Source organism: Pseudonocardia kujensis, assembly GCF_021283305.1.
GTDB classification, from domain to species: Bacteria; Actinomycetota; Actinomycetes; order Mycobacteriales; family Pseudonocardiaceae; genus Pseudonocardia; species Pseudonocardia kujensis.
Genome location: NZ_JAJSOK010000009.1, coordinates 1 through 56,879 on the forward strand (window position 1 = coordinate 1; position 56,879 = coordinate 56,879).

Consider the following 56,879-nt stretch of genomic DNA (forward strand, 5'->3'; position numbering starts at 1 on the left):
ATCGAGGACCTGCTCGCGCTCGCCCGCGACACCCACGAGCCGCGCGACGAGCTGGTCCTCGCCGACCTGCTCACCGACCTCGCCGGCGACTGGCACGCCCGGTCCGAGGCGGCCGGTCGCTCGGTCGGGCTCGAGGCTCCCCGTGGGCTCGCGGTCGCCGCGTCCGAGGCGGCGACCCGCCAGGTCCTCGACGTCCTGGTGGACAACGCCCTGCGCCACGGCTCCGGGCTGGTCACGGTCCGGGCCCGCGGCGTGGGCAGGGCCGTCGCCCTCGACGTGGCCGACGAGGGCGAGATCCCGCCGGACACCTCGGCGGAGCTGTTCACGCGGCGCGCGCGACGGTCCGAAGGGCACGGCATCGGGCTCGCCCTCGGCCGCAGCCTCGCGGAGGCCGAGGGCGGACGGCTCACCCTGACCCGCGCGCGTCCCACCACGTTCACCCTCCTGCTCCGGGCCGCCGCGTGCCCGGATCCGCCGGCGGCCCGGGGTCCGGACGACGTCTTGCCGACCGCTAACCGTCCGTTGGGTGTCCGCAGCGACGACGGCTCCTAACGTCCGGGGCGTCGCCGGTCTCGGCGGTCTCTCGCAGAGCGGAGCACGGATGAGGTTTGCCGATACCGAACAGGTCCTGGGCGTCGTGGCGTTGGTGGGGTGGGCGCTCGTGGCCGCGCTGTCGGTGTGCGGTCGTCTCCCGCACGGCAGGCGGCTGTCCGCGGCGACGTCGATCGGGACGGGCGTCGCCGCGGTCGTGTTCGCCCTGCAGGCCACCGTGGTCGACGCGGTCGCCGACCCGGACGGGATCTCCGCGGCCGACGTGCCGGTCCTGGACTGGTTCGTCGGGCACCGGAGCCCCGGCGCGACGGCACTGGCGCTGACGATCTCGGCCGTGGGCGGGACCGCGGCGATGGCCGTCCTCGCCGCGGTCGCCACCCTCGTGCTCTGGTTCCGCCGTCGCCGCTGGGAGGCCGTGGTCGTCGTCCTCGCCTCCGCCGGTGCGGGCGTGCTCGTCGAGACGCTCAAGAACGTCTACGACCGGCCGCGTCCCCCGGAGGCGACCCGCCTGGCCGTCGAGACCAACTACTCCCTGCCGTCCGGCCACGCCCTCGGGTCGACGGTCGTCCTCGGCGTCCTCTGCGCCGTGGCCGTCGTCGTGCTGCGTGGGGTCGCCGTCCGCACGGCCGCGGTGGTGCTCGCGGTCGCGGCGGTCGCCGTCATCGGGCTGTCCCGGCTCTATCTCGGCGTGCACTGGCTCACCGACGTGCTCGACGGGTGGCTGGTCGGCGCCACCTGGCTGGCCCTGTGCGTCACCCTCCTCCTGCACCGTCGGCCGGTACCGGTGCCGGATCCCGACCCGGGCCCGCCCGCCGACGGGTCGGCCGCGGACACCGCGGGGCCCCGCCCGGAGGATCCGCGGACCGTCCGGTTCACCCTCGACCCCTCGGCAGCCCCCTCCGGAGACGACGTCGGCGATCAGGCGACGACGCCGATCCCGCGACCCCGCGGCCGGCGCTGACCGATCGGGTGGGTGGCCCACCGGCCCGGGTCCGGCCGCGAGCGTGCGGAGGAGTCAGGGAGCCGGTCGGATGAGGCGCCGGCGGCGGCGCGCGCGCAGCCGTCGTTCACGGAGCTGCTCCACCGCCGGCACCCGAAGCGGCGGCAACGGCTCACCGACGGCCCACTCCAGCAGCAGGTCCGCCAGCGCGGGATTGCGGGCGAGGACCGGGCCGTGCAGGTAGGTCCCGACGACCCGACCCGCCACCACCCCTTCCGTGCCCCGACCGCTGCCCTGGGTGCTGCCGTTGCCCACCCCGGACTCGACACGGGCCAGCGGACGGGCGGCCCGGCCCAGCCGGGTCGCGCCCCCGTGGTTCTCGAACCCCGTCAGGGGCGCCCCGGCCAGCTCCGGCACCAGCGGTGTGGCCACGACCTCCCCCACGGCGCGGCGGGCGCGCCGGGTCGTCGTCACGTCGAGCAGGCCCAGACCCGCGTGGTCGGTCCCGTCGGGGCCGGCGAAGCGCTCCCCGAGGATCTGCAGGCCCGCGCAGACCGCCAGCACGACGGCACCCCGCTCGACCGCCCCGCGCAGGCCCGGCGGGCGCGCCGCGCGCTGCGCGGCCAGGACCTGCGCGGAGTCCTCCCCTCCGCCGAGGACGTAGATGTCGCAGCCGGTCGGCACCGTGCCCGTGACGGTCACGATCTCGGCGCGGCGTCCGCGCCAGCGCAGACGTTGCCGGAGCACCTCGGCGTTCCCCCTGTCGCCGTAGGTGCCCAACAGGTCCGGTGAGACCGAGGCGATCCGCACCGCCGACTCGGTGGACATCCGGTTCACCGAGTCCCGTCCGCGGGCAGGCACGTCCGGTTCTCCGTGGCGGTGCGGGCCAGCCGGGCGCGGAGGCCGAGGAAGGCGGTGTAGTCCGCGGCCACGTCGACCCGAACGCCCAGCCGGCGCGCGGCCGCCACCGGGTCGGCCTCCACCTCGTGGTCGACCTCGGCGTAGGCGAGCCGGACCGCCACGTCCGCCGCCCGGTCCCCACTGGCGGTCACCCGCCGGCCGCGCAACCGCTCGAAGGGCACGTCCCAGAGCCAGGAGGGGTCGCGGCCGTCCGCCTCCCGTGCGTTCACCGCGATCACCACCGCACCCTCCGAGGCCTCGATCACGGCGAGCGTCTCCGCCCAGCCCGCCGGGTTCTTCGCCAGCAGCAGCCGGGTCTCCCCGTCTGCCCGGCGGAACGACCGGTAGCGGCCCGCGATCTCGTCCAGGCCGGTCACGGCGTCGACCGCCCGGTCCGGCGCCACGCCGTACGCGGTCGCGGCAGCGACCGCGAACGAGGCGTTGACCAGGTTCGCCGTGCCGGGCAGCCGCAACCCCAGGGTCCGGCGGTACCCGTCCGGCCCGGTCAGGTGCCCGTCCTCGGTCACCGTCCAGGTCGGGGCCGGTTCACGCAGCGCACAGTCCGTGCACCCCCACGTCGTGGCGACGGGGTCGATGTGGCCACCGCACAGCAGGCAGGTGACGCCGTCGTGTCGCCACGTCCGCGGCGGGGCGATCCAGATCCGGTGCTCGGCCGCCTGCGCCGCCGCGACGACCAGCGGATCACCGGCGTTGGCGATCACCGTGGTCCCCGGGCTCTCCAGCAGTGCCGCCCTGATCCGGCGCACGACCGAGGCGACCTCGCCGACCCGGTCCAGCTGGTCCCTGCTCATGTTCAGCAGCACGACGAACGCCGGCCGGGTCTGCGCGACGACCCCGGGCAGGTAGCCCTCGTCGATCTCCAGCACCGCGCTGTCCGCGTCCGGGTGGTCGAGCAACGCGGCCAGCGCCCCGTCGACCATGTTGGCCCCGGTGCGGTTCCACGCGGGGCGGGAGCGCACCGCGAAGGCGGCGGCGAGCATCGCCGTCGTCGTCGACTTCCCGTTGGTGCCGGAGACGAGCGCGACCCGTCGCGCGGTCGTCAGCTCGGCCAGCAGCCCCGGATCGAGGGCGAGGGCCACGCGCCCCCCGAGGACCCCACCCGGCCGGCCCACCGACCGGCACACGGTCGTCGTGAGGCGGCCGGCACCGGCGGCCAGGCGTGCACGGACGTTCAGGGAAGCCGGTGTCGCCGCGGCGGACGACCCGCCCACGTGCCGGGACCGGACACCCGACGAGGACCAGGACACACCCCGACGATGCCCGCGCCCGGGTTAGCGATCGGCAAACCGATCGCTCAGTGCCGACCAACTGATCCTCGCGGACCGACCCGGTCTGCGCGCTCCGCGCTCCCGAGCCCGGGAGGCGTCGTCACCGAAGGGCAGCCCCGACCGCTCCGGTGCGCCTGCCCTCGGCCGTCGCGGCCCGGATCGCCGGGATCTCGGCGGGGTCGAGCAGCCCGATCGAGGCCGCGTGCTCGGCGATCTCGGTGCTGTCGTCCACCGCCAGCATCGGCACCCCCCGCGCGCTCACCCGCTCCGCCAACGCCCGGACCTCGGCGTCCCGCCGCGGGGTCCACCCCGGCGGCCGGCGCACGTAGACCGCGCGGATCCGGTCCGGGTGCGCCTCCGCGACCGCCGCGTAGATCTCCGGGTCGAGCTGGCCGGTGTCGCCGACGAGGACCAGTCCGAGCCCCGGGTGCTCGTCCAGGATCCGCGTGATCAGGCCGGTCTTGTGCTCGCGCGCACCGATGCGGAACAGGTTGCCATGCCCCGGACCCCAGTCCGTGAGCAGCAGCGGGCCGAGCGGGAACGCCCGCAGCGCGATGAACTCCAGCAGCGTGCCGTGCAGGTTCCACGGACTGGTCGACACGTAGAACACCGGCCTGCACACCCCGGAGGGCGGCGACACCAGCGCCCGGTACAGCGCGGCCGAGCCGGGCAGCGGTGCCCGGTCCGCGGTCTCGGTCAGCAGCGTCGCCCGCAGGAACGCCAGGCCGCGCGTCAGGCCGGTCTCCAGGATCGTGTCGTCGACGTCGCTGACGAGGGCCACGTCCGCCCGCGGGTCGACGACCAGGACCTTCGCCCGCGCAGCCGTCCCGTCCTCGAGGGTCAGCTCGGCCTCCTGCCAGCCGGGTTCCAGACCCGGCTGCTCGATCACGGCGTCCACGTACCCCTCGACGTCCGCCCGGACGTGCTGCACCCCGGCAGGCGTGCCGATCGCGACGCGCGCCTCGCCCAGCTCGAGGGTGAAGAAGCGGCTCAGGCTCGCGAGCAGCACCTGCCGCCGCGAGCGCGGGCCGGAGGCGTGGTCGTCGTCGACGACGGCGTCGGGGTGTCCCATCGCGACCCGGGCGCCGATCCGCACACGCCGGGGAGAGCCGTGCCCGATGAACGGGATGACGAGCGGCCGACGGCGCCCCCGGATCACCACGACGATCATGACGAGGCGCCCCAGCACGCGCTCCGCCGCCACGGCCACCCGGACGAGGACGGCCTTCACCTGCGCGCGCTTCACGCCGCTCAGCGTGTCGCGGAGACGATCAGCGCGCCACCCGGGCCGGCCACCGGGCTCGCCGGGGTGCGTCCCTCAGGCGAGGGGCGGCCCCCGGTCCTGCCCACCACGGCGGGCGGTGCCGAAGCGACGCCGGTAGGCCGCGGGGCTGAGGGACAGCTTCTTCGCGAACACCCGGCGCATGCTCTCGTAGCTGGGGAACCCGGCGCGGGCCGCGGCCTGCGTCGCGGTGTGCCCCTGGTCGAGCAGTGCCCTCGCCATGTCGAACCGGATGTTCTCCACGTACCGGCCCGGTGTGGTGGACAGTTCGTCGTGGAACAGGCGGGTGAGCTGCCGGGTGCTGATGTCGAGGTGTCTCGCGAGCTCACCCAGCGAGTGGCTCCCCCCGGGGTCCGCCGTCACCAGGTCGGTGACCTTCCGCAGGGCCGAGGAACGGGGTGGCGGCCCCTGCAGCGGGGCGGAGAACTGCGACTGCCCGCCCGAACGCTGCATGTAGACCACCAGGGCGCGGGCGACGTCACGGGCCAGGTCCGATCCGTGGTCCTCCTCCACGAGGGCGAGCGCCAGGTCGATCCCGGCGGTGACCCCCGCCGACGTGTACGTGCTGCCGTCCCGGACGTAGATCGCGTCGGGCTCGACGCGGCACGTCGGGCACCGGGCGGCGAGCTCGTGCGTGACCTGCCAGTGCGTGGTCGCACGCTTGCCGTCGAGGAGGCCGGCGGCGGCGAGGACGAACGCGCCCGTGCAGATCGACGCGACGCGGCGGGCCCCGGCGGCCGGCACCCGCGCGGCCTCTGCCAGTTCCCGGGCCACGGGTGTTCGCGGATACAGGCCCGAGCCGGCGACCAGGTACGTGTCCGGGCACGGCGCACAGGTGACGGCGCTCTCGACGGCGACCGTGAACCCGAGGTTCGACGTGACGTCCGCGCCGGTCGGTGACTGCAGCACGATGGCGTAGTCGGCGCCGAACCGGTTCGCCTCCTGGAACACCTCCGCCGGACCCGCGACGTCCAGCAGGGTCACGCCGTCGTAGACGAGGAACGCGACGCGGCGCGGGGCGACGTCCGCGCCGCCCGTCGTCCCTCCTCCGGCCGACCGCCCGGGAGGTGCGTGCGGGGCCGAGGGCCGGGCGGTCGCGGAGGCGGTGGACGAGGACACGCGTCATTAAACCGCCCTCAGGTACTCCGGCGCCGGGTCCCGGCCGCGCACCGGGCCGCCGCCTGGCCGGCGGCGCGCACCGCGTGCGCCACCGTCCTGATCCGAGGAGTTCCTGGCCGGACGGAGGCGGCGCGCGACCCGGGAAGGTCGGCAGCATCGAGGTCGGGCACCTGGACGACAACCACCCGAGGAGGGCGAACAGTCATGTCGGAGGTCATCGCGGGCGTGGAGGTGCCCGAGACGGCGGCGGTCGCCGAGGCGACCCGTCTCGTCCGGGACACCACCAGCCCGCTCGTCTACCACCATTCCCGCCGGGTCTTCTTCTTCGGCCGGATCCACGCCCGCCGGCTCGGTGTGGTGCCGGATCCCGAACTTCTCTACCTGGCCGCCCTGTTCCACGACACGGGTCTGGCCACCCCGTTCTCCGACGTGGAGCAGCGGTTCGAGATCGACGGCGCCGACCACGCACGCAGGTTCCTGCGCGAACGCGGCTTCCCGTCCACCGCCGCGGACACCGTGTGGACCGCGATCGCGCTGCACACGACGCCCGGGATCCCCGCCCGCATGGGCCCGGAGATCGCCACCACGCATCTCGGTGTGCTCACCGACGTCGTCGGCTTCGGCCTGGCCGAACTCGACGCCGACCAGACCGAGGAGATCCTCGCCGCCCACCCGCGCGGCGACTTCAAGAACGAGTTCCTGCGCACGTACTACGACGGCCTGAAGAACCGCCCCGAGACCACCAACGGCACCGTGAACGCCGACGTCCTCGCGCACTTCCGGCCCGGCCGGCCGCGGACGACCACCGTCGAACGCATCCTCGGCTCGGCCTGGCCGAGCTGACCCGGACAGCGACGAGCACCCCACCCACCGACGCCGTCCACCCCACCCGACGCCGGCCACGACACCACCGCCCGGCGAGCCACCCCCGGAAAGGAACCGACATGCGCGCCATCACCGTCCGCGACCGTGACGCCGGCATCAACGGACTCACCCTGACCGACCTGCCCCACCCCCACGCCGCCGAGAACGACGTCATCGTGCAGGTTTACGCCGCCGGCTTCACCCCCGGCGAGCTCGACTGGCCCGCCACCTGGACCGACCGGGCCGGCCACGACCGCACCCCCAGCGTGCCCGGACACGAGCTCTCCGGGATCGTCGTCGAACTGGGCTACGGCACCACCGGCCTCACCGTCGGACAACGGGTGTTCGGCCTCACCGACTGGACCCGCAACGGCTCCCTCGCCGAGTACACCGCCGTCGAGGCCCGCAACCTCGCCCCCCTGCCCGCCGACATCGACCACACCGTGGCCGCCGCGCTACCCATCTCCGGGCTGACCGCGTGGCAGGGCCTGTTCGACCACGCGCGGCTCACCGCCGGGCAGACCGTGCTGATCCACGGCGCCGCCGGCGGCGTCGGGTCGATCGCCGTCCAACTCGCCCGCGACGTCGGAGCCCACGTCATCGGCACCGGGCGGGCCGAGGACCGCGACGTCGCGCTCGGCCTCGGTGCCCACGCGTTCCTGAACCTCGACGCCGGCGCCCTGGAGGGGGCCGGCCAGGTCGACGTGGTCCTCGACGTGATCGGCGGCGACGTCCTCAAGCGCTCGACTGGCCTCGTGCGCCCCGGCGGCACCCTCGTGACCGTCGCCGAACCACCCGCCCTGCAACCCGCCGACGGCCGCGCGATCTTCTTCGTGGTCGAACCCGACCGCGCCCGGCTCGCGGACCTGGCCCGGCGCCTCCGCGAGGGGCGCCTCGAGCCCCTCGTCGGCGCCGTCCGCCCCCTCGAGGAGACGGCCGACGCGTTCGCGCGCCACCGCCGCACGCCCGGGAAGACGATCATCCAGGTCGCGCACGAGGAGGGAACGGAGCGTTCGTGATCGGCCTGCGGCCGGCTCGTGCAAGGTGGATCCACCCATGCGTGGGCCCGTCGGGCCGGTCGGCCTTCCGTCGTCGAGGCCTCCGGCCCGGTTCACAGCGAAACGGTCATCGCGGACGGCCGCCCGGTCGGCGACGGCGCAGCTCGCGACGCAGGAGCTTGCCCGTGACCGAACGCGGCAGCGCGTGGACGATCTCGATCTCGCGCGGGTACTTGTAGGCGGCCATCCGGCCACGGCAGTACTCGATGAGCTCCACCTCCGTCGCCGACGCCTCGGGGCGCAGCGCGACGTACGCACGGGTGGACTGGCCGCGGTAGTCGTCGGCGATGGCGACGACCGCGGCCTCCTGTACCGCGGGGTGGGTGGCGAGCACCTGCTCGACCTCGTGGGGCCACACCTTGTAGCCGGCGGCGTTGATCAGGTCGGTGCTGCGGTCGACGACGTAGAACCAGCCGTCGGCGTCCATGAAGCCCACGTCGCCCGTCTTCAGCGCGCCGTCGACGAACGCCAGCGCGGTCTCGTCCGGCCGTCGCCAGTACCCGGGCGCGACCTGCGGACCGTCGGTGACGAGCTCGCCGATCCGGCCCGGCGGCAGGGTGGCTCCCCGGTCGTCGACGACCCGGACCATGGTGTCGAACACCGGGAGCCCGACGGACAGCACGCCGGTCTCGGGGTCGACCGGAGCGCGGGTGCCCGGCGGGACCATGTGCGTGGGCGAGGACGCCTCGGTCTGGCCGTAGACGTTGTGGATGTACCGGCCGAGGACGGTCTCGAGCCGGTCGGCGACCTCGGGGAGGATCGGCGAGCCCCCGGAGTAGGCCAGGCGCAAGGACGACAGGTCCCCCGGCGCGAGCGCGGGCTCCTCCGCGAGGGCGATGTACGCCGTGATCGGGGCGACGGCGAACACGGGGCGACACTCGCGGATCGCGTCGAGCACCACGGCCGGGTGGAAGCGGTGGGTCAGCACGAGGGGCGAGCGCAGCAGGAAGGCCACCAGGATCCCGGCGACGAGCCCCGTGACGTGGAAGACCGGCGCCATGGCGAGGACCGGCTCGCCCGGGCGGAGGCCCGTCCAGTCGCGGTAGGTCTGCGCGTTGAAGGCCAGGTTGCCGTGCGTCAGCATCGCCGCCTTCGGCTCCCCGGTGGTCCCCGACGTGGGGGCGAGCACGGCGACGTCGGACCGGGCGGGCGCGGCTGGCTGTGGTCCCGGCCCGGAGAAGGACCCGACGAGGGCGTACAGGTCGAGGGTGTCCGCCGGTCGACGGCGGGACATCCCCTCGAAGACCCGGGGGTCGCCGCGGTCCTGCTCGTCCGACGGGGACACGGTGACCACGGTGTGCACGCCGACGTCGCCCTGCTGCAGCACCCCGCGCGCCACGTCCTCGTACAGGTCGTCGAGGGCGAGGAGCGCCGCCGGGGCGAAGTCCCGCAGGGCGAGGTCGAGCTCGTCCCGCTTGCTCATCGGGCTGACCAGCGCGGCGATGCCGCGCGCCTTCCACGCCGCCAGGAGCCCGACCACGAAGGCCGGGTCGTTCTGCAGGTACAGCGCGAGCCGGTCCCCCGGGGCGAAGCCGCGCGAGACGAGGAGCGAGGCCAGGGCATCCGAAGCCCGGTCGAGCTCCGCCCAGCTCAGCGTCCTGCCGAAGTAGCAGACGGCCGGCGCGTCGGGTGCCGCCGCCACGGCGGCGGTGAACAGGGCCAGCGCCGACTCGAACTCCACCGTCACCGAGGCGGGCCGCCCCGCGGGGTAGTGCGCCAGCCAGGGCCGCCCGGCGTCCGTGATCACGGTCGTGCGCCGGTCGTCGTGAGTGCGAGCGGTGCCACGAGCGGGAGTCTACGGACCGCACCGATCCCCGTACTCTGTTCAGCATGCCCGAACAGCCGGCCGGGGGCGTGGCCGTCCGCCTCGCCCGTCAGCAGGCCGGCCTCACCCTGCGCCAGCTCGCCGCGGACCTCGGCGTGAGCGTCGGGACCATGAGCGCCATCGAGAACGGCAAGGTCGGGCTGACGGTCGACCGGTTGCAGCAGATCGCCCGCCGCGTGGGGATGGCGGCCGGCGAGCTGCTCGAGCTCAAGGCGCCACCGGCGGTGTCGGCGGCGCCGGACCCACGGCCGGCGCCGTGGACGGGCTGGCGCGACTTCGGTCCCCTGGAGCTCGACCCGGTGCTCGGCTCCGCCGTCGAGGTGTTCAACGAGACCGGCTACCACGGGGCGACGATGCGCGTCATCGCCACGGGCGCGGACATCAGCATCGCCGGGATGTACCACCACTACCCGAGCAAGCAGCATCTGCTCGTCGCCCTCCTCGACCTCGCCCTGACGGACCTGCACCGGCGGGTCGACGCGGCCGTCCACGAGGCCGGCGACCCGGTGCAGCAGTTCACGAACACCGTCGAGGCCCTCGTGCTGTTCCACACCGAGCGGGCCGAGCTGGCCTACATCGTCCTCACCGAGATGCGCAGCGTCGAGGAACCCAACCGGAGCCGGCTCAGCGGCGTCCAGCGTCAGGTGCAGAAGGCCCTCGACGGCGCGGCGGCCCGGTTGGTCGACGCCGCCCGCTGCGGGCCCCGCGACCTCCCGACGACCACCCGCGCGATCACCACGATGTGCCTCACGCTCCCCTACTGGTTTCCCGGTGCGGGATCCCCGGAGCCACCCGCGCAGCTGGCACGCCGGTACGCCGAGCTGGCGCTGGACATGATGCGCTGCGCCGCGGAGCAGCCCGACTCCTCTGTTCAGCAGCCCTGAACCTCCCCCGTCGCGCCCCTCCCGCCCGTCGCCCCTCCCGCTCGTGATCGCTGCGGAGGCTTGACGCCGACCGGGCTCGTCAGCATCATCCTGAACTCGAACCGAGCGAACGTTCTGACGCTCGGGCCTTGTTCAGCTGTGGAGGAGACAACGATGTCCGAAGTCCCTGCGATGCGCGAGCTCCTCGGCGACGACGCCCCCACGAACTGGGGCAGGTGGGGGCCCGACGACGAGCTGGGCTGCCTGAACTACCTCGACGCCGGCGAGGTCCTGCGCGGCGTGCAACACGTCCGGTCCGGCCAGGTCTTCACCCTGCAGATCCACATGGGCCGCACCGAGAGCCCCGGCGACCCCATCTGGCCCGGCCGCCAGGGCATGACCCGGCAGAACGAGCTCGACGAGGGCACCTGGGACGGCGAGAACGCCCCCGCCTTCCCCGGCGGCCTGCACTACGCCGACGACACCGCGCACCTCTTCCTGCAGGGCTCCACCCAGTACGACGCCCTCGGACACGTCTGGTACGACGGCCAGCTCTGGAACGGCTACGACGCCCGCACCACCATCGACGCCATGGACAAGGCCTCGGTGCTGCCCATCGCCGAGAAGGGCGTCGTCGGCCGCGGGGTGCTCATCGACATGGCCCGCCACCGCGGCAAGCCCTGGCTCGACAAGGGCGAGACCTTCGACCACACCGACCTCGAGGCCGCCGCGAAGAACCAGGGTGTCGAGATCGAGAAGCACGACATCCTCGTCATCCGCACCGGCTGGATGAAGTACTGGTACGAGCTCAACGACCCCGAGAGCTTCTACGACGGCTTCGTCGAGCCCGGCCTGACCTACTCCCGCGAGCTCGTCGAGTGGTTCCAGGAGCGCGAGATCCCCAACCTGGTCACCGACACCATCGCCAACGAGGTCACCGCCGACCCGAACTCCGGGGTCGCGCTGCCCCTGCACTGTGCGCTGATGCGCAACCTCGGCGTCACCCTCACCGAGATCGCCTGGCTCGACGACCTCGCCGACGCCTGCGCCGCCGACAACCGCTGGTCCTTCCTCTACGCCGCCGCCCCGCTCAAGGTCGTCCACGGCACCGGAGCCCCCGTCAACCCCATCGCCATCCGCTAGGAGACCCGGTGTCCGTCTACGACGACAAGCCCTGGCTCGCCCGCTACGACCAGGGCCAGCCCCACTCGATCACGCCGGAGTACGCCTCCGCGCTCGACATGTTCCGGGACACCGTTGCGCGGTCCGGGTCGGCGGACGCGATCCGCTACTTCGACCGCCACATCGGCTTCGCCGAGCTCGATGAGCTGACCGACGCGTTCGCGGCGGGCATCACGGCCGAGGGCTTCCGGCCGGGTGAGCGGGTCGCGATCTTCGCGCAGAACGTGCCGCAGTTCGTGATCGCCCAGGTCGGCGCCTGGAAGGCCGGCGGGATCGCCGTGTCGATCAACCCGATGAACAAGGAGCGGGAGCTCGAGGAGCTGCTGACCGACTCGGGCGCCACCGTGCTGGTCGCGCTGCAGTCGCTGCACCGCGACGTGGCCTCGAAGGTCCTCGACGGGTCGTCGGTGCGCATCGTGATCACCACCTCCGAGCTGGACTTCCAGAGCCGCGACGAGCCCGCGGTGTTCGCGGGGGTCGAGCGGATCGCCTGCCCGGGCACGCTGGACCTCGTCGCACTGCTCGACGCCCACCGCGGGACCGCTCCGCCGCAGGTCACGCTCGGCCCCGACGACGTCGCCTTCCTGACCTACACCTCGGGGACCACGGGGCCACCCAAGGGCGCCATGACCACGCACCGCAACGTCGTCTTCAACGCCCGGACCTACCGCGACTGGATCGGGATCGGGCCGGACGACGTCGTGCTGGGCATCGCCCCGCTGTTCCACATCACCGGGCTCGTCGGGCACATCGCCGTGTCGCTCCTCGCGGGCGCGCCGCTGGTGCTGATGTACCGGCTCGACCCGGCGCTCACCCTCGACATCGCCGAGGCCGAGGGGGCGACCTTCACCGTCGGCTCGATCACCGTGTTCATCGCCCTGATGAACGCCCCGAACGCCGACAAGTCGAAGCTGACGTCGTTGACCAAGGTGTACTCCGGCGGGGCGCCCATCCCGCCGAGCACCGTCGACGCCTTCCGGGACGCCTTCGGCCACTACATCCACAACATCTACGGCCTGACCGAGACGACCTCCCCGTCCCACGGCGTGCCCTTCCACGCCGAGGCGCCGGTCGACCCCGACTCCGGCGCCCTGTCGGTCGGCGTGCCCGTGTACGACACGGTCGTGCGCATCGTCGACGAGGAGGGCAACGACCTGCCCGTCGGCGAGATCGGCGAGCTGGTCACGGCCGGGCCCCAGGTGGTCGCGGGGTACTGGAACAAGCCCGAGGAGACGGCGAAGGCGCTGCCCGGCGGCGTCCTGCACACCGGCGACGTCGGCTACATGGACGCCCAGGGCTGGTTCTACATCATCGACCGCAAGAAGGACCAGATCAACGCCGGCGGGTACAAGATCTGGCCCCGCGAGGTCGAGGACGTCCTCTACGAGCACCCGGCGGTCCGCGAGGCCGCGGTCGTCGGGGTCCCGGACGAGTACCGCGGCGAGACGGTGAAGGCCTTCGTCTCGCTCAAGGGTGGGGCCGCGGCCACCCCCGAGGAGATCATCGCCTTCACCAGGGAGCGGATGGCGGCCTACAAGTATCCCCGCCAGGTCGAGATCCTCGACGAGATCCCGAAGACGGTCAGCGGCAAGGTGCTGCGACGGGAGCTGCGCAGCCGCTAGGTGTCGCCGCCGCAGAGGTCGTCGACGACCTGACCGGTCCGAGTCCGCAGGGCGGGCGCGCACGGTGCCCGCCCTGCGGACCTTCACCGCTCCCCGCGGGAAGCAGGCGGCGTCGCCGACGACTAGAACCGTGCGAACGGGGTACGCGGGCCCTTCGGTCACACCCCGCCGCTCCGGGCCCGGCCGACGGCGTCGCCGGAACGGAACGGCACGACCCCGGAGCGCACGGATGAGGACAGGATCAGCCCGCGGCCGCGCCGGGCACGTGCACGAGGCCGGCTTCTACTCCTCGGACGCCGACTTCCTGGCGATGATCGTGCCGTTCGTGACCGGCGGACTGGACGCCGGCGAACCGGTCGTCCTCGGCTACGACGAGCGCAAGTGCGACCTGCTGCGGGCGGCGCTGCCCCGGACCGACGCGGTCGACTTCGTCGTCGACGGGCGGCTGTACGCGACGCCCGCGGGCGCGATCGAGGCCTACCGACAGCAGTTCGAGCGCCACCTGGCGGCCGGCGCCGAGCAGATCCGCATCGCCGGCGACGTCCCGCACGAGGGCAACGGCGGCCGCTTCGCCGGGTGGGACCGGTACGAGTCCGCCGTCAACGTCGTCTGGCAGGACTACCCCGTGTACAGCCGCTGCCTGTACGACGCCACCACCGTGTCCCGGCCCGTCCGCGACGTCGTCGAACGCACCCATCGTCGCCTCCTGACGCCCGAGGGCGGCCGCGCGAGCCCCCGCTACCAGGAGGTCGCCGAGTTCGAGCGCCTGCCAGTCGCGGTCGACCCGCTGGAACGGGCGGGTCCGGACCTCGTGCTGGTCGACCCGTCGCTGGGGGAGACGCGGCGCCGGGTGGCGGAGGCCGCGCGTGAGCGGGTCGACCCCGCCACCGCCACCGAGTTGCTCTTCGCGGTCTCGGAGGCCGTCACCAATGCCCGGCTGCACGGACGGCCGCCCCTCACCGTGACCGGCTGGACGGACGCGGCCCGGATCCTCGTGCGGGTGCACGACGCCGGCCCCGGACCGCCCGACCCCCTCACCGGCCTGGTCCCCGCTCCCCGCGGTTCCACCGGCGCCGGCCTCGGACTCTGGCTCAGCCACCAGCTCACGAACATCGACATCGCCCTCCTCACGGGAGCCGACGGCTTCGTCGTCCGGCTGCGCGGTGGGCGCTCCCCCGCCTCCGCGGGAAGCGCCGCCGGCGCGGCCCGGGCCCGTGCCGAGACCGCCCGACGCAGGGCCGACGACGCCCGGGCCCGCGCCGAACGGTGCCGGCGACGCGCCGACGCCGCCCGCACGCACGTCGTGCGACGTCGGCGGCGTCTGCTCGAGACCGAGACCCGCCTCGCCGCCCTGGTCGCCGGACGCGCGCTCGACCCGTTGCACGGCACCGCACTCGGCATCGCCGTCCACAAGGCGGTCGCCGGTGCCGTGCTCACCCGCTCCGGCCGGGTCCTGCCGTTCGGTGAGCTGCCCGGCCACCAGCTCCTCGACGCCCACTCGGCCGTGCCGGCCGCCGCGGTCCGCCACCTCGACGGGGGCGGTGACCGAACCCGGTTCCTCGCCCCCGACCCCGCCGGCGGCTTGCTCCGGGTCACCGCGCTGCGCTGCCCCCCGGGCACCGGCCGGGGGGCACTCCTGCTGCTCTCGCCACCGCCGGACCTGCACCGGCTCACCCCGCTCGACCTGAGCGTCCTCGGGCTGCTGATCGACGGCTGGTCGGACGCCGGGATCGCCACCCGGCTGCACCTGCCCGAGGACACCGTCACCGGCCGCGTCGAGCACATCACCGCCGCACTCGACGCCCCCGACCGCGCGCTCGCCCTCGGCCGGGCCGCCCGCCGGGGTCTCTACATCCCCCGCTCGCTGCAGCCGAGGCCCGAGCCGGGCTCCCGACCGTCGCCCGGGCCCCCGGAGCCGCCGGAACCGCCGGAGCCACCGAGGGGTGCCACGGGGTGAGGCGACGACCGTCGACCTCGCTCATGGTCAGGCGGACGGCCGAGGCCCGGGTCACGTCGTGCTTCGGCGGCACACCCGGGTGGCGGGCGGCACGTCCCCCGATCGCCCGGGCCCGGCGTCGTCGGTGAGCCCGGCCGGTCGGTCGATCCCGGCAGCGCCCGCACCGGCCGACGCTGAGGGTCACCCACCGCACCGACCGGAAGAGAGGCCCATGTCGACCGCCGTCCTCGCCCCGCCGACACCGGCGGCACGGCCCGGCCGCACCGCGACCCGCCGGATCAACCTCGCCAGCATGGCCGGCACCACGATCGAGTTCTACGACTACTTCATCTACGGCACCGCCGCCGCGCTCGTCTTCCCCAAGGTCTTCTTCCCGCACACGGACGGCGCGGTCGGCGCGATCGCGGCGTTCGGCACCTTCGCCCTGGTGTACGTGTTCCGGCCGGTCGGGTCGATCCTCTTCGGCCACGTCGGCGACCGGCTCGGCCGCAAGCGCACCCTGATCGTCACGCTGGTGACGATGGGCCTGTGCACCGTCGCCGTCGGCCTGATGCCCGGTGCCGCGACGATCGGCGTCGCCGCCCCGATCCTCCTGGTCGTCCTGCGCGCCGCGCAGGGCCTGGCCGTGGGCGGGGAATGGGCCGGGGCCGCCCTGTTCGCGACCGAGAACGCCCCGGACGGGCAGCGCGGCCGCTTCGCCCTCTACCCGCAGGTCGGCGCGACCGTCGCGTTCGCGCTCGCCGCCGTCACCTTCCTCGCCGTCGATCTCGGGACGGGCGAGACGAGCGCGGCCTTCCTGTCCTGGGGCTGGCGCGTGCCGTTCCTGCTCAGCGCGCTGCTGATCGGCGTCGGGCTCTACGTGCGCCTGCACACCGAGGAGACGCCCGTCTTCACCGAGGCCACACGCACCGCCTCCCGCCGCGGCGTGCCGTTCCTGGAGGTGTGGCGGCACCGGCCCAGGACCATGCTGCTCGCGACCGGCCTGGCGACCGGCGTGTTCGCCTGCATGTCCATCGCCACGGCCTACCTGACCGGCTACGCGACCGGCAGCCTGGGCATGAGCAAGGCGGAGATCCTCGTGATCGACCTCGTCGGCGCGCTGGTGTCGGTGGCGACCACCGCCTCCGCCGCCGTCCTGTCCGACCGGCTCGGGCGACGCCGGGTCGTGCTCGCGGGCTGCCTCGGCCTGGCCGTGTGGTCGCTGGTGCTCTTCCCGCTGCTCGACACCCGCTCGCCCGTCGCGATCGCCACCGGGATCGTCGTCCTGCTCGCCCTCGTCGGACCGGCCTACGGCCCGCTCGGCGCCTACGTGCCGGAGATGTTCCCGACCCGGTACCGCTACACGGGAGCCGGGATGAGCTACAACCTCGGCGGGGTCGCCGGCGGCGCCCTCATCCTCCTGGTCGCCGCCCCGCTGACCGCCTCGGCCTGGGGCCCGACCGCCCTCGGCGTGTGCATGGCGGGGCTGCTGGCGATCGCCCTCGGCTGCCTGCGCCGCCTGCCGGAGACACACGAGCGGTCGCTGACCGCGGTCTGAGGTCCCCCCGGGCACGATCGTGACGAGGCGGGGCAGGTGAGCCGGGTGGACCGGCGTCGGCTCGGGTACACACCGGAGTGTCGGTCTACCTCGCCTGGACATCGCGGCCAGCCGTCGACCTCACCGGCCCCTGGGAGGAGGTCCGGACAGCCGCGCCGGGACTCCTGCTGCTCACGAGCGGGGCGTCGCTCTCCGAGGTCTACCACGCGGTGAAATGGTGCCTGCCCGAGGACGCGGCCCTGATCGTGACGGCCGTGGAGCGCACCCCGAAGTCGCGAGGCCTCGCACCGGGGACGACGACCTGGCTGCGCGCGCGAACCGCCCCGCCAGGCGGGGCTCGACGATGATCGATCGCGAAGTGGTCGGCCCTGCCAGATCGAGGAGGCTGCCGCCGGCTCCACCGCCGTGCAGGACTTGAACTCAACCCGGGTCGAGCTTCTAGCGTGGTCACCGGGTCGCCGGCGCCCGGGCGCCATCGGGCCGGCGGCCGGCTGCCCACCGGCGAGGACCGACCAGGAGGAACGATCATGGCCGTCGAGCTGAACCACACGATCGTCGCGAGCAAGGACAAGGTGGCCGGGGCGAAGTTCCTGGCGGAGCTGCTCGGCCTGCCCGAGCCGCAGCCGTTCGGGCCGTTCCAGGTGGTGACCCTGGCCCACGGGATGAGCCTGGACTTCGCCAGCACCGACGAGGACGTGCACCCCCAGCACTACGCCTTCCTCGTCACCGAGGCCGAGTTCGACGAGATCTTCGCCAGGATCACCGACCAGGGCGTCCGCTACTGGGCCGAGCCGCACCCGCCGCACGGTGAAGGCCGGATCAACACCAGGGACGGTGGTCGGGGCGTGTACTTCGCCAGCCCGGACGGCCACTACCTGGAGCTCCTGACGCGCCCCTACGGCAGCGGCGGCTGAGCAGGACCACCGCGACGAGGTCCCCCGCGCTGCCGGCCCGGAGACCCGCCGCTGACCTCCTCGCGGTCATCGGCGTCGTCTCGTGCTGCACCCCGTCGCCCAGCGGAGGAGCCTGCCTCAGGAGGGCGTCTCCGAGGAGGTTCCCGTCCACCGGTGGACGTCGCGCACAGCGTCCTCGCGGGCGCGATAGAGCGCCAACACGGTGTCGAGCCCGGTCAGCTGGATCGGCCGGATGACGGGTCGGGTCCGGTCGACCACGACCCGCAGCAGGACGTCGTCGCCCTGCGCCTTCGCCGCGTCGACGAGGGCGCCGATCCCTGCCGAGCCGAGGAAGTCCACCTCGCTCAGATCCAGGACCACCGCTCGGGACGAGCGATCTGCGAACGCCCGCTCGAGGGCGGCACACACCTGCTGGACGGTCGTGTAGTCGACCGGCCCGCTCAGCGCGAGGACCACCGCGTCCCCGGAGCGACGGAAGGAGCAGCCCAACTCCTCGGACGCGGACGACATCCGTGTACCTCCCACCCCGGGGGCATCCCCGACCGTGCCGCCCTCAAACCACGCGAACCCGGGTCGGGTCAGGTGATGGGCGAGCCTCCGGTGACGCCCAGGACCTCCGAGGTCATGTAGCTCGACTCCTGGGAGGCGAGGAACACGTAGAAGGGGGCGAGCTCGGCCGGCTGCGCGGCCCGGCCCATCGGCGCCTGCGCGCCGAACGAGTCGAGCTTCTTCTCGTCCATCGTCGCCGGGATCAACGGGGTCCACACCGGTCCCGGCGCCACGGCGTTGGCCCGGATCCCGCGGCCGACGAGATCGTGCCCCAGGCCCTTGACGAAGTTCATGATCGCCGCCTTCGACGTGGCGTAGTCGAGCAGGTGCGGCGAGGGCTGGAAGGCCTGTACCGACGTCGTGGCGATCACCGAGGAGCCGGGCGCCATGTGCGGCACGGCGGCCTTGGCGAGCCAGAACAACGCGTAGACGTTGGTCTTCATCACCCGGTCGAACTGCTCGGTGGTGATGTCCTCGATGCCGCCGTCCTGCGACATCTGGTAGGCGGCGTTGCTGACCAGCACGTCGATCCCGCCGAGCTCGGTCACCGCCCGTTCGACGACCTCCCGGCAGTTCTGCTCCTCGCGCAGGTCGGTCGCCATCGTGACCACCGTGCGGCCCGCCTCCCGCACCCAGCGGGCGGTCTCCTCGGCGTCGTCCTTCTCCTCCTCGAGGTACGTGATGAGCACGTCGGCGCCCTCGCGTGCGAACGCGATCGCGACGGCGCGGCCGATCCCGGAGTCACCGCCGGTGATCACCGCCTTCTTGCCCTCGAGACGTCCGGACCCGCGGTAGGTCTCCTCGCCGTGGTCGGGCCGCACGTCCATGTCGGCGGTGCGGCCGGGCCACTCGACGGTCCGGTCGCCGCTGCCCGGAGCGGCGTGCTGCTCGGTCGGGTCCTGCTGGGTGAACTGGTCCTTGCCCATTCGCGCCTCCCACGGCTGTCGGTCGACAGGGGCGTTCCCCTCCTCCCGACGCCGAATCCCCGCGCCGGCGGCGAGGAGATCCTGTCGTGCTCGCGCTCCGAGGTGCCCGGACGCGATGCACATGTGCCACTCGGGGGGGCGTCGTGCAGGGCGGGTTGGTCAGCGGCTGGATCGACGCGGCGATGGCCCACGCGGTCATCGGAGCAGGCGGATCCGGCCCGCGACGGCGGTGGCACCAGCCCGACGGGGAGTTCCGCTACGGCGAACTCACGCTGGTCGGACCTGGCCGTCAACGTCCCTCCGGGGCGTCGAGGGGCGGTCCCTCTGACGCCCCACCCGCCGCGTCCGGCCCTCAACACCCACAACGCTCACGCTGGACCCGGCCCGGCACCGGCGTGGGACGCGGGAGTGCGTTCTCTGTGGCGCACGGCACACCATCAGGGTCTGGCGCCTTCTGTCGAGGGCCCGCACGGAGCGCGATAGTGAGAGAGCCTCACACCGTGGTGGGGCGCTGAGGAGGCTCCCGATGTACGCGCGGGTCAACACGATTTTCGGGCAGCGAGCCAAGGTCGACTCCGGCGTCGCCCACATCGAGGAGTCCGATCGGAGCGCGGTCGAGTCGACGGACGGGAACCGGGGGCTGACCACGCTCGTCGACCCGGAAGGCGGCGTCATCGTCGCGATGTCCTACTGGGACGATCCGCAGCATTCCTCCGGGGCCGTCCTGACCCGGGCCCGTGAGGGCGCCGCGGTGGCGGCGGGTGGTGAGCTGGTCGCCGAGAGCTTCGAGGTCGTCGTCGCCGAACGACCCGCGGTTCCCGATCCGGGTGCGGCAGTGCGGATGACCCGGGTGCAGCTCGAGCCGGCGAGGATCGACGCCGGGATCGCCTTCGTCCAGGACGAGCTCCTGCACCGCATGTCCGCCGGCTCCGGCCTCTGCAGCTCCGAGATGCTGGTCGACCGGAAGAACGGCAGCCTGCTGCTCGTGACCACCTGGGCGAACCAGGACGCGGCGGGCCGCGCCGACGCCCTCCTCGAGGAACTGCCCGCCGACGCCCCGCTGCAGGCCGGAACGAGCCTTCCCCGGTCCGAGTCGTACGTGCTGGTCCGCCGGACCGCGCGGTCCGCCTGATCTCGCCTCCGCGGACTGCTGCACCCGTCGACGCGCGGAAGGAGACGACCATCGTGATCGAGGAGCTGCGGATACAGATCACGGCGGCCCAGGAGCGCCTCGTCGCCGCTGTCGAAGCCGACGAGCCGTACGAGGAAGCGCGGCACCGCGCACGCCTCGAGGACCTCATCGAGATAGCCGACCGGCACGGCATCGACGTCAGCGCCTGGGTGGATCAGACCTGGCTGCGTGGCTGACCGGCGTCCCTCCGATCCTCCCGGTCCGGGCAGCCGAGGCTGACCTCTCGGGCGGAGCAGGTCACGGCCCTGACCCGCGGGATCGGGGAGCGCGCCCAGCCCTTCGCGCACCGTGGAACCGGGCGGCGTCGACTGGCACTCGTACCGTCGGGCCCGGACTCAGTCGAGGAACCAGACCTCGGCAAGCTCGCTCGCCACCAGCCCCTGCTCGGTGGCAATTCGCTCCAGCGCGGAGGCGAGCCGAGAGGCAAGCTCCACAGCAGCGTCTCTCACTCCGTCGGCTCCGGCCTCGGCGACGACCGCGTCGATGACGGCCCTTGCCGCTGCCAGCCCCTGGTCGGCGTTGTGGTCGTCGGAGAGGAACGCGAGCACGGCTTCACGAGGAGCGACCAAGGCCGGCTGGTTGTCGACCTCGTCGTGGGGGACGCCGTGCGCGTTCATCCTGCCCTCCTCGCGGTGACGGGTGGACACGGTGGTTCGGTCGACGTCGGCGTACCCGGAACTTGCGTCCACAAACGCTCTCGCTCGTCACCCGGAGCGTGTCCGAGCCAGAGGTGAAGGCTCGCCGGGCCGCTTCGCCGCCGCGTGATGTCGCCGGCTTGACGCGGCAAAGGTGCTCGCCCCGTCCCCGGCCGGGCGGAGTTCACGTGTGGATCCCGTCGACCGCGAGAGGAAGGGCGTGATCTGGCCGACGACTCTGCGCGCACCAGCCGTCGGTCGTCGGCTCCGTGCGAACAACTCCTCCAGCCGGTCGACCACCACGGCGGCCGAGGACGTGAGGTTGCCCAGCTGACAGTGGGCGTCGGCGCCGTCGCCGCCCACGTGATCGCCCCACCGGTACATCACCGGACGTCCTTCCACGAGGTCGGCCCGAGGACCCTGCCGACGCCCTCAGCCTGCGCCGGACGGAGCTCGGACGCGCCGAGGACGACGTCCTCCTCCCCTCGCGGAGGCCCTCCTCGTGGTCGACCGAGAGCAGCGGCGGCACCCGCAGCGCGGCGGCTCGGGTCGTACGGGTCAGAGCGGCGCGTCGGTCGATCGGGGGACGGCACGACCCTCCGGCCAGTGGCTCGGTCGACCGACGGTGCGAGCGCGCCGTGACGCCCACCCTTGGGTCACCGGGGAGATGCCCCGGGACTGAGGAGGAACGATCCGATGGACGCAGCCATGACCCCTACCAGTGACAGCACCGCGACCAGCCAGGATGCCGAGCTCGGCGCTACCACTCCCGCCATGGGCCGCCCCACCGCCCTGGCCGACCGGAGCACGGGTGAGCACACCCGCAGCGGGGACGTCTTCGGGAACGAGCAGCGGCAGTACCGCGACGTACGGGATCGCGAGCGCGAGCAGCACCGCGAGCGCGAGCGGGAGGAACAGCGCGAGCGCCAGCACCGGGAGCGGGAGCAGCACCGGGAGCAGGAGCAGCACCGGGAGCGGGGGCGGCAGGAGCACCGCGAGCGGGGCCGGGACGAGCACCGGGACCGCGAGGAGCACCGGGACCGCGAGGAGAGGTACCGCGGGCGCGAGGAGCACCGCGACGGGTACCGGGGCGAGCACCCCGACCGCGGGGAGCGGGGCCGGTACTTCGAGGGCACCCGGCGTGGCGGCGGCGAACACCGCGACCACGACGACCACCGCGACCGCGACGAGTACCGCGACCGCGGGCGCGAGGAGCACCGGGACCGCGAGGAGGGGTACCGCGGGCGCGAGGAGGGCCGCGGCCGCGAGGAGAGGTACCGCGGGCGCGAGGAGCACCGCGAGGAGCACCGGGGCGAGCACCACGACCGCGGCGAGCAGGGCCGGCGCTTCGAGGGCACCCGGCGCGGCGGCGGCGAACACCGCGACCGCGAGGACCACCGCGAGCGCGACGGGCACCGCGACCGCAGCCGGGACGAGCACCGGGGCCGGGACGAGCACCGCTTCGACCGCCGCGACGACCAGCACCGCGAGGACGAGCACCGGTACGAGCACCAGGACGTCCGCTCCGAGCACGAAGACCGCTACGCCCACGACCGGACCGAGACCCGCGGCCACGAGGAGCACCACGACATGGGGTCGCACGAGGTCGGGGTCGAGCACGTCTGACCCGCGACCGGGCGGCGCGGTCCGCGACCGGGCGGCGCGGTCCGCGACCGCGCCGCAAGGGCCCTCGGGGGTGACGGCCCGGTCCGGGGGCAAGCATGATCCAGAAACAGGGACCGAGCGCCGCGGTGTGCTACGCCCGCGCGACCGTGGACCTGGCGACCGAGGTCGTCCCGGCGCGTACCGCCGGGACGACCTCGTCGAGCGGCTGCGGCGCCCGGGCCCTGCGGTCCGGTCCCACCTGTGGTGCCACGCCGCCGCCCTGCGGCGATCAAGCGTTGGAAGTTTCTGCTGGTCAAGTGCGGAGCACAGGCCAGTCCCGGAATCGACACCGAAAGCCGACGATGACTGCACCGACTGCCCCCTTCCCGGCGGCACGTGGACGATGGGCGACCTGACCGTCACACGATTCGGGTACGGCGCATTGCAGCTGGCCGGCCCCCGGGTGATGGGCCCACCCGGCGACCACGACGGCGCGCTGGCCGTCCTGCGCGCGGCGGTCGAGCACGGCATCACCCACATCGACACCAGCGGCGCCTACGGGCCGCGCCTCACCAACGAGCTGATCCGCGAGGCGCTGCACCGCTACCCCGAGCCGCTGCACATCGTCACCGAGGTCGGCGCCGACCGCGACGCCGAGGGTGGCTGGCCCGTCGCCAGGCACCCCGAGGACCTGCGGCGGCAGGCGCCCTTCCGGTCGGCGGGCAGCGGCGGGATTCGGTGGCCCTCGACCTCGGCGCTCCGGATGCTGTCCGGACATTCTGCGGCTCGACCGAAAGGACCGGTCAATCGATCAGCGCAGCGCCGGCCGCAGCGGCAACGCCCGCGAGCGTCTCGGCCGGCATGCCCGCGCGGCAGCGGACGGACATCGGCAGTGCGGGGACGGGTGGCAGGTCGTCGCGACGGACCAGGCCCTCAGGGGTGCTGCCCATGGTCGCCAGCAGGGCGATCCCCAGTCCTGCGCGGGCGGCTGCGAGCACCCCGGCCAGGTAGGCCGCCTCGCAGGCCACGGTGACCGGCCGCGCAGCCGCGGCGAGGGTGGTCAGGGCGCGGTCGCGCACGGCACAGGGTTCATCGAGAGCGACGAGCGGGAGCGCGCCACCCGGTGGTCGCCACCCGGGCGCGGCGAACCAGTGCAGGTCGAGCTCGCCGGCATCGGCGGACCGGTCGTCGACGGCCTCACCCATGACCAGCGCCAGGTCCAAGTCACCGCGGTCCAGCGCGGCGCGCAGGTTCACGCCGCGATCGAGGCGGTAGCGCACGCTGCCCCCGAGCACCCCGGTCAGGCGCGGGAGCAGCAGGTCCGCGGCGTGCTCGGTGGAGCCGAGGGTCAACGACGCCGGCGCCGGGGCCGAGAGCCGGGCGAGCACCTGGTCGTGCAGCGCGAGCATTCGGCGTGCCTCGGGCAGCAGCATCTCCCCGGCGGCGGTGAGCCGCGATGCCCGTCCCACTTTGCGGAACAGGGGTTGGCCGCAGGCGGCCTCCAACCGCCGGACGTGGTGGCTCACGGTCGGCTGGCTGACGTGCAGGACCTCGGCGGCGCGGTGGAAGCCGCCGTGGTCGCAGACCGCGACGAAGCTCCGCAGCGCAACGACGTCGAGCGTCCGGTTCGGGGCGGTCATGGCATGCGTCACCGTGCCAGTGCAGCACAACCGATAGAGCTTTCCTATCGACTGTGATCGGATTCCCGAGTTGGACGTTCGGCGCGGCGGAGTGTCACGATCCTGGCGTGACGAGCGACGAGCAGTGCGTGGCGCACCCCTGCGTGGGTGTCGCCCCTGCCGTCGTGATCACTTTCAGTGTCGAGGCCCCCGGGCTGACGCGCCGGCTCGCGGTCGATCTCGGCCGCACCTCGACCGCGACGTGTCGTCGCGGGCCGCGCAGTGCCTGACCCCTGCGCCTGATCGCAGACCTGCTCCACCACTTCGGCCCCGCCGTGCTCCGCGGCGGACGGCCTCGATCCGCGCGCCTCCCGCCGTCCCTTGAGGTCACGGGCGGTCCGTGCGCGCTCCACCGTGTGAGAGGACCGACCCATGGGTCGACAGTTGAAGCTCGGCGCCGTCCTGATGGGCGTCGGGGGCCCCGGACAGCACGACGTGTGGCGCCACCCCGAGATCCCCGGAGACGCCAGCGTCGACATCCGCTGGTACATCGCCCGCGCCCGGCAGGCCGAGGACGCATTGTTCGACCTGGTGTTCATCGTGGACAGCCAGTTCATCACGCCGGACTCGCCGCCCCACTACCTGAACCGGCTCGAGCCGCTGACCCTGCTGTCCGCGGTGGCGGTGTCCACCACGCACATCGGGCTGGTCGGCACGCTCACCACCAGCTACAACTCCCCGTTCAACCTCGCCCGACGGCTCGCCTCGCTGGACCTCATCAGCGGCGGTCGGGCGGGGTGGAACGTGGTGGCCACCGGGGACGGCGGCACCGCGGCCAACTACAGCCGCGACGAGCACTACGACTACCCCTCCCGCTACGGGCGCGCGCTGGAGTCCGTGCAGATCTGCCAGGGGCTGTGGAACTCCTACGAGGAGGACGCGTTCCCGCGCGACCGCGAGACCGGCGTCTTCCTCGACCCGACCCGCCAGCACCGCCTCGACCACGTCGGCGAGCACTTCCACGTCCGCGGGCCGTTGAACATCGTCCGGTCCCCGCAGGGCCAGCCGGTGATCTTCCAGGCCGGTGACTCCGACGAGGGCCGCGACCTCGGGGCAGCCGTCGCAGACGGGATCTTCACCCACTCCGCGACGGTCGAGCAGGGGGCGGCGTTCGCCCGGGACATCCGCAGCCGGGCGCGGGCCAAGGGCCGCAACCCCGACGAGATCGTGATCATGCCGGGGATCAGCCCGGTCATCGCGGACACCGACGCCGAGGCCCGGGCGATCGAGCAGGACACCCGGCTGAACAAGGACTTCGCGAAGACCCTGGCGCAGTTCGGCCGCCCGTTCGGCTGGCACGACTTCAGCCGCTACGACCTCGACGCCCCGTTCCCGGAGCTCGGCGACCTGGGCAACGACAGCTTCCGAACGCAGGCGGACCGGATCAAGCAGGTCGCCCGCGCGGAGGGCCTCACCCTGCGCGAGACGGTGCACCGGTTCAGCACCTCGACACCGGCGCCGTTCGTCGGGTCCCCGACGACGGTGGCGGACCGGATCCAGGAGTGGTTCGAGGCCGGTGCGCTCGACGGGCTCAACGTCCACGTGACCGTGCCGAGCGAGTTCGCCCGCTTCACCGACGAGGTCCTGCCGATCCTGCGCGACCGCGGGCTGGTCCGGTCCTCCTACGGGGCCACCACCCTGCGCGGCAACCTCGGGCTGCCGATACCCCGCAACACCCATGCCACCGCGCAAGAACGCGCAGACGACACAGCGCGCGAGCGGGCCTCCGTTCGCGTCCCCGCCTGATCCCGGAGACCCACACCCATGTCCCGCCTCCTCCGGCTCGCTGCCGCCCTCGCCGTCCTGGTCGTCACCCTGGCCGGTTGCGCGGGCGCGAACGCCGGCGCCTCCTCGCAGACCCTCAAGTGGGGCTTCAACCTGCCCACCAGCTGGGACCCGGTCACGTCGAGCACGGGTAACGACATCAACACGATCAGCCTCGTCTACGCCTCGCTGACCCAGCTCGACGAGAAGGGCACCGCCAGGCCCGGCCTGGCCGAGTCCTGGACCTACAACGCGGACGGCACCGCGGTGACGTTCGTACTGCGGCCCGGGCTGACGTTCACCGACGGCACCCCGCTCGACGCCGACGCCGTGCGCCAGAGCCTGCTCCGCGGCAAGACGCAGCAGAACTCGCTGCTCAAGGACCAGCTCGCGACCATCTCCGACATCACCGCCGACGACCCGGCGCACGTCACGCTGCACCTCGCCGCACCGGACTACCAGGTTCCGAACCTGTTGGCGGGCAAGACCGGTGCGATCGTCAGCCCGGCCGCGTTCACGAAGGATCCCGGCGCGATCCCGACCGCCCCGGTCGGTGCAGGCCCGTTCAAGTTCGAGAGCTTCGTCCCCGAATCCAAGGCGACCCTGGTCAAGAACCCCGGCTACTGGGACGCGGGCGACGTCAAGATCGAGCGCCTCGAGCTCACCGCGGGCACCGACCCCACCTCCGTCATCGCCGCGGTGCAGTCCGGCGCGCTGGATGTCGCGACGATCACCGGCCGCCAGGTCGAGCAGGCCAAGGCCGCCGGTCTGGAGGTCGACGTCGTCGACTCGTTCACCGTGAACCAGGTCGACGTGCACTCCGGGCTCGCGCCGCTGACCGACCGCCGCGTCGTCGACGCCCTCAAGTACGCCGTCGACCGGCAGGCGATCATCGACGTCACCAACGGCGGCATCGGGAAGGTCACCTACCAGCCGTTCCCGCAGGGCTACGTGGCCTACAACCCCGCCCTGGACCAGGCGTACGCCTACGATCCGACGAAGGCGAAGGCGATGCTCGCCGCGGCCGGGTACGCCCCGGGCAGCCTCTCCCTCACCGTCACGGTGAACTCCGTCGCCCAGTCCACCGCCGAGCTGGTACAGCAGCAGCTCCAGGCGGTCGGGGTGAACGCCACCATCAAGGTGGTGCCGCCGGGATCCTCCACCTGGCAGCAGGAGGTCTACCTGGGGCGCAAGGCGCAGTTCGCCCTCGACGGCACGGTCGGCCGCGAGTCGCCGGTGCAGAACCTCGGCGTGGTCTACGGACCGCAGGGCCTGATGAACACCTCGAAGGAGGCCTCTCCGCAGTTCCTCGCCGCGCTCGACGAGGTGCGCCGCACCCCGCTGGAGGACACGCGCTACCCGCAGGTCCTGCAGAACGCCGTCAAGCTCGGCGTCGAGATGTCCCCCAGCTTCTCGCTGGGCACCAGCCCCCGGATCGCCGTGCGCAACCCGCGCGTCTCTCCCCTGCCGCACTTCCTCTCGCAGTACCGCTGGGAGGGCGTGACGGTGGCCGCGCCGGGGAGCCGGGCATGACGGCGACCCTCACCACGGTCCCGGAGATCCCGACCGCCATCGCTCCGGACCGTGCACCGAGGCGGCGCAGGCCCGGCCTGGCCCTCCTCGCCTGGCTCGGCCGGACGCTGGCCGTGACCGTCCCGGTGTTCCTGCTCGCCACCCTGGTGACCTTCCTCCTCGGCGCGTTCAGCGGACTGAGCCCGGCCGGACAGCTGCTCGGGGACGCCGCGACGCCCGACGACGTGGCACGGGTCAACGCCCAGCTCGGCCTGGACCGGCCGGTACTGGTGCAGTACGTCGACTGGCTCGGCCATGTCGTCCGCGGGGACCTCGGGACCTCCTGGCTCAACGGCGTCGGCGTGGCCGAGCAGATCGGCCAGCGGCTCGAGGTCTCCCTGTCGGTCGCCGGTTTCGCCCTGGTCATCGGCGTCGTCGCCGGCACCGCGCTGGGTGTGCTCGCCGCGGTGCGCCAGGGCAGCTGGATCGACCGGGCCGTGACGGTCTTCTGCACGCTGATCTCCACGCTGCCCCCGTTCGTCGTCTCGATCGGGCTGATCGTGGTGTTCTGCGTGCTCTTCCCGCTGTTCCCGTCGGCGGGCTACGTCTCGCCGACCGAGGACCTGAGCGCGTGGATCACCCTGATCACGCTGCCCGCGATCGCGCTCTCGCTCGACGCGGTGTCCGACATCGCCCGGCAGCTCCGCACGGGTCTCGTGGCCGCACAGCGGGAGAACTACGTCGTCGGGCTGGTCGTCCGCGGCCTCCCGCCGCGGCGGATCCTGCTGCGTCACGTGCTGCGCAACGGCTCCGGACCCGCCCTGTCCGTCCTCGGATTGCGCGTCCCGATGCTGATCGGCGGGGCAGTGGTCACCGAGAGCATCTTCGGGATGGCCGGGTTCGGACGGTTCGCCGCGGACGGCGCGGTCCGCGGGGACGTCCCGGTCGTGCAGGGCACCCTGGTCGTGGCGATCGTCGTCGTGCTGCTGTTCAACCTGCTGGTCAACGCCGCGCTCGTCCGGCTGCGACCCGCCGCGCAGCGGGGGCTGTGATGAGGCCTCGGCTCAGCTCGGTGCTGCGCCACCGCGTCGGCGCGGTCTCCGTGACGTTTCTCGTGCTCGTGGCGGTGCTCGCGGTGATCGGTCCCTGGCTCGCGCCCTACGACCCGCTCCAGCAGAACCAGGACGCGCTGCTGCAGGGGCCCTCCCCCGACCACCTGCTCGGGACCGACAATCTCGGCCGCGACGAGCTGTCCCGGCTCCTCGCCGGGTCCCGGCTCTCGCTGCTCGCGGCGCTGGAGGCGGGCGTCGTCGGGCTGGTGCTCGGCACCGTGCCGGGCCTGCTGTCGGTCTACCTCGGGCGGGTGTTCGAGTGGGCCACGCTGCGGGTGATGGACGCGTTCGTGACGCTGCCGTTCCTGGTGTTCGCGGTCGCGATGACCGCGCTGCTGGGCAACGGACTCACCCAGGCGATGCTCGCCGTCGGGATCCTCGTATCGCCCGCGTTCTACCGGGTCACCCGGGCCGCGGCGTTCCCCGTCGCGGGCTCGCAGTACGTCGAGGCCGCCCGGCTGACCGGGGCACCCGCCTGGTTCGTGCTGGCCCGCCACGTCTGGCCCAAGGTGTTGCCCGCCGTCGCCGTGACCACGGCGGCGACGCTGGGCAGCAGCCTGGTCATCGTGTCCTCGCTGACCTTCCTCGGGATCGGGATCCGGCCGCCGGAGCCCACCTGGGGCGGGATGCTGGCCACCTCCCTGGAGTACCTGTTCCAGCGGCCGACCGCGCCGCTGGCGCCGGCGCTGCTGGTGATCCTCACCGTCGGGGCCTGCAACGGGCTGGCCGACACCCTGCGGGACGTGTCCGGGGTGCGTGCACCGTCGCTGCGGAAGGAGAAGGCCCGTGCCGCTGCTTGAGGTCCAGAACCTCGCCATCCACCTCGATCCAGGGCATCTCGACGAGCCGCTGGTCTCCGGCGTCGACCTCACGCTGCACCGCGGCGGCACCCTCGGCGTCGTCGGGGAGTCCGGCAGCGGCAAGTCGCTGACCTGCCGCTCTGTGCTCGGCATCCTTCCACCGGAGCTGCACACCGGCCCGGCCACCTCGATCCGGTTCGACGGCGTCGAGCTCACCGAGCTGGACGCGACGGGCTGGGGGCCCTACCGCGCCGACCGCATCGGCGCGGTCTTCCAGGACCCCGGCTCCTACCTCGACCCGTCCGTGCCCGTCGGGCGCCAGCTCGCCGAGGTGCTCCGGGTCCGGGGCGGACTGCGCAAGCGGGAAGCCCGCGACCAGACCGTCGAGCTGTTCACCGAGGTCGGGCTACGCGAGCCCGCCCGGGTCGCCGGCCAGTACCCCTTCGAACTGTCCGGCGGCATGCTGCAGCGGGTCCTGATCGCCATCGCGATCTGCCGGGCCCCGGACCTCCTGGTCGCCGACGAAGCAACCACCGCCCTGGACGTCACCGTGCAGGCCGAGGTGCTCGACCTGCTCGCCGACCTGCGGGAACGGCACGGCCTCGCGCTGGTGCTCGTCTCCCACGACCTCGCCGTCGTCGCGCAGGTCTGCGAGGAGGTCGTGGTCATGCGATCCGGCCGGATCGTCGAGCGCGGCACCGCCGCGCAGGTCCTGCGCGCGCCGCAGCACGAGTACACGCGTTGCCTCGTCGAGGCGCACGGCCGCTTCGGCATCGAGCACGTCCGGGAGGCCCGTCATGTCTGACCTGGTCGAGGTCCGCGATCTTGCCGTGTCCCTCGGCCGTGGGCGGGCCCGACGGGAGATCCTGCAAGGGGTCGACCTCACGGTCCGACCCGGCGAGATCGTCGGACTGATCGGCGAGACCGGGTCCGGCAAGACCACGCTGGCCCGCAGCCTACTCGGGCTCAACCGAATCGACCGCGGCACCGTCTCGGTCACCGGGACCGAAGTCGGCAGCCTCCGCGGCGAGGCCCTGCGGGCGTTCCGCCGCGCCGGCTCCGTGCAGTACATCTTCCAGGACCCGCTGCAGAGCCTGGACCCGGACCTGCCCCTCGGCCGCTCCGTCGGCGAGGCGCTGGAGGTCCGCGGCGCGTCGGGAATCGCGAACCGGGTCGCCGGGGCCCTGGAGCGGGTCGGCCTCGATTCCGCCCTCGCGGCGCGACTCCCGTCCGAGGTGTCCGGTGGCCAGCGCCAACGCGCCGCGATCGCCCGCGCGATGATCACCGAGCCCCGCCTGCTCCTCTGCGACGAACCGGTCAGCGCGCTGGACGCGAGCAGTCGCACCGCGGTCCTGGAGCTGCTCCTACGGCTGCGGGACGACGAAGGAGTCGGCCTGCTGTTCATCTCCCACGACCTCGGATCCGTCGCCGGCGTGACCGACCGGATCGCCGTGCTCCACCACGGCCGCATCGTCGAAGCGGGCGCCACCGCACAGGTCATCGGCGAACCCAGCCATCCCTACACACGGCTGCTCGTCGGCTCCGCGCCCACGCTCGACGACGCCGGGCTCGACCGCACCGTCCGGGCCGCGCTGCGCGCCCAGCTCGCCTGAGAGGAACCACCATGACCATCTCCCTCGCCGCCGTGCCCGTCCTCGCCTCCTGGCGCGAGCCCGAGACCGTGGCCACACGCGGTACCGTCCTCGTCGTCCCCGGCCGCGGTGAGCACGCCGGCGTCTACGAGCGCTTCGGGCGCCGGATCTCCGCCGACGGCTATCGGGTCTGGGCCGTCGCCGACCCGACGACCGACCCCGCCCGCACCGAGCACCAGGTGCGGGCGCTACTGGAGTCCGAACCGGACTCCCACACCGGCCCGCACCCGCGCGTCCTGGTCGGCTCGGACGCCGGCGCGCTCTTCGCCGCCGGGCTCGCGGCCGACCTGCCCGGAGTCGCCGGGCTCGTCCTCGCCGGCCTGACCCTCGGCTCGAGCGCGGTGCCCGAGGACGAGATCACGGCGCGCACCGCCTGCCCGGTCCACCAGGCCCGGCTCCGCGACGACAACGGTGTGCGCCACGGCGCCCTCGACACCCCGCCGCCCGCCGGATGGATCGCCCGCGCGGACCCGGCGCGCGTGCGCGTCCCGGTGCTGGGACTGCACGGACAGGCGGACACCATCGCCCCGCTCGATGACGTCCGCCGCTGGTACTCCGGCCTGGACGACGCCGAACTGGTCACCGTGTCGGACGGGCGACACGACGCGCTCAACGACGCCACTCACCGCAGTGCCGCAGCTGTCCTCGTCCTGTTCCTGGAGCGCCTCCGCGTCGGTGTCCCCACCCTCACCCACCGAGAGGTGCTCTGACTCTCGCCTGAGGAGCACCTCCACCGCGCCCGAGCACGGGCATTGTGACTTGGGGCGACTGCTCGCCGCGCTCGTTGCCCAGTCAGTACCTCTGTCGTTGCGGGCGACCGGCTGGCGTGGCCCGTGGCCGCGCCGCTTGGGCCGACGACCTACACCACGCCCTGGAACACAACTGCTGTGGGTGACGCCCTCATGGAGCCGGGTGGCTCAGGATCGTTTCGTGGTAGGTCGTGCCGCGGCTCATGCCGAGCATTCTGGCCACGGGTCGCTTGGTCAGGGCGGTGGCGATCAGGTCCCCGAGGCGGGGTGAGAAGGCCTCGCCCAGCAGGAGCATGTTGGCTGTCCGCGGTAGCACGACACGTCGCTTCCCCCGTCGGACCGCGATCACCACAGCGTGTGCCACATCGTCTGACGACAACGGCGTCATGTGGCGGAACGGTGGGGGCATCGCGGCTTCGTCTGCGTCTCTGAGCAGGTCGGTGGCGGTAAGGGCCGGGTGGATGACCGACACCTGGATCCCGCTGCCGGCTACTTCCTGGCGGAGGCTGTCGGAGAACGCGGAGACTGCATGCATCACGATGGCGTAGGAGCCGAACTGCGCGAACGCCTTGCGCCCCATCACCGACGACATGTTGACGACCGTGCCCGAACCCTGCCCCCTCATGATCGGAAGCGCGGCCCGAGTCACGTCGATCATCCCGAAGAGGCTGGCTCGCATTGTCTGGAGGACGTCGTCGTCGAAGGTCGCCGACTCCGTTCGTCCGACCTTGCCGATCCCTGCGTTGTTGACCAGCACGTCGATCCGTCCGAACCGGTCCACCGTCGAAGCGAGCAGCGCGCTCACCGCGTTGGGTGAGGTGACGTCGGTCGGCACCGACAGGACCTTCGCGCCGAGGGCGCGGACTTCGTCCTGCACCTCGGCGAGCCGGTCGGCCGTCCGGGCGGCGATCACGATGTGCGCGCCGCGGCGGGCGAACGCCAGGGCGATCGATCTGCCGATGCCGCGTGAGGCGCCGGTGACCACGACCACCTTGGACCCGAAGCAGCTGTCCATGCCACTCTCCTTGTGATGTATATACAACAAACGCGCGGAAGTCGGCAGGTCGATGACCCCGCCGCCTAGGCGTCGGGCGGGTATCCCATGTTGCTCGCGACCTCCTGAACAGCTGCGACGCCCGGCGCCCCCAGGAGCTGTGCGGCTTGTCGTTGGGCCTGCCGCCACTCGGGCATGACGGATCGGATCTTGGTCTGCCCGGCGCGGGTCAGCGCAACCTCTCGCATCCCCTTCGCGTCCGAGGCAACGGCCTCGATCCAGCCGCGGTTCTGTAGCAGGTTGAGGTTCCGACTGACGGTGGACCGCTCCAGCTGCAGCACCTCGCCGAGCTTCGACGGCGGACACGGGCCGACCTTGCCCAGCGCGGCGAGCAGATTGACCTGGGCGACGGTCAAGCCATGAGGTTCGAGCGCGCCGTCGTAGAGAGCCGTCACCGCCCGACCGATCAGTCGGACGCGCACCGCCAGGCAGTCTCGCACGATCTCGTCGACGGGCACTTCGGTCACGGACACAAGTGTTGTATATACATCAAGGGGCGTCAAGCTCCTGCCATCGGCGGCAGCGGGTACGGCATGGGGCTCACGACCATGACGACAAGCAGATCACCGAGGGTCCTGATAGGGGGGCGAGCCGTCAGCACGACCGGGAAGGCCCCATGCAGCGGGGCGCGGCGCGACGGCCCGTCGCTGGTCGAGCACCTCCACCGCTGCAGGTGCGGCGCTCGTCGGGTGCTGTCCGTCCCCGCGGCCGCTACCGCGCAGGCACCGTGGTCGGCAGATGCTTTTCGTCTATTCCGAGCATGCGCATTTTCCGGTACAGGGTCGAGCGCGCGATACCGAGTCGTTCGGCCGCAGCCAGTTTGTTGCCCCGCGTCTCGACGAGCGCCTCCAGCACGATGTCCCGTTCGGCACGCTGCAGCGACGACCCGCCCGAGCGCGGCGCCCCGGAGCGGTACTCGGGTGGCAGATGCTCCTGCGCGATGTCCGACCCCATCGACCGCGCCACCGCCGTCGCCAGGACCGAGTCGAGCTCACGGACGTTGCCCGGCCAGTCAAGGCCGGCCAGTGTGCGGACCGTGCCCGGTAGCAGCCGCGGAACGGGGCGTTGGGTGGTGTGTTCGGCCAGCAACATCGGCGCCAGGTCCACGATGTCGTCGGTGCGGTACCGCAGCGGGGGGACGGTGAGCGAGAACGGGAAGTGGTCGAGCAGGCGGTCCGCCGGCGTCTGTCCGCCCCGTGCGCGGGCGGTGGCCGTCACGCTGCCCGGCGGGGCGGCGTCGATGATCGCCTCCACCCGCTCGACGAGCCCGTCCTCGAGCCGGTCGACGTGACGGAGCACGACGGCACCCCCGTCGGCGAGCACGTTTCCGAGCCGTGCAAGCCAGCCATTCGGGTCGTCGCGCGCGAGGACCGCGTCGAGGACGGTGAGGGGATCCTGACCTGCGCGGCGCCGGTGGATGTGCCGTGCGACGTGGAGCTTCCCGGTTCCCACCTCTCCGCAGAGCAGGACGGGCCGCTCGGTCCGCAGTGCGGCCTCGACGTCGTCGTGCAGCCTCCGGGTCGCCACGCTGCGACCGGACAGGGAATCGATCGCCCGGGTAGCCCGCGGTCGGCCTGCACAGCGGCGGGCGGCAGGCGCGCGCCCGTCGCTGCGGGTATGGGGTCGCATCTCGACGAGGACACCTGCCGGGGCGCCCTTCTCCCCCACCCGGGTCGCCTTGGCCTGGGCTACGACATCGCCCGCCAGCCGGACCTCTCCGGTGTACTCGTCGCAGGTGCCGAGCATCCGGCACGCCCACTCCCACAGCACGGCCTGATCAGAAAGGTCGAGGAGGGCCGAGGCCGCCGTGTTCGCCATGACGACGTCCTCGTTGAGCGAGATCACGGCCGACGTCGCGCGCCGATTGGCGCGCAGGAACTGCTCCAGCAGCATCTGCTCCCGCCGGGAGGCGTCGGCGTACATGCGCGACTCGATCTCCCGCACGGCCGCCAGGACCAGCGGCTTCATCACCCCGTGGGTGTCCCCGACGCGGCACGTGACGTCGAGGACGCCTTCGACCTTTCCGGTGATCGGGTGCTTGACCGGCGAGCCGATACAGGTGAACTCCTGCAGGTTCTCCCGGAAGTGCTCGGCGCCGGAGACCATGAACGGGGTCGCCGCCTCGAGTGCCGTGCCGATGCCGTTGGTTCCCGTGAACTCCTCCGCGTAGAGGAATCCCGGCGAGACGAGCGCCTTGTCGAGGGCCTGGGCCAACGTCCGCTGACCGGCGCGACGGTCGATGATCTGCGCGTCCGAGTCGGCCAACAGGATCGACACCGGGCCGTCCTCGAGTTGCTCGGCCAGGCGGTCGATCACCGGTCCCGCGGCCCGCAGCAAACGGTTCGGCCTCTCGAACTCCGGCTGGTAGGGAACCTCCTCGCCGGTCGGCCGGACGCCGACGAGCTTGCACCGCTGCCAGGAGGACATGATCTCGGCCCGGAAGGCGGAGACGGTGTCGAGCGGGAACTGATCGTCGAGCAGGCGCTCGCGTTCACCGCGCAAGGACTCGCTCTGCTCGTCTCGGTCCATGGCTGCCCCCTTCACCGTTGACGAAGGCCAGGTCGATCGTAGGCCGACAAGCCCACCACAGCGCTGTGTCGACCTACTGTCCGAAAGTGCGACACGGTGGCCGTGACCAGCGCGATCAGCTCTGATCTGCGCCTCGGGCGGACCGAAGCCTCCGCACCGGAGCGACGACAACCGTCAGAGCACCGACGATCCCGGGCCAGCAGTGGCGCCGTACGCCACCGGCTTGGGGAGGCCGTAGGAGCCGAGGACGATGACCACAGCACCCGATCCGGGGCGACCCCGACGGGCGTCGGGCGACGACGTTCTCGCCCGTCATCTCGCCGCCTTCCTCCACCGAGCCGAGACGACCGAGCCGAAACCACGAAGCCGAAACGACGAAGCTGAAACGACGAAGGGCCGGACGCCCGTGGGCGTCCGGCTCTCGCATCCGGCTCGCTCAGCTCAGGTCGTACTCGCGGTACCCGGCCGTCCGCACCTCGTCCCACTTGCCGAAGTACGTCGGCACGCCGCCCGAGTAGTTCAGCATCTGGGCCGGCTTGCCCGGGACATTGGCGCCCCAGTACCAGGAGCGCGCCTTGGTGAACATCGAGCCCTCGAACAGCTCGTCGACGTGAGCCGTCCACTCCTTCTCGGCCGTGGTGCTGGACTCGAAGCGGCTGTGCCCGTTCCGGCGCACGTGCTCGAGGAACTCGACCACGATGTCGCCCTGATACTCCGCGGAGGTCGGACCGTTGCAGAACCCGGATGGGCTCTGCGGGCCGTACAGGAACAGCATGTTGGGGAATCCCGAGGTCGACAGGCCCATGAAGGTGTCGACGCGGTCCGCCCATTTGTCCTGCAGGCGCTCACCGTCCACGCCCTGGATGTCGATCGCCAGGATGCCGCCGCGGTTGTTGTCGAACCCGGTGGCCAGCACGATGACGTCGGCCTCGATCAGGCCGTTCTTGGTGACGACCCCGTTCTCGACGATCTCCAGGACCGGCTCGTCGTTCTGGTCGATCAAGCGGACGTTGTCCTGGTTGAAGACGTCGAAGTAGTCCTGCTCGAGGGCGGGCCGCTTCACTCCGAACGGGTGCGGGGGCTCGGCGGGCGCGAGCAGCTCCGCAGTGGCGACGTCCTCGACGCGCTCGTGGACCTTCTCGCGCCAGAAGTCGTAGAAGGTGCGGTTGGCCGCCTCGTCGGCGAGCAGGTCCTGGTACATGCCCAGCCACAGCGGGAACCCGCCCTCTGCCCAGAACCGCTCGTAGGTGGCACGGCGCTCCTCCTCCGTCGCGTCGGCGGCATTCTCGGGCATGAAGTCGAAGTCGAAGCCTGCGAACGCCTTGTACCGGGTGTCGAACCGCTCGGGCAGGTCTCCGCGCACCGCGTCGTTGTCGGCACGGTCGAGCCGGCGCTGACGCATCGGCAGAGCCAGGTTGGGGGTCCGCTGGAAGACGGTGACCTCAGCAGCGTCGTGCGCGGCCTCCTGCACGACCTGGACCCCGCTGGCGCCGGTGCCGATGACGACGACCTTCTTGCCGGTCATGTCGAGACCACCCTGCGGCCACCGCGCCGTGTGGTGGCACTCGCCGGCGAAGGTCTCCATGCCGGGGATGTTCGGGTAGAGCGGCTTGGCGCCGAACCCGGTCGCGACCAGAACGGTGCGCGCCTTCTGCTGCTTTCCGTCGGACGAGTAGACGGTCCATTCACGGGCGTCCTCGTCCCACTGCGCCTGTGCGGCGAAGGTGTTGAACTCGACGTCCTTGGTCAGCTCGAGCTTGCTGTCGACGTACTCGAAGTAGTCGCGCACCCCTGCGAAGTCCGGGTAGCGCTCGCGGAAGTCGTAGTCCTTCCACAAATCCTTGTGGGAGAACTGGTAGATGTGCCCGACGGTGTCCGTGCGCGCACCCGGGTAGCAGTTCCACCACCAGATGCCGCCGAGGCCGCCGGCGGAGTCCCAGACCTTGACGTCGAAGCCGAGGTCCCGGAGGCGGTCGAGCTGGTAGAGGCCGGAGAACCCGCCTCCGATGACCAGCACGTCCAGCACGTGGCCGTCCTCGTTCCGGTCGGGGGCGTCGGCAGGAGACTTCGCTGTCGTCATCGCACACTCCTCGTTCTGGAAATGACCGTCGCAGCTGTGGAGGACCGTAGGGTTGCAATCTGGGTCACAACTGTCCGAAATCGAGTCGCCGCACCATTGGGGGCGGTGCCGACCTCGTCGAGGATCTTGCCGCCGTCAGCGAGCCCACGGCGCGCTGATGCGCAGTCGTTGGTCGAGGGCAACGGGTGCTCGCGGACCGTGGGCTCGAGCAGTCGGCAGATCACCGGCTCGCGGCCCTTCGACGACGCGCAGACCAGCAGTTCTTGCTCGGCGTCGTGCACCGCGCACGGCTTACCCCTGAGGTCGGTGATGCCCTGGGCGACGTCGCGCGGGCTGGGGCGGCCCCGACGAGATCGTTTCGGCAGGTACGAGAATCCGCAGCCCCGACGAGCCCTCCACCGAGGCGCACCCCACGAGCACGCACGCGACGGCCAGCCACGGGTAAGTGACGAGGACCCGGCTTCGGTAGAGGTGACGCTCGTGACGAAATGCTTCCACGGCGATCTTCACGTGATCTTCGCCGGAGCATCGTCGCAGGTCAGTAGTGGAGCGGGCGACGGGAATCGAACCCGCGTAGCCAGTTTGGAAGACTGGGGCTCTACCATTGAGCTACGCCCGCGTGCCCCCGGATTCCTCCGCGGGCCCGGTCAGGATAGCCGATCAGCGGCCCGCCCCCGGAGGGCTCCCCACCTCGTCGCGCCAGGCGTCCGCCACCTCCGGCGCGGGGCAGGCCGAGTGGGGCCAGGAGGGCGAGGCAGCAGCCGCAGCGGTCGAGCAGCGCGACGACCGGGGTCGGGCCCTGCACGCCGTGGATCCGGACCACCCACGCCTCGGCGACGTCGTGTCCTAGACTCCTTCCCGACGGGGTGTGGCGCAGCTTGGTAGCGCACTCGCTTTGGGAGCGAGGGGCCGTGGGTTCAAATCCCGCCACCCCGACCAGGTCGGGCCGGGTGTGGCCGGGCGGTCGCACCCGGCCGGTCAGGTCCGGTCGAGGTTCATCACCTTGTCCCACGCCGCCGCGAAGTCGCGCACGAACTTCTCCCCCGCGTCGTCGGCGGCGTAGACCTCCGACAGCGCGCGCAGCTCGGAGTTCGCCCCGAACACGAGATCGACGCGGCCCGCGGTCCACCGGACCTCGCCGGTGGCGCGGTCGCGGCCCTCGTAGGTGCTCCCGTCGCGAGCCGGCGTCCACTCCGTCCCCATGTCGAGCAGGTTGACGAAGAAGTCCGTGGTCAACCTCCCCGGCCGCGAGGTCAGCACGCCCAGCGGGGAGCGCCGGACGTTCGCGTTCAGCACCCGCAGGCCGCCGAGCAGCACCGTCATCTCCGGCGCGCTGAGGGTCAGCAGGTTCGCGCGGTCGACCAGCAGGTGTTCCGGGTGGGGCGGGTCACCCCGGGTGTAGTGGCGGAACCCGTCCGCGACCGGCTCGAGCGCCGCGAACCACTCGACGTCGGTCTGCTCCTGCGTCGCGTCGGTGCGGCCCGGGGTGAACGGGACCTCGACCGGGTGCCCGGCCAGGTCCGCCGCCCGCTCGACGGCCGCGCACCCCGCCAGCACGATCAGGTCGGCCAGGGAGATCCGCACGTCGTCGCTGCGGGACCGGTGGAACGACTCGCGGATCTTGTCCAGGGTGCCCAGCACGACGTCGAGGCCGTCGGGATCGTTGGCCTCCCACCGCCGCTGCGGCTCGAGGCGGATCCGTGCCCCGTTCGCGCCCCCGCGCCGGTCGCTGCCGCGGAAGGTCGACGCTGACGCCCACGCCGTGGCGACGAGCTGGGCCACCGACAGCCCCGAGTCGAGGACCTCCCGCGCGAGGTCGGCGATCTCCGCCGGGCCGACGAGCGCGTGATCCACCTCCGGCACCGGGTCCTGCCACGGCAACGCGTTCGCCGGGACCAGCGCACCCCGGTAGCGGCGGACCGGCCCCATGTCGAGGTGCGTGAGCTTGAACCACGCCCGGGCGAACGCGTCCGTCAGCAGGTCCGGCTGGTCCAGGAAGCACCGCGAGATCGGCCCGTACCCCGGGTCGAACCGCAGCGCCAGGTCCGTGGTCAGAAAGGTCGGGGTGTGGGTCTTCGACGGGTCGTGGGCGTCGGGCACGGTGCCCGCCCCGGCCCCGCCCGACGGGATCCACTGCCAGGCGCCGGCCGGGCTGAGGACCGCGTCCCACTCGAAGTCGTAGAGGTTCCGCAGGAAGCTGTGGTCCCAGCGCGTCGGGGTCGGCGTCCACGTGCCCTCGAGACCGCTGGTGATCGCGTCCGCGCCGATGCCCGTGCCGAACGAGTTCCGCCAGCCCAGACCCTGCGCCTCCAGGGGGGCGGCCTCGGGTTCCGGCCCGAGATGGTCCTGCAGCGAGGCGCCGTGGGTCTTGCCGAACGTGTGGCCGCCGACGATCAGCGCGACGGTCTCCTCGTCGTCGAACCCCATGCGCCGGAAGGTCTCCCGCATGTCGCGCGCCGCGAGGAGGGGGTCCGGGACACGGTGCGGGCCCTCCGGGTCGACGTAGATCAGGCCCATCTCGGAGGCGGCCAGCGGGCTCTGCAGCTCACGGACGTGGGTGTGGCGCGCGTCGGTGAGCCAGGCACGCTCGGGGCCCCAGTAGACGTCGCCGTCGGACTCCCAGACGTCGACCCGGCCACCGCCGAAGCCGAGGGTCGGGAAGCCCATCGACTCCAGGGCCACGTTGCCGGCGAAGATCGTGAGGTCGGCCCAGGAGAGCTTGCGGCCGTACCTCTTCTTCACCGGCCACAGCAGGCGACGGGCCTTGTCCAGGCTCTTGTTGTCCGGCCAGCTGTTCAACGGGGCGAAGCGCAGCATGCCGGCCGCGGCGCCGCCCCGGCCGTCCCGGGCGCGGTACGTCCCGGCCGCGTGCCACGCCATGCGGACCACGAGCGGGCCGTAGTGCCCGTGGTCGGCGGGCCACCAGTCCTGCGAGGTGGTCAGCACCGTCTCGATGTCGCGCCGCACCGCGTCGAGGTCGAGGGTGTCGAACTCGGCGGCGTAGTCGAAGCCCTCGCCCATCGGGTCGGCCTCGACTGGGTTCTTCGCGAGGACCTTCAGGTTCAGCCGGTCCGGCCACCACATGCGGTTCGACTCGCCGCGGGTCGGATGTGGGGCGCTGCCGCTCTTCTGCTTCTTCCTCTTGACGCTGATGTCATAGGTGACCGACACGGGCGTTCCCTCGAGACGTGATCAGGACATGACCGCGGCGGCGCAACCGGGTCCCGGCCCGGGGCGCCGACCTCGGCACGTCCTCCGCATGACAGCCCAGCATGCGCCCGGTGTGTGCGGCGGACAAGTAGTCCGCCGTTCGTCCGCCGGAGCCGCCCGTCCGTCCCCGATCCGGGCCCGCGCGAGCCCTCGTCCGCAGTTGCGGTACGGGCGGTACCGCGGTGAGCATCGGGGCGTGGTCGACGCGCGAGGGCTGGCACGCGAGCTGCTCGGTGATCCCGCGACGGGCTGGAGCATGGGGCCGCCGGGCGCGATCGCGGAGTTCGCGCGCGACCCGGACGAGACGAGCGACGGCGACGCCGACACGGTCGTCACGGGCCGCGGCGGGATCCGGCTCGACCCGCCGCCGTCGGCCGTCCTGGCCGCGTACGAGACGCCCGCCAGGCCGGGGCTGCGCTGGACCCAGGCCGTCGCGTTCTGTCTCCCGGAGGACGAGGCCCACTGCGCCGGGCGGACGACGGTCACGGAGCTCGGGCCCGACGCCGACGCCCTGCGCGCCGCCGACCGCGGGGCCGTGCTCGTCGACCTGGGCCTGGGCACCCCGACCGTCGACGCGTGCGTCCGGACCGCGGACCCGGAGCTGCTGGCCCTGGTCGGCACGCACGCCGGGCGGTCGCTGTTCGACACCGCCCTCGCTCGGGAGCTGGTCGCCCGCAGCCCGCACCGGGTGTTCCTGACGGCCGTGGGCCGGGTCGAGGTGTACTCCCCGATCCCGGGGCCGGACGAGCGGTCGCCGCTCGGCCCGCACACCCACCTGCTCCCGCACCTGATCGGCCGCGGGCCCGGGCCGACCGTGCCGCTCCCGGCGGGGCACGAGGCCGTCGCGCACGCCTATCCCGCGCATCCCGCGGCCGATCATCTCGGGCGGCCGCACCCCTTCGCCGCGGACCGCCTCGCCGCGTTCGACGCCCTGCTCGACGCCGTCGGCGACCCCCTGCTGCGAGCGCTCAAGGAGTCCGTGCGAGACGCGGTACGCGCCGGTCGGGCGCCCGCCGAGCTCCCGCACGATCCCCTCGGACGCGCGGTCGTGGCCGTCACGCTGCGTCAGCTCGCCCGGACCGACGGACCCACGCCCGCCGACTGGCGGCCGTACCGCGACCTGCCCGCGGAGCTGCTCGACCCCGCGGGCGACCCGAACGCCGGGTGAGTCAGGCGGCCTCGCCGGCCCGGTCGTCCCAGAACCACTGCGCCGTCATCGGGCTCCGGCAGTCCGGACAGCCGATGTCGAAGCCGTCGGACTCGTCGGCGGGCAGTTCGGCGTAGGAGCCACAGTCGGCGCAGCTCCACCAGAGGGTGTCGCTCATGCTGCCGAGGGTAATGACATCGATGTGGTTCGCAAGCGCGGGGCGGTGTGTCGGTGCCGCGGAAGGACACGGAGTTCCGCCACGGCCGCTCGCGCTCGGGAGCGGGACGGCGGGAACGGACGCCACGGGCGACCGCCCTCCCGCTCGGGCCCGCCGTGGGACGGCGTGGCGGTCCGGGGCTCCCGGGGCGCCCCGGACCATCCCGAACAGCGGTCGACAGCCGCGTGACGTCGCGTAACGCCGCGGATGAACCAGCCGAGTCATCTCCCGGGGCGCGCCGCCGGTTCGATCTTCGGATCGGGCGCGGGCGTGCCCCCCCCCCCCGCGGCCGGTAGACCCCCACCCACCCCGGCCGCGGGCCCCCGCGGGTGGGCCCCGCCGGGGTGGCCCGCCCGGGTCGGCCCGCCGGGTCCTCGGATCTCGTCCCTCAGATCTCGTCGACGAGCTCGGCGACCGACCCGATCACGCGCGTCGGCCGGAACGGGTAGCGGTCGACGGCGTCGGCACGCATGATCCCGGACAGCACCAGCACCGTCCGCATCCCGGCCTCCATGCCGGCCACGACGTCCGTGTCCATCCGGTCGCCGATCATGACCGTGGTCTCGGAGTGCGCCTCGAGCCGGTTGAGCGCCGCGCGCATCATCAGCGGGTTCGGCTTGCCCACGAAGTACGGGTCGACGCCGGTGGCCCGGGTGATCAGCGCGGCGACCGAGCCCGTGGCGGGCAGGATCCCCTCGTTGGACGGGCCGGTCGGGTCCGGGTTCGTCGCGACGAACCGGGCACCGCGGTCCACCAGCCGGATCGCCGTCGTGACCGCCTCGAAGCTGTAGGTCCGCGTCTCCCCCAGCACGACGTAGTCCGGGTCCGACTCGGTGAGCACGTAGCCGATCTCGTGCAGCGCGGTCGTCAGACCGGCCTCGCCGACCACGTAGGCCGAGCCGGCGGGCCGCTGGTTGTCGAGGAAGGCGGCGGTGGCCAGCGCGGAGGTCCAGATGGACTCGACCGGCACGTCGATGCCCGAGTTACGCAGCCGGAACTGCAGGTCACGCGGGGTGTAGATCGAGTTGTTGGTGAGCACCAGGAACGGGGTGCCCGTCTCGCGGAGACGGTTCACGAAGGCGTCCGCGCCGGGGATGATGCTCCCCTCATGGACGAGCACGCCGTCCATGTCGGTCATCCAGGCCTCGACGGGTTTGCTGTCCGACACGGCCACGAGCCTAGACGCGCCGGGGCCCGGGAACGTTCGTGCCGGTCTGTCCGTTGTCGGTGTGCACAACCCCCCGACAAGGAGAACCCGTGGACCTCGTGACCATCGTCCTGCTGCTCGCCGTGGTGGCGGGCGTCGTCTGGCTGGTCCGCAACCGCAACGCCGGCCAGGCCCGCGAGCTCGAGGACGCCAAGGCCGACGCCCGCCGCTGGGTCGAGCGCCTCGGCGGCCAGGTGCTCAACCTCGTCGGGACCAACGAGGCGGCCAAGCAGGCCCTCGCCGACGCGTCCGAGCGCTACAACGCGGCCGGCTCGCAGCTCGAGCAGGCCCGCACGCCCGCCCAGGCCCGGGGCGTCACCGAGACGGCCTACGAGGGCCTCTACTACGTCCGCGCGGCGCGCACCGCGATGGACCTCGACCCCGGTCCCGACCTGCCGCCGCTGCCCGGCCAGGCGCGCGCGGGCGCGGTGACCGAGGAGCGCGAGGTCGACGTCGAGGGCCAGCACTACAGCGCCTCGCCGAACCCCTCCGAGCGCAACGCGCACTACTACCCCGGTGGCAACGTCGCCGGGCGGCCGGTGCCCGCCGGCTGGTACAGCCAGCCGTGGTGGAAGCCGGCCCTGGTCGCCGGCGCCTGGGGCGTCGGCTCGGCCCTGCTGTTCAGCGCGATGTTCTCCGGCATGGCCGGCAGCGCGTACGCCGACGGCTACTCCGACGCGATGGCCGCGGACATGGCCGGGGGCGACCCCGGCGACATGGGCGGCGACCCCGGCGACATGGGCGGCGACATGGGCGGGGGCGACTTCGGCGACTTCGGTGGCTTCGACGGCGGCGGCGGAGGTTTCGACTTCTGATCTGCGGGTAACACAACGTCGAGCCAGACGTCAGGCCGGTTCGCCCGGCCCTCCTCCACTGACCGGCCCGGAGTGCTTCGTCCCGGGCCGGTCGTGCTTTTCCGGGTCCTTCTGCCGTATCTCCGGTCCCCCCGGCGCTGTCTCCTGCGTGTCGACGACAGGAGGTCACCCATGGTCGCCCCGACGACGCCCGGCACGACGCCGACCCCGACGAACGACGCCCCGGTGGCCGACGCCGCCGCCCGCCTCAACCGACTCGCCGACGGCTATCTCGTCACCGCCGCGCTGCACGTCGCGGCCGAGCTCGGGGTGGCCGACGTGCTCGACCGCGGCGCCTGCGACGCCGAGCGGCTGGCCGCGGAGGTCGGCGCCCGGCCCGGACCGCTGAGCCGGGTGCTGCGCCTGCTGGTCGCGGAGGGTGTGCTCGTCGAGTTCCCGGACGGCACGTTCTCGCTGACCCCCAGCGGGCGGCTGCTGCGCTCGGACGTCCCCGGTTCGCTGCGCGGCGTGGTCCGGGCGCGCGGCGGCGTCTACGCGACGGCCGCACCCGCACTGGCCGAAGCGGTGCGCGAGGGCGGGGTGGCGTTCGAGCGGGCCCGCGGTGAACCCTTCTTCGAGCACCTCGCGCAGCATCCCGCGGAGCTCGCCGCCTTCCAGGCCAGCATGGTGGACCGCTCGGCCCGGGCGGCGGCCGACGTCCTCGCCGTCTACGACTTCGGCCGGTTCCGCAGGCTGGTCGACGTCGGCGGCGGTTTCGGCGTCCTGCTCTCCGCGATCCTCACCGCCACGTCCGGGGTGTCGGGCGTGCTCTTCGACCGCGCCGAGGTGGTGGCCTCGGCCCGGGTGCCGGAAGGCACCGAGGTCGTCGCCGGCGACTTCTTCGCCGGGGTCCCGGCGGGCGGCGACGCGTACCTGCTCTCCTGGATCCTCCACGACTGGGACGACGCCGACGCACGCCGCATCCTCACCCGCTGCCGGGAGGCGATGGGCCCGGACGGGACGCTGCTGGTGGTCGACGCGATGCTGCCGGAGCGGGCCGCGGACGGGCCCGCGGTCATCCGGCTCGACGTGACGATGCTGCTGCTCGCCACCGGGTGCGAGCGCACCGGGCGGGAGTTCGGGGAGCTGTTCGCCTCGGCCGGGTTCACGCTGCGGCGCATCGTGCCGACGGCGTCGCCGTTGGGGCTGGTCGTGCTGGAGGCCGTGCCCGCCTGAGCACCCCGCCTGGTAGGTCGGGCACCAGCAGAGGTTCCGGGCCAGGTGCCTCGCGCGGGCGATCGGCGTGCCGCACACGAGGCAGGCCTGCCCGGCGCGGCGGTGGGTGTAGACCACGTTCGCGCACGGTGCGCAGGTCAGGCCTGGCAGGTGGGGCACCAGAAGAGGTTGCGGGCGGCGTGGGTGGAGGTGCGCACCTCGGTGCCGCAGACCAGGCAGGGCATCCCGGCGCGGCGGTAGACATAGACCTCACCGCCGTGCCGGTCCTTCCGCGCGGCCTGCCCCTTGCGGCGCGGGTCGTGCTCGGGGCGGACGGTGTCGATCCGGCCGCGGCGCACCCCGTCCTTCATCAGGGCGACGAGGTCCGGGGCCATCGCGTCCCAGGTGCCGCGGTCGAGCGCGCGGCCGGGGATCTGCGGGTCCAGCCCGTGCCGGAACAGCAGCTCGGCGCGGTAGACGTTGCCGACGCCGGCGAGCACCTTCTGGTCCATCAGCAGCGTGGCCAGCGGCGAGGAACTCCGCGAGATCCGCGCCCACACCCGCTCGGCGTCGAAGTCCCGGCGCAGCGGGTCGGGTCCCAGCCGGTCCCGGATCGCCTTGACCTCGGCGCGGGTGAGCAGCTCGCAGGTGGTGGGGCCGCGCAGGTCGGCGAAGTGCGTCTCGCCGACGTACCGCAGTCGCAGCTGGCCGCGCGGCGCGGGGGCGGGCAGCTCGCCGTCGTCGAACGTCCCGTAGAGACCGAGGTGCACGTGCACCACGAGGTCCGGGCCGAACCGGTGGAACAGGTGCTTGCCGTGCGCCTCGGCGCGGGTCAGCACCTGGCCGTCGAGCAGCGCGGCGGAGTCGGCGAACCGGCCCTGCGGGCTGCTCACCGCCACCGGCCGCTTCGCGAACAGCGCCTGGTGGCGCCGCGCCAGCCGGTGCAGCGTGTGCCCTTCGGGCATCAGGCCTGCCCGGCGGTCGCGCCCGTCTGCTCGTAGGCGGCGAGCTGGTCGATGCGGCGCTGGTGCCGCTCACCCCCGGAGAACGGGGTGGCGAGGAAGGCGTCGACGATCGCGAGCGCCTCCTCCTCGCTGTGCTGGCGGGCGCCGATCCCGACGACCTGGGCGTCGTTGTGCTCGCGGGCGAGCTTCGCCGTCTCGGTGCTCCAGGCGAGGGCGGCGCGGATGCCCTTGACCTTGTTCGCCGCGATCTGCTCGCCGTTGCCGGAGCCGCCGATGACGACGCCGAGGCTGCCCGGGTCGCCGACGACCCGGCGGGCCGTGTCGATGCAGAAGGCCGGGTAGTCGTCGTCGGGGTCGTAGGTCAGGGCGCCGACGTCGACGACGTCGTGGCCCGCACCCTTGAGGTGCTCGGAGAGCCGGCCTTTCAGCTCGAAGCCGGCGTGGTCGCTGCCGAGGTAGACGCGCACGGCGAGAATCCTGCCTCATGAGCGGGATCGCCGGGGTGGACGGGGTGCCCGGGGGCTGGGTGGTGGTGCTCCTGCGCGGGCGCGCGCCCCGGTGGACGGTGCGTTGGGCCGTGGTGGCGGGCGCCGCCGAGGTGGTCGAGCTGACCGCCGGGTGCGCGGCCGTCGGCGTCGACATCCCGCTCGCGCTGCCCGTCGACGGCACACCCCGGGAGTGCGACGCCCTGTGTGCGGCCCGGCTCGGCCGCGCGCGGTCCTCGGTGTTCCCGGCGCCGCCGCGGGAGGTGCTGCTCGAGCCGACGCACGAGGAGGCGGTGCGGCGGGCGCGGGAGCTGACCGGGCGCGGGATCAGCATCCAGACCTACAACATCCGTCGGCAGATCCTGTCGTGGGACGCGATCCACCCGTTGCCGGACAACGTGGTCGAGGTGCATCCCGAACTGGCGGTGCGCGGGCTGGCGCCCGGGACCGCGTTCGCGTCGAAGAAGACGGCCCGGGGAGCGGGCCAGCGCATCGCGGCGCTGACCCGCTGGGTGGACCCGGCCCGGGCGCTGGCCGACCTGCCCGAGGGCGCCCGGCTCGACGACTGTCTCGACGCCCTGGCCGCGACCTGGTCCGCCGCCCGCTGGGCCGCCGGCACCGCCGACGTCCTGGGCGGCGGGACCGGCGCCCGGGGCCGGGTCATGCGGGTGGCCGTGTGACCCGGCCGTTCCGACCCGGCCGTCCGACCCGCTGGTCGGCGGTCTCGACCGGCCGAGTCGCGCATCCCGGGTCACCCGGCATGTGCGACTCGGTGGCCTGGAACTGCCGACTCGCGGTGTCAGAACTGCCGACTCGCGGTGTCAGAACTACCGACTCGCGGTGTCAGAACTACCGACTCGCGGTGTCAGAACTACCGACTCGCGGGAGCCCACGGCTCGACTCGCGGGTCGTCAGGCGGGGACCCTGTCGAGGAAGCCCACCACCAGGGCGATGCGACCGTCGGGGGCGAGGGTGACGGCGTCGGCTCCGATGACCGGCGGCTCGCCGGCGCCGTCCGGGCCGAGCCCCCACCGGAACCGGACGACGTCGTGGTGGGCGTCGGGATCCCCCACCGGGCCGAACACGAAGCCGGGGAACTGGGCGTGGACGCCGCCGATGAGCGCGGTGATGGCCTCGTGCCCGGTGACGTCGGCGAGCGGGTCGACGTAGCGGGCGTCCTCGGTGAACACCGCGGCGACGGCCTTCGCGCGGGGACGACCGTCGGTCGTGTTCCAGGCGGTCAGGTAGCGGGCGACGACGTCGGTGGTGATGTCGGTGGTGATGTCGGTCGTGGTGTTCGTCATGGCACCGAGCCTGCTGTCCCGCGGGCCGCCGGTCGACGACGTCGGAGGTAATGCCGTGGCGACCGGGCCCGCCGGTAGGGTCCGGCCCGTGGCAGCGGCGGGGATCGTGCTGGCGGGCGGGCGCTCGTCGCGGATGGGCCGCTCGAAGGCCTGGCTGGACTGGGACGGGACCACCCTGCTGGACCGCGTGTGCGGCGTCGTGGGCGCGGTCGTCGACGGGCCGGTGGTCGTGGTGCGTGCGCCGGGCCAGGAGCTGCCCCCGCTGCCGGCCGGGATCGAGACCGCCGAGGACCCGGTCGAGGGGCGCGGGCCGCTGCAGGGGATCGCCGTCGGTCTGGCGGCCGTCGAGACCCGGGCCGAGGTCGCGTTCGTGGCCTCGGTCGACCTGCCCTTCCTGCACGAGGCCTACGTGCGGCGGGTGATCGCGCTGCTCGGGGGGCACGCCGTGCTGCTGCCGGTCGCGCACGGGCACCACCAGCCGCTCGCCGCGGCGTACCGCACCGCGCTCGCCCCGGTCGTCGCCGAGCTGATCGCGGAGGGGCGCAGCCGCCCGCCGGACCTGTTCGCGACGGTCGACGTCCACCGCGCCGACGAGGCCGAGCTCCTGGCCGATCCCGTCCTGCGCGAGCGCGACCCGGAGCTCCGCGCGCTGGTGAACGTCAACACGCCCGAGGAGTACGCGTCCGCCCGGGCCCAGTCCCGGTGACGTGGCTCGAGCTCGGTGACGGCGTCCTCGCCCGCCGGCACGCCGAGCTGGACCTGACCACGGGCCTGGTCCTCGGGGCGGAGCGCGCGCTGGTGATCGACACCCGGGGCGACCGCGAGCAGGGCGCCGAGCTGGCCGCCGCGGTGCGTGCGGTGACCACGCTGCCGGTGACGGTCGTGCTCACCCACGCCCACTTCGACCACTGCTTCGGCAGCGCCGCGTTCCTGCCGGCCCCGGTGCTCGCACACCCGGCGTGTCGGGCCGCGCTGGAGCGCACCGGGGCCACGCAGCGCGCGCGGTGGGTCGCGCACTACCGCAGCGCGGGGAACCGGGCGACGGCCGCGGCGCTGGCGGCGACCGAGCCCGTGCCGCCGGACCCCGCGCCGGCCACGCTGGACCTCGGTGGGCGGGAGGTCCTGCTGGTCACGCCCGGTCCCGGGCACACCGACCACGACCTGGCGGTGCACGTCCCCGACGCCGGCGTGCTGTTCGCCGGTGATCTGCTGGAATCCGGTGCGCCGCCCGACCACGAGGACGCCCACCCGCTGACCTGGGCCGGCGCCGTCGCCGCCCTGCTCGCGCTCCAGGCGGACACCTACGTCCCGGGCCACGGCGAGCCGATGACGCCCGCGCAGGCCCGCGCCCAGCACGACGAGCTGACGACGGTGGCCGCCCTCGCCCGCGCCGTCGCCGCCGGCGAGCTGACCGGGGCCGAGGCGCAGGCGCGCTCGCCCCACCCCGGCGTGCCCTGGCCCCGCCGGCGCGACCCCGGTCCGCCCGCCGTCTCCTAGGGTCGGGCCCGTGAGCTTTTCGCAGGAGTTGCGCGAGTCCGGCCGGGAGACCTGGGACGCGGCCGTCGGCCACCGGTTCGTCGAGGAGCTGTGGTCCGGGACCGTCGCGCCCGACGTCCTGCGCCGCTATCTCGTGCAGGACTACCAGTTCTGCGACGCCTTCCTGGCCCTGCTGGGCGCGGCCGTCGCCACCTGCGACGATCCCGCCGCGCGGGTGGTGCACGCCCGCCAGGCGGGCCTGGTCGCCGGCGACGAGCACGACTACTTCCACCGCTCGTTCGACCTGCTGGGCGTGCCCGACGCCGAGCGGACGGCCCCGGAGCGCGCCGCCCCGACCCAGGGCTTCCTCGACCTGATGGACGGCGTCCGGGCGGACGCGAGCTACCCCGAGATCGTCACCGTGCTCGTCGTCGCGGAATGGCTCTACCTCGACTGGGCATCCCGTCCCCGTGGACCGCTACCGACCGACCCGATCGCCCGCGGCTGGATCGAGCTGCACCGCGGCCCCGAGTTCGAGGCCTGGGTCGGGTTCCTGCGAGCCGAGCTGGACCGCTCCGCGCCGCAGGCCCGCGACCCGCGCCGGCTCGCCCGACACTTCGCCGAGGCCGTCGACCTCGAGCTCGCCTTCTTCGAGGCCGCCTACGACGGCCGGTGACCGCCGGCGTGCGGAGCCCCCCGCCCGCAGGCTATCCGCCCGTAACAATCGCCCCCTAGCGTCACCCGCATGAGTGGCGCCGGGAAACCCCTTCTCGGGGTCGAGGAGGAGTTCCACGTCGTGGACCTCGAGACGCGGCGCGCCGCGCCCGAGGTCGACGCCCTCCAGCCGCAGCTGGACGGGGCCGAGTTCGCGCGGGAGCTGCAGCGCTCGCTGGTCGAGACGAACACGCCGGTCTGCGAGACCCTCGACGAGCTGGGCGGGCACCTGCGCCGGCTGCGGCGGAAGCTGGAGAGCGTCGCCGAGCCGCACGGGCTCGGGATCGTCGCCGCCGGCACCGTCCCGCTCGTCGACCTGACCGGCGAGGACGTCTCCGCCGGGGCCCGCTACGAGAAGATGCAGCACGAGTACCAGATGCTCGTGCGCGAGCAGCACATCTGCGGCGCGCAGGTGCACGTCGACGTGCCGGACCGGGACACCGCTGTGCAGGTCGTCCGGCGCGTGGCCCCCTACCTGCACATCCTGCTCGCGCTGTCGGCCAGCTCGCCGTACTGGCGCGGCAACGACACCGGCTACGCGAGCTACCGCAGCATGGTCTGGTCGCGCTGGCCGACCTCCGGCCCGCCGGCGATGGTCGAGACCGCCGCCGAGTACGACGCGATGGTCCGGGAGCTGATCGCGTCGGGCACGATCAGCGACCCCGGGATGCTCTACTTCGACATCCGGCCGAGCGCGCACGTGCCGACCGTCGAGCTGCGGGTGTGCGACGCCTGCACCGAGGTCGACGACGTCGTCCTCATCGCGGGGCTGTTCCGCGCCCTGGTCTGCCGGGCCCGCCGGGACCTGGACCAGGGCGTCCCGCTGCCGACGAGCCGGCAGGAGCTGCTGCGCTCGGCGAGCTGGCGTGCCGCGCGGTCGGGCCTGGAGGGCGACCTGGTCGACCTGGTCGGCCCCTCGCTCGTCTCCCCGCCGCTGCTCGTCGGGCAGCTCGTCGAGATGCTGCGCCCGCAGCTGGAGGAGCTCGGCGACTGGGAGCAGGTCCTCACCCTGTCGCGCGCCACCCTGGAGCGCGGGAGCGGCGCCGCGCGGCAGCGACGGATGTACGGCCGCCGTGGCCGGCTGACCGACGTCGTCGACGCCCTCGTCGCGAACACCCAGGGCCGGCAGCTGTCCATCGAGCCGCCGGTCGAGGTGCCGCTCGCCCGCGAGCTGCTCGCCGAGTACCGCCCGGAGGGCTTCGACGAGGCCGTCAGCAGCGGTGGCACGGTGCTGCCGCAGTACGGCTGGATGTTCCGGGCCCTGGAACGCCTCGGGCGACGCGGGATGGTCGCCGCGGAGTCCGCGCTGGCGACCGAGCAGCGGGCGCGCGGGGTGACCTTCGGCCCCGAGGACGGCACCGCGGAGGGCCGGCTCTTCCCGCTGGACCTCGTGCCGCGGATCGTCGGCGCCGAGGACTGGCACGTCCTCGAGGAGGGGCTCGCGCAACGGGTCCGGGCCCTGGAGCTGTTCGTCCGGGACGTCTACGGCGAGCGTCGCATCGTGCACGACGGGGTCGTCCCGGCCGCCGTGGTCGACGGCGCGCCGGGCCGCAACCGCCGGGGCGAGATCGTGCCCGGCGACGTCGTGCGGATCGCCGTGGCCGGGATCGACCTGGTCCGCGACGCACCCGACCACTGGCTCGTGCTCGAGGACAACCTGCGCGTGCCGTCCGGCATCGGCTACTCGATCATGAGCCGCCGCCTGGTCCGCAGCGTGATGAGCGACCTGGAGCCGCCGACGGGCGTCGTCGGGCTGGAGGACGTGCCCGGGCGGCTGCGGGCCGCGCTGCTCTCGGCGACCGACGCGGCCAGCCCGGGGGCCGACGAGGTGGCGCTGCTGTCGTCGGGCCCCTCGGACTCGGCCTTCTTCGAGCACCGGCTGCTCGCCGAGCAGATGGGCGTGCCGGTGGTGACGCCGCGCGACCTGCAGGTCACCGACGAGGGCGTCTACCTGGTCACGACGGGCGGGAAGCGGCGGCTCTCCGCGCTCTACCGTCGGATGGACGAGAACGACCTGATGAAGGCCCGGGGCGCCGACATGCGGCCGATCGGGCGCGCGCTGGCCGCCGCGGTGTCCCGAGGAAGGGTCGCGCTGCTCAACGCGCTGGGCAACGGCGTGGCCGACGACAAGCTCGTCTACGCCTACGTCCCCGACATGATCACCTACTACCTCGACGAGTCGCCGCTGCTGGACGGCGTCCCCACCTATCCGTGCGTCGACGACGAGCGGCGGGCCGAGGTGCTCGACCGTCTCCACGAGCTCGTGCTCAAGCCCGTCGACGGCTACGGGGGCAGCGGGATCGTGATCGGTCCGCACGCCGAGCGCTCGGAGCTCACCGAGGTGGAGAAGCTCATCCGGACCGAGCCCGCCAAGTGGGTGGCACAGGACATGGTGTCGCTGTCCACGCACCCGACCTTCTCCGGGAACCGGCTGGAGCCGCGGGCCGTCGACCTGCGGGCCTTCGTGTTCCAGAGCCAGTACGGGGGCCGGGCGCACCTCGACGTCGTCCCCGCGGCGTTGTCGCGGGTCGCGCCCCCCGGCAGCATGATCGTCAACTCGTCGCGCGGCGGCGGCGCCAAGGACACCTGGATCCTGCGGTAGTCGCCCGGGATCGTCGGCAGTAGGAGGGAGCCACATGTGCGGAATCGCCGGTGAGATGCGGTTCGACGGCGGACCGGCGGACCCGGCCGTCGTCGCCCGGATCGTCAAGGCGATGGAACGTCGCGGCCCGGACGGGACCGGGGTCCACGCGGCCGGCCCGATCGCGCTGGGCCACCGGCGGTTGAAGATCATCGACCTGTCCGAGCGGGGTGCCCAGCCCATGGTCGACTCCGCGCTCGGGCTGGCCGTGGTGTTCAACGGCTGCATCTACAACTACAAGGACCTGCGCCGCGAGCTCGAGGCGGCGGGCTACACGTTCTTCTCCGACTCCGACACCGAGACCGTGCTCAAGGCGTACGCACACTGGGGCCCCGGGTGCGTCGAGCACTTCCTCGGGATGTTCGCGTTCGCCGTGGCCGAGCGGGACAGCGGGCGGCTCGTGCTCGCCCGCGACCGGCTGGGGATCAAGCCGCTCTACCTGACCGAAGGGGCGGGCGTACTGCGGTTCGCCTCGTCGCTCCCCGCGCTGCTGGAGGCCGGCGGCGTCGACACCTCGCTCGACCCCGTGGCGCTGCACCACTACATGACCTTCCACTCGGTGGTGCCGGCCCCGCGGACGATCCTCGCGGGCGTCGCCAAGCTGCCGCCCGCCACCGTGCGGACCTACGAGCCCGACGGCCGGCACTCCGACCACGTGTACTGGCGCCCCGTGCACGAGCGCCGCCCCGAGCTGGGCGTCACGGACTGGAAGGAGGCCGTGCTCGACGGCCTGCGCACGGCCGTGCGGCGCCGGATGGTCGCCGACGTGCCGGTGGGCGTGCTGCTCTCCGGCGGGCTGGACTCGTCGCTGATCGTGGCGCTGCTGGCGCAGGAGGGGCAGACCGGGCTGAAGACCTTCTCGGTCGGCTTCCACGCCGCCGGCGGCGAGAAGGGCGACGAGTTCGAGTTCTCCGACATCGTGGCGAAGGAGTTCGCCACCGACCACCAGCAGATCCTCGTCGACCCGGCGCGGATGCTCCCGGCCGTCGACGAGACGATCACGGCGATGGCGGAGCCGATGGTCAGCCACGACTGCGTGGCCTTCTACCTGCTGTCCGAGCAGGTGTCGAAGTCCGTGACCGTGGTGCAGTCCGGCCAGGGCGCCGACGAGGTGTTCGCCGGCTACGACTGGTACCCGCCGCTGCGCGACACCCCCCGTGACCAGGCCGTGCAGGCCTACCAGGCGGTGTTCACCGACCGCCCGCACGGCGAGCTGGCCGACATCCTCGAGCCCGAATGGCTGCTCGACCACGACCCCAGCCGGGAGTTCATCGCCGAGCACTTCGGAATGCCGGGTGCCGACGGGACGTTGGACGCCGCACTGAGGCTGGACAGCACGATCATGCTCGTGGACGATCCGGTCAAGCGCGTCGACAACATGACGATGGCCTGGGGACTCGAGGCACGCGTGCCGTTCCTCGACCACGAGCTCGTCGAGCTCGCGGCGGCGTGCCCACCAGAACTGAAGCTCGCGCTCGGCGGCAAGGGCATCCTCAAGGAGGCGGCCCGCGGCGTCGTCCCGGACGAGGTGATCGACCGGCCCAAGGGGTATTTCCCGGTGCCCGCCATCCGTCACCTGGAAGGACCGTTCCTCGAGCGGGTGCGCGACGCCGTCACCGACCCGGTGGCCAAGGCGCGGGGCCTTGTCCGGGGCGACTGGCTCGACCGTATGCTCGCGGATCCGAACACCCGGCGCACCAACCTGGGCTCGAACGCGTTGTGGCAGGTGGCACTGCTGGAGATGTGGTTACAGGAGAGGGGGATCTAGCTCATGAACGGTGTCAACGTGGATACCTTCACCGACCGGCGGCGCGCGCAGCTGGCCGGTGAGCTGGACGAACACCTCTTCACCCCCGCGTACCGCTCCGCGTTGCCCTCCCCCGACGGCACGCTGCTGGCCTGGATCTCCGACCGCGACGGGCGCCCGCGCGCCTACGTGGGCCCCATGCCGGCCGGCGAGCGGCCCGCCGAGCAGCCCGCCGCGCCGCTGGACACCGAGGTGGACGCGGCCGTGGCCTGCGACGTCAAGGCGTTGAGCTGGTGCCCGGACGGCTCGTTCGTGGCCTGCGAGGTCGCTCCCGGCGGCGGGGAGCGGACCCGGGTCCTCCTGCTGTCCCCCGACGGCGCCGAGCGGCGCGAGATCGCTGCCGGCTCCTCCGCCGTCACGCTCGGGGCGTGGTCCCCGACCGGCCGCCAGCTCGGCGTCACCATCTACTCGGACCGTGCCTCGGGGGGCGACGGCTCCGGCACGGCCTGCCTCGTCGACGTCCGGGACGGCTCCTCGATCGTCCTCGGTTCCGGCCCGTCGGCCGTGGTCTGCGCGGTCACCCGGGACGGCCGGCGTGCCGTCCTGCGCACCGGGCGCCGCGGCGCCCGCACCCTCGAGCTCATCGACCTGTGGACCGGACGGCGCACCGATCTGCTCCCCGGGCACGACGCCACGGTGGCCGACGCGCGCTTCGGCGTCACGGGCGGTGTCCTCTACCTGCACACGGACGCGGGCCGGGACCGTCCGGCGCTGCTGGCGTGCTCGCTGGGCGACGACGCCTCCGGCGGCGAGGTCTCCCTGGCGTGGGAGGTCGCCTGCAGAGGACACGACGACCTCGACCAGGTCGCCCTCGACCCGGCCGGGGCCCGCGCCGCGCTCGTCTGGAACGTCGACGGCCGCTCCGAGCTCGAGCTCGTCGACCTGCGCACCGGACTCACCGACCCGGTGCCCGACCACCCCGGCGACGTCGTGACGGGGCTGGCGTTCACCCGCGACGGCCAGGCGCTGCTCGTCGGCAGCGAGGGGCCCGCGGTGCCGCCGCACGTCGCCCGGATCGCGCTCGACGTCCCCCTCGCCGAGCCCACCCCGCTGCTCCCCGACACCTTCGACGCGCTCGAGCAGCTCGTCGACCCCACGCTGCACGAGTTCCGCGCGGAGGACGGTCTGACGCTGACGGGCTGGCTGTTCCGCCCGCGCGGCGGGTTCGGCGCCGCCCCGACCCTGGTGTGGCTGCACGGCGGGCCGGAAGCGCAGGAGCGCCCGGTCTTCCAGCCGCTGTTCCAGGCGCTCGTCGCCGCGGGCGTGCAGGTCTTCGCGCCCAACGTCCGGGGCTCGGCCGGGTTCGGGCGCGTGTTCTCGCAGGCGGACGACCTGGACCGGCGCTTCACCGCCATCACGGACGTGCGGGCGGCGGTCGGCTTCCTGACGTCGTCGGGGCTCGCCGACCCGGACCGGATCGGTGTGTCCGGGCGTTCCTACGGCGGGTACCTCACGCTCGTCGCGCTCGCGTGGTTCCCCGAGCTGTTCGCCGTGGGCGTCGACGTGTGTGGCATGTCCGACCTGCAGACCTTCTACTCCGACACCGAGCCGTGGATCGCCGCGGCCGCCACCACCAAGTACGGCGACCCGGAGCGGGACGGCGAGCTGCTGCGCGCGCTCTCCCCCATCCACCGCGCCGACCGGATCAGCGCGCCGCTGATGGTCGTGCACGGGGCCTACGACACCAACGTCCCGCTGGGCGAGGCCGAGCAGATCGTGGAGGCGCTGCGGGCCCGCGGGGCGGCCCCGAACTTCCTCCTGTTCGACGACGAGGGCCACGAGACCCATGCCGTCGCCAACCGGGCCGAGTTCACCGCCGAGGTGGTGCGGTGGGTGACGGGCCACCTCACGGAGCCCGCCTCTCGGACCGCGTGAATGCCCGCGGCCGCGCCGCGGTCCCGCTGATCACTGCGACGGGGACAGGAGCGCTGGTCGAGAAGCGGTCCGGTGACATT

At 73.2% G+C, this 56,879-nt stretch carries 50 protein-coding genes, 2 tRNA genes and 1 pseudogene; 33 read left to right on the top strand and 20 right to left on the bottom strand.

Features of this window, described 5'->3' with window-relative positions; genetic code table 11:
* Both LWC35_RS08875 and LWC35_RS08880 read left to right on the top strand, forming a co-directional pair.
* Positions 1 to 552 (top strand): sensor histidine kinase (locus LWC35_RS08875; RefSeq protein ID WP_232869562.1); only part of this gene is annotated, 552 nt, incomplete at its 5' end.
* Between the two features lie 49 nt (positions 553 to 601).
* A complete protein-coding gene (locus LWC35_RS08880; RefSeq protein WP_232869563.1) occupies positions 602 to 1,513 on the top strand; it encodes a phosphatase PAP2 family protein in 912 nt (303 codons plus the stop codon).
* Positions 1,514 to 1,567: 54 nt separating this feature from the next.
* Here LWC35_RS08880 and LWC35_RS08885 read toward each other — a convergent pair whose 3' ends face one another.
* The 4 genes from LWC35_RS08885 to LWC35_RS08900 all read right to left on the bottom strand — a co-directional run bounded on the left by LWC35_RS08885 (position 1,568) and on the right by LWC35_RS08900 (position 6,082).
* On the bottom strand, positions 1,568 to 2,320 hold the full coding sequence (locus LWC35_RS08885) for a type 1 glutamine amidotransferase (RefSeq protein ID WP_232869564.1): 753 nt from the start codon (positions 2,318 to 2,320) through the stop codon (positions 1,568 to 1,570).
* 5 nt (positions 2,321 to 2,325) lie between these two features.
* On the bottom strand, positions 2,326 to 3,492 hold the full coding sequence (locus LWC35_RS08890; protein ID WP_232869565.1) for a Mur ligase family protein: 1,167 nt from the start codon (positions 3,490 to 3,492) through the stop codon (positions 2,326 to 2,328).
* Between the two features lie 289 nt (positions 3,493 to 3,781).
* Positions 3,782 to 4,927 carry an App1 family protein phosphatidate phosphatase gene (locus LWC35_RS08895; RefSeq protein ID WP_232869566.1) on the bottom strand — a complete coding sequence of 382 codons (1,146 nt, stop codon included), beginning with the start codon at positions 4,925 to 4,927 and terminating at the stop codon, positions 3,782 to 3,784.
* 72 nt (positions 4,928 to 4,999) lie between these two features.
* Positions 5,000 to 6,082, bottom strand: coding sequence for a GlxA family transcriptional regulator (locus LWC35_RS08900; RefSeq protein ID WP_232869567.1), 1,083 nt, complete (start codon positions 6,080 to 6,082; stop codon positions 5,000 to 5,002).
* A gap of 204 nt (positions 6,083 to 6,286) precedes the next feature.
* On the opposite strand from LWC35_RS08900, the gene LWC35_RS08905 reads away from it, so the two are divergent.
* Together LWC35_RS08905 and LWC35_RS08910 are read left to right on the top strand one after the other, a co-directional pair.
* On the top strand, positions 6,287 to 6,925 hold the full coding sequence (locus LWC35_RS08905; protein ID WP_232869568.1) for an HD domain-containing protein: 639 nt from the start codon (positions 6,287 to 6,289) through the stop codon (positions 6,923 to 6,925).
* Between the two features lie 101 nt (positions 6,926 to 7,026).
* Positions 7,027 to 7,965, top strand: a complete 939-nt coding sequence (locus LWC35_RS08910) for an NADP-dependent oxidoreductase (RefSeq protein ID WP_232869569.1) — start codon at positions 7,027 to 7,029, stop codon at positions 7,963 to 7,965.
* A 106-nt stretch (positions 7,966 to 8,071) separates the two neighbouring features.
* Here LWC35_RS08910 and LWC35_RS08915 read toward each other — a convergent pair whose 3' ends face one another.
* Positions 8,072 to 9,751 carry a class I adenylate-forming enzyme family protein gene (locus LWC35_RS08915; protein WP_232869570.1) on the bottom strand — a complete coding sequence of 560 codons (1,680 nt, stop codon included), beginning with the start codon at positions 9,749 to 9,751 and terminating at the stop codon, positions 8,072 to 8,074.
* Between the two features lie 83 nt (positions 9,752 to 9,834).
* Between LWC35_RS08915 and LWC35_RS08920 the strand changes: the two genes are divergently transcribed.
* The 6 genes from LWC35_RS08920 (at position 9,835) to LWC35_RS08945 (ending at position 17,904) form a co-directional block, all read left to right on the top strand.
* Complete coding sequence (locus LWC35_RS08920; RefSeq protein WP_232869571.1) at positions 9,835 to 10,713, top strand: TetR-type transcription factor C-terminal domain-containing protein; 879 nt, start codon at positions 9,835 to 9,837, stop codon at positions 10,711 to 10,713.
* Between the two features lie 153 nt (positions 10,714 to 10,866).
* A complete protein-coding gene (locus LWC35_RS08925) occupies positions 10,867 to 11,835 on the top strand; it encodes a cyclase family protein (protein ID WP_232869572.1) in 969 nt (322 codons plus the stop codon).
* 8 nt (positions 11,836 to 11,843) lie between these two features.
* Positions 11,844 to 13,496 carry a class I adenylate-forming enzyme family protein gene (locus tag LWC35_RS08930; protein ID WP_232869573.1) on the top strand — a complete coding sequence of 551 codons (1,653 nt, stop codon included), beginning with the start codon at positions 11,844 to 11,846 and terminating at the stop codon, positions 13,494 to 13,496.
* Between the two features lie 229 nt (positions 13,497 to 13,725).
* Positions 13,726 to 15,453, top strand: a complete 1,728-nt coding sequence (locus LWC35_RS08935) for an anti-sigma factor RsbA family regulatory protein (RefSeq protein WP_232869574.1) — start codon at positions 13,726 to 13,728, stop codon at positions 15,451 to 15,453.
* A 211-nt stretch (positions 15,454 to 15,664) separates the two neighbouring features.
* Positions 15,665 to 16,990, top strand: a complete 1,326-nt coding sequence (locus tag LWC35_RS08940) for an MFS transporter (RefSeq protein WP_232869575.1) — start codon at positions 15,665 to 15,667, stop codon at positions 16,988 to 16,990.
* 527 nt (positions 16,991 to 17,517) lie between these two features.
* Entirely contained in the window at positions 17,518 to 17,904 is a 387-nt protein-coding gene (locus LWC35_RS08945) for a VOC family protein (protein WP_232869576.1), read from the top strand.
* Positions 17,905 to 18,021: 117 nt separating this feature from the next.
* Here the strand turns inward: LWC35_RS08945 and LWC35_RS08950 are convergent, their stop codons facing one another.
* Together LWC35_RS08950 and LWC35_RS08955 are read right to left on the bottom strand one after the other, a co-directional pair.
* Positions 18,022 to 18,414 (bottom strand): STAS domain-containing protein, encoded by a 393-nt coding sequence (locus LWC35_RS08950; protein ID WP_232869577.1) that lies wholly within the window; start codon positions 18,412 to 18,414, stop codon positions 18,022 to 18,024.
* A gap of 68 nt (positions 18,415 to 18,482) precedes the next feature.
* Positions 18,483 to 19,379 (bottom strand): SDR family oxidoreductase, encoded by an 897-nt coding sequence (locus tag LWC35_RS08955; protein ID WP_232869578.1) that lies wholly within the window; start codon positions 19,377 to 19,379, stop codon positions 18,483 to 18,485.
* 526 nt (positions 19,380 to 19,905) lie between these two features.
* Between LWC35_RS08955 and LWC35_RS08960 the strand changes: the two genes are divergently transcribed.
* Positions 19,906 to 20,511: a hypothetical protein gene (locus LWC35_RS08960; protein ID WP_232869579.1), complete on the top strand. Its 606-nt coding sequence runs from the start codon at positions 19,906 to 19,908 to the stop codon at positions 20,509 to 20,511.
* Between the two features lie 53 nt (positions 20,512 to 20,564).
* Entirely contained in the window at positions 20,565 to 20,747 is a 183-nt protein-coding gene (locus LWC35_RS08965; RefSeq protein ID WP_232869580.1) for a hypothetical protein, read from the top strand.
* A 159-nt stretch (positions 20,748 to 20,906) separates the two neighbouring features.
* Here the strand turns inward: LWC35_RS08965 and LWC35_RS08970 are convergent, their stop codons facing one another.
* A complete protein-coding gene (locus tag LWC35_RS08970) occupies positions 20,907 to 21,188 on the bottom strand; it encodes a hypothetical protein (RefSeq protein ID WP_232869581.1) in 282 nt (93 codons plus the stop codon).
* A gap of 726 nt (positions 21,189 to 21,914) precedes the next feature.
* Here LWC35_RS08970 and LWC35_RS08975 point away from each other — a divergent pair.
* Both LWC35_RS08975 and LWC35_RS08980 read left to right on the top strand, forming a co-directional pair.
* Positions 21,915 to 22,832: a hypothetical protein gene (locus LWC35_RS08975; RefSeq protein WP_232869582.1), complete on the top strand. Its 918-nt coding sequence runs from the start codon at positions 21,915 to 21,917 to the stop codon at positions 22,830 to 22,832.
* Between the two features lie 382 nt (positions 22,833 to 23,214).
* Positions 23,215 to 23,505 (top strand): annotated as a pseudogene (locus LWC35_RS08980) (aldo/keto reductase); the annotation flags it as partial.
* Positions 23,506 to 23,614: 109 nt separating this feature from the next.
* On the opposite strand, the gene LWC35_RS08985 reads toward LWC35_RS08980, so the two are convergent.
* Entirely contained in the window at positions 23,615 to 24,451 is an 837-nt protein-coding gene (locus tag LWC35_RS08985) for a LysR family transcriptional regulator (protein WP_232869583.1), read from the bottom strand.
* Positions 24,452 to 24,558: 107 nt separating this feature from the next.
* On the opposite strand from LWC35_RS08985, the gene LWC35_RS08990 reads away from it, so the two are divergent.
* The 8 genes from LWC35_RS08990 to LWC35_RS09025 all read left to right on the top strand — a co-directional run bounded on the left by LWC35_RS08990 (position 24,559) and on the right by LWC35_RS09025 (position 32,040).
* Complete coding sequence (locus LWC35_RS08990; RefSeq protein WP_232869584.1) at positions 24,559 to 24,720, top strand: hypothetical protein; 162 nt, start codon at positions 24,559 to 24,561, stop codon at positions 24,718 to 24,720.
* A gap of 142 nt (positions 24,721 to 24,862) precedes the next feature.
* A complete protein-coding gene (locus tag LWC35_RS08995) occupies positions 24,863 to 26,236 on the top strand; it encodes an LLM class flavin-dependent oxidoreductase (protein WP_232869585.1) in 1,374 nt (457 codons plus the stop codon).
* Positions 26,237 to 26,254: 18 nt separating this feature from the next.
* Entirely contained in the window at positions 26,255 to 27,787 is a 1,533-nt protein-coding gene (locus LWC35_RS09000; protein ID WP_232869586.1) for an ABC transporter substrate-binding protein, read from the top strand.
* Positions 27,784 to 28,818 (top strand): ABC transporter permease, encoded by a 1,035-nt coding sequence (locus tag LWC35_RS09005; protein ID WP_232869587.1) that lies wholly within the window; start codon positions 27,784 to 27,786, stop codon positions 28,816 to 28,818. Before LWC35_RS09000 ends, LWC35_RS09005 begins: the two co-directional genes overlap by 4 nt.
* On the top strand, positions 28,818 to 29,678 hold the full coding sequence (locus LWC35_RS09010) for an ABC transporter permease (RefSeq protein ID WP_232869588.1): 861 nt from the start codon (positions 28,818 to 28,820) through the stop codon (positions 29,676 to 29,678). Before LWC35_RS09005 ends, LWC35_RS09010 begins: the two co-directional genes overlap by 1 nt.
* Complete coding sequence (locus tag LWC35_RS09015) at positions 29,665 to 30,483, top strand: ABC transporter ATP-binding protein (protein WP_232869589.1); 819 nt, start codon at positions 29,665 to 29,667, stop codon at positions 30,481 to 30,483. The genes LWC35_RS09010 and LWC35_RS09015 overlap by 14 nt, the downstream gene beginning before the upstream one ends.
* Positions 30,476 to 31,291: an ABC transporter ATP-binding protein gene (locus tag LWC35_RS09020; RefSeq protein ID WP_232869590.1), complete on the top strand. Its 816-nt coding sequence runs from the start codon at positions 30,476 to 30,478 to the stop codon at positions 31,289 to 31,291. Before LWC35_RS09015 ends, LWC35_RS09020 begins: the two co-directional genes overlap by 8 nt.
* An 11-nt stretch (positions 31,292 to 31,302) precedes the next feature.
* Complete coding sequence (locus LWC35_RS09025; RefSeq protein ID WP_232869591.1) at positions 31,303 to 32,040, top strand: alpha/beta hydrolase; 738 nt, start codon at positions 31,303 to 31,305, stop codon at positions 32,038 to 32,040.
* Between the two features lie 190 nt (positions 32,041 to 32,230).
* Here LWC35_RS09025 and LWC35_RS09030 read toward each other — a convergent pair whose 3' ends face one another.
* The 5 genes from LWC35_RS09030 to LWC35_RS09050 form a co-directional block, all read right to left on the bottom strand.
* A complete protein-coding gene (locus LWC35_RS09030) occupies positions 32,231 to 33,094 on the bottom strand; it encodes an SDR family NAD(P)-dependent oxidoreductase (RefSeq protein WP_232869592.1) in 864 nt (287 codons plus the stop codon).
* 65 nt (positions 33,095 to 33,159) lie between these two features.
* Positions 33,160 to 33,600, bottom strand: a complete 441-nt coding sequence (locus LWC35_RS09035; protein WP_232869593.1) for a MarR family winged helix-turn-helix transcriptional regulator — start codon at positions 33,598 to 33,600, stop codon at positions 33,160 to 33,162.
* A gap of 244 nt (positions 33,601 to 33,844) precedes the next feature.
* On the bottom strand, positions 33,845 to 35,662 hold the full coding sequence (locus LWC35_RS09040) for a sigma-54-dependent Fis family transcriptional regulator (protein WP_232869594.1): 1,818 nt from the start codon (positions 35,660 to 35,662) through the stop codon (positions 33,845 to 33,847).
* Between the two features lie 436 nt (positions 35,663 to 36,098).
* Positions 36,099 to 37,742: a flavin-containing monooxygenase gene (locus LWC35_RS09045; RefSeq protein WP_232869595.1), complete on the bottom strand. Its 1,644-nt coding sequence runs from the start codon at positions 37,740 to 37,742 to the stop codon at positions 36,099 to 36,101.
* A gap of 545 nt (positions 37,743 to 38,287) precedes the next feature.
* Positions 38,288 to 38,361 (bottom strand) — tRNA-Gly (locus tag LWC35_RS09050).
* Between the two features lie 243 nt (positions 38,362 to 38,604).
* Between LWC35_RS09050 and LWC35_RS09055 the strand changes: the two genes are divergently transcribed.
* Positions 38,605 to 38,681, top strand: a tRNA-Pro gene (locus LWC35_RS09055).
* 39 nt (positions 38,682 to 38,720) lie between these two features.
* Here LWC35_RS09055 and katG read toward each other — a convergent pair.
* Positions 38,721 to 40,913 carry a catalase/peroxidase HPI gene (gene katG / locus LWC35_RS09060; protein ID WP_232869596.1) on the bottom strand — a complete coding sequence of 731 codons (2,193 nt, stop codon included), beginning with the start codon at positions 40,911 to 40,913 and terminating at the stop codon, positions 38,721 to 38,723.
* Positions 40,914 to 41,148: 235 nt separating this feature from the next.
* On the opposite strand from katG, the gene LWC35_RS09065 reads away from it, so the two are divergent.
* The gene (locus tag LWC35_RS09065; protein WP_232869597.1) at positions 41,149 to 42,120 is read left to right on the top strand and encodes a DUF6925 family protein; all 972 of its coding nucleotides are present in this window, start codon (positions 41,149 to 41,151) and stop codon (positions 42,118 to 42,120) included.
* 1 nt (position 42,121) lies between these two features.
* Here the strand turns inward: LWC35_RS09065 and LWC35_RS09070 are convergent, their stop codons facing one another.
* Both LWC35_RS09070 and LWC35_RS09075 read right to left on the bottom strand, forming a co-directional pair.
* Positions 42,122 to 42,277 carry a hypothetical protein gene (locus LWC35_RS09070; protein WP_232869598.1) on the bottom strand — a complete coding sequence of 52 codons (156 nt, stop codon included), beginning with the start codon at positions 42,275 to 42,277 and terminating at the stop codon, positions 42,122 to 42,124.
* Between the two features lie 427 nt (positions 42,278 to 42,704).
* Entirely contained in the window at positions 42,705 to 43,454 is a 750-nt protein-coding gene (locus tag LWC35_RS09075) for an HAD-IIA family hydrolase (protein WP_232869692.1), read from the bottom strand.
* Between the two features lie 119 nt (positions 43,455 to 43,573).
* On the opposite strand from LWC35_RS09075, the gene LWC35_RS09080 reads away from it, so the two are divergent.
* A complete protein-coding gene (locus tag LWC35_RS09080) occupies positions 43,574 to 44,338 on the top strand; it encodes a hypothetical protein (protein WP_232869599.1) in 765 nt (254 codons plus the stop codon).
* Between the two features lie 171 nt (positions 44,339 to 44,509).
* Positions 44,510 to 45,553 carry a methyltransferase gene (locus LWC35_RS09085; RefSeq protein ID WP_232869600.1) on the top strand — a complete coding sequence of 348 codons (1,044 nt, stop codon included), beginning with the start codon at positions 44,510 to 44,512 and terminating at the stop codon, positions 45,551 to 45,553.
* 137 nt (positions 45,554 to 45,690) lie between these two features.
* On the opposite strand, the gene LWC35_RS09095 is transcribed toward LWC35_RS09085, so the two are convergent.
* The gene (locus tag LWC35_RS09095) at positions 45,691 to 46,497 is read right to left on the bottom strand and encodes an Fpg/Nei family DNA glycosylase (RefSeq protein ID WP_232869601.1); all 807 of its coding nucleotides are present in this window, start codon (positions 46,495 to 46,497) and stop codon (positions 45,691 to 45,693) included.
* Positions 46,497 to 46,964, bottom strand: a complete 468-nt coding sequence (locus tag LWC35_RS09100) for a ribose-5-phosphate isomerase (protein WP_232869602.1) — start codon at positions 46,962 to 46,964, stop codon at positions 46,497 to 46,499. The genes LWC35_RS09095 and LWC35_RS09100 overlap by 1 nt, the downstream gene beginning before the upstream one ends.
* Before the next feature lie 17 nt (positions 46,965 to 46,981).
* On the opposite strand from LWC35_RS09100, the gene LWC35_RS09105 reads away from it, so the two are divergent.
* A complete protein-coding gene (locus LWC35_RS09105) occupies positions 46,982 to 47,662 on the top strand; it encodes a DUF429 domain-containing protein (RefSeq protein WP_232869603.1) in 681 nt (226 codons plus the stop codon).
* Between the two features lie 231 nt (positions 47,663 to 47,893).
* Here LWC35_RS09105 and LWC35_RS09110 read toward each other — a convergent pair whose 3' ends face one another.
* The gene (locus LWC35_RS09110) at positions 47,894 to 48,286 is read right to left on the bottom strand and encodes a nuclear transport factor 2 family protein (RefSeq protein WP_232869604.1); all 393 of its coding nucleotides are present in this window, start codon (positions 48,284 to 48,286) and stop codon (positions 47,894 to 47,896) included.
* Between LWC35_RS09110 and mobA the strand changes: the two genes are divergently transcribed.
* The 6 genes from mobA (at position 48,285) to LWC35_RS09140 (ending at position 56,799) form a co-directional block, all read left to right on the top strand.
* Positions 48,285 to 48,992, top strand: coding sequence for a molybdenum cofactor guanylyltransferase (mobA, locus tag LWC35_RS09115; protein ID WP_232869605.1), 708 nt, complete (start codon positions 48,285 to 48,287; stop codon positions 48,990 to 48,992). The genes LWC35_RS09110 and mobA overlap by 2 nt on opposite strands.
* Complete coding sequence (locus tag LWC35_RS09120; protein WP_232869606.1) at positions 48,989 to 49,783, top strand: MBL fold metallo-hydrolase; 795 nt, start codon at positions 48,989 to 48,991, stop codon at positions 49,781 to 49,783. Before mobA ends, LWC35_RS09120 begins: the two co-directional genes overlap by 4 nt.
* Positions 49,784 to 49,793: 10 nt before the next feature.
* Positions 49,794 to 50,438, top strand: coding sequence for a TenA family protein (locus tag LWC35_RS09125; RefSeq protein ID WP_232869607.1), 645 nt, complete (start codon positions 49,794 to 49,796; stop codon positions 50,436 to 50,438).
* Between the two features lie 69 nt (positions 50,439 to 50,507).
* Entirely contained in the window at positions 50,508 to 53,078 is a 2,571-nt protein-coding gene (locus tag LWC35_RS09130) for a carboxylate--amine ligase/circularly permuted type 2 ATP-grasp protein (protein ID WP_232869608.1), read from the top strand.
* 34 nt (positions 53,079 to 53,112) lie between these two features.
* Positions 53,113 to 54,885, top strand: a complete 1,773-nt coding sequence (locus LWC35_RS09135) for an N-acetylglutaminylglutamine amidotransferase (RefSeq protein ID WP_232869609.1) — start codon at positions 53,113 to 53,115, stop codon at positions 54,883 to 54,885.
* A gap of 3 nt (positions 54,886 to 54,888) precedes the next feature.
* Positions 54,889 to 56,799, top strand: a complete 1,911-nt coding sequence (locus LWC35_RS09140) for a prolyl oligopeptidase family serine peptidase (RefSeq protein ID WP_232869610.1) — start codon at positions 54,889 to 54,891, stop codon at positions 56,797 to 56,799.
* The last annotated feature ends 80 nt before the right edge of the window (positions 56,800 to 56,879 follow it).

Excerpts from the sequence above, each read along its gene's own strand:
- LWC35_RS08880 (WP_232869563.1), top strand. The coding sequence starts at position 602 with ATGAGGTTTGCCGATACCGAACAGGTCCTGGGCGTCGTGGCGTTGGTG.
- LWC35_RS08885 (WP_232869564.1), bottom strand. The coding sequence starts at position 2,320 with ATGTCCACCGAGTCGGCGGTGCGGATCGCCTCGGTCTCACCGGACCTG.
- LWC35_RS08905 (WP_232869568.1), top strand. The coding sequence starts at position 6,287 with ATGTCGGAGGTCATCGCGGGCGTGGAGGTGCCCGAGACGGCGGCGGTC.
- LWC35_RS08910 (WP_232869569.1), top strand. The coding sequence starts at position 7,027 with ATGCGCGCCATCACCGTCCGCGACCGTGACGCCGGCATCAACGGACTC.
- LWC35_RS08920 (WP_232869571.1), top strand. The coding sequence starts at position 9,835 with ATGCCCGAACAGCCGGCCGGGGGCGTGGCCGTCCGCCTCGCCCGTCAG.
- LWC35_RS08925 (WP_232869572.1), top strand. The coding sequence starts at position 10,867 with ATGTCCGAAGTCCCTGCGATGCGCGAGCTCCTCGGCGACGACGCCCCC.
- LWC35_RS08935 (WP_232869574.1), top strand. The coding sequence starts at position 13,726 with ATGAGGACAGGATCAGCCCGCGGCCGCGCCGGGCACGTGCACGAGGCC.
- LWC35_RS08940 (WP_232869575.1), top strand. The coding sequence starts at position 15,665 with ATGTCGACCGCCGTCCTCGCCCCGCCGACACCGGCGGCACGGCCCGGC.
- LWC35_RS08945 (WP_232869576.1), top strand. The coding sequence starts at position 17,518 with ATGGCCGTCGAGCTGAACCACACGATCGTCGCGAGCAAGGACAAGGTG.
- LWC35_RS08950 (WP_232869577.1), bottom strand. The coding sequence starts at position 18,414 with ATGTCGTCCGCGTCCGAGGAGTTGGGCTGCTCCTTCCGTCGCTCCGGG.
- LWC35_RS08955 (WP_232869578.1), bottom strand. The coding sequence starts at position 19,379 with ATGGGCAAGGACCAGTTCACCCAGCAGGACCCGACCGAGCAGCACGCC.
- LWC35_RS08960 (WP_232869579.1), top strand. The coding sequence starts at position 19,906 with ATGTACGCGCGGGTCAACACGATTTTCGGGCAGCGAGCCAAGGTCGAC.
- LWC35_RS08970 (WP_232869581.1), bottom strand. The coding sequence starts at position 21,188 with ATGAACGCGCACGGCGTCCCCCACGACGAGGTCGACAACCAGCCGGCC.
- LWC35_RS08975 (WP_232869582.1), top strand. The coding sequence starts at position 21,915 with ATGACCCCTACCAGTGACAGCACCGCGACCAGCCAGGATGCCGAGCTC.
- LWC35_RS08985 (WP_232869583.1), bottom strand. The coding sequence starts at position 24,451 with ATGACCGCCCCGAACCGGACGCTCGACGTCGTTGCGCTGCGGAGCTTC.
- LWC35_RS08995 (WP_232869585.1), top strand. The coding sequence starts at position 24,863 with ATGGGTCGACAGTTGAAGCTCGGCGCCGTCCTGATGGGCGTCGGGGGC.
- LWC35_RS09000 (WP_232869586.1), top strand. The coding sequence starts at position 26,255 with ATGTCCCGCCTCCTCCGGCTCGCTGCCGCCCTCGCCGTCCTGGTCGTC.
- LWC35_RS09005 (WP_232869587.1), top strand. The coding sequence starts at position 27,784 with ATGACGGCGACCCTCACCACGGTCCCGGAGATCCCGACCGCCATCGCT.
- LWC35_RS09010 (WP_232869588.1), top strand. The coding sequence starts at position 28,818 with ATGAGGCCTCGGCTCAGCTCGGTGCTGCGCCACCGCGTCGGCGCGGTC.
- LWC35_RS09020 (WP_232869590.1), top strand. The coding sequence starts at position 30,476 with ATGTCTGACCTGGTCGAGGTCCGCGATCTTGCCGTGTCCCTCGGCCGT.
- LWC35_RS09025 (WP_232869591.1), top strand. The coding sequence starts at position 31,303 with ATGACCATCTCCCTCGCCGCCGTGCCCGTCCTCGCCTCCTGGCGCGAG.
- LWC35_RS09030 (WP_232869592.1), bottom strand. The coding sequence starts at position 33,094 with ATGGACAGCTGCTTCGGGTCCAAGGTGGTCGTGGTCACCGGCGCCTCA.
- LWC35_RS09040 (WP_232869594.1), bottom strand. The coding sequence starts at position 35,662 with ATGGACCGAGACGAGCAGAGCGAGTCCTTGCGCGGTGAACGCGAGCGC.
- LWC35_RS09045 (WP_232869595.1), bottom strand. The coding sequence starts at position 37,742 with ATGACGACAGCGAAGTCTCCTGCCGACGCCCCCGACCGGAACGAGGAC.
- LWC35_RS09070 (WP_232869598.1), bottom strand. The coding sequence starts at position 42,277 with ATGAGCGACACCCTCTGGTGGAGCTGCGCCGACTGTGGCTCCTACGCC.
- LWC35_RS09075 (WP_232869692.1), bottom strand. The coding sequence starts at position 43,454 with ATGACCGACATGGACGGCGTGCTCGTCCATGAGGGGAGCATCATCCCC.
- LWC35_RS09085 (WP_232869600.1), top strand. The coding sequence starts at position 44,510 with ATGGTCGCCCCGACGACGCCCGGCACGACGCCGACCCCGACGAACGAC.
- LWC35_RS09095 (WP_232869601.1), bottom strand. The coding sequence starts at position 46,497 with ATGCCCGAAGGGCACACGCTGCACCGGCTGGCGCGGCGCCACCAGGCG.
- LWC35_RS09105 (WP_232869603.1), top strand. The coding sequence starts at position 46,982 with ATGAGCGGGATCGCCGGGGTGGACGGGGTGCCCGGGGGCTGGGTGGTG.
- mobA (WP_232869605.1), top strand. The coding sequence starts at position 48,285 with ATGGCACCGAGCCTGCTGTCCCGCGGGCCGCCGGTCGACGACGTCGGA.
- LWC35_RS09110 (WP_232869604.1), bottom strand. The coding sequence starts at position 48,286 with ATGACGAACACCACGACCGACATCACCACCGACATCACCACCGACGTC.
- LWC35_RS09130 (WP_232869608.1), top strand. The coding sequence starts at position 50,508 with ATGAGTGGCGCCGGGAAACCCCTTCTCGGGGTCGAGGAGGAGTTCCAC.
- LWC35_RS09135 (WP_232869609.1), top strand. The coding sequence starts at position 53,113 with ATGTGCGGAATCGCCGGTGAGATGCGGTTCGACGGCGGACCGGCGGAC.
- LWC35_RS09140 (WP_232869610.1), top strand. The coding sequence starts at position 54,889 with ATGAACGGTGTCAACGTGGATACCTTCACCGACCGGCGGCGCGCGCAG.